49 protein-coding genes and 4 tRNA genes (1 of these 53 cut by a window edge) are annotated in these 57,253 nt (G+C 70.9%); 20 read left to right on the top strand and 33 right to left on the bottom strand.

Annotated elements, in window-relative coordinates; translation table 11 throughout:
- The coding region (locus tag H0487_RS24095) for an alpha/beta hydrolase (RefSeq protein ID WP_183092504.1) at window positions 1–450 on the bottom strand (450 nt) is incomplete at its 3' end.
- A gap of 87 nt (window positions 451–537) precedes the next feature.
- On the opposite strand from H0487_RS24095, the gene H0487_RS01735 reads away from it, so the two are divergent.
- The 3 genes from H0487_RS01735 to H0487_RS01745 all read left to right on the top strand — a co-directional run bounded on the left by H0487_RS01735 (window position 538) and on the right by H0487_RS01745 (window position 4,460).
- Window positions 538–2,691, top strand: a complete 2,154-nt coding sequence (locus tag H0487_RS01735; RefSeq protein WP_183092505.1) for an RNA degradosome polyphosphate kinase — start codon at window positions 538–540, stop codon at window positions 2,689–2,691.
- 167 nt (window positions 2,692–2,858) lie between these two features.
- A complete protein-coding gene (locus tag H0487_RS01740; RefSeq protein WP_183092506.1) occupies window positions 2,859–3,476 on the top strand; it encodes a DUF47 domain-containing protein in 618 nt (205 codons plus the stop codon).
- 12 nt (window positions 3,477–3,488) lie between these two features.
- Window positions 3,489–4,460 carry an inorganic phosphate transporter gene (locus H0487_RS01745; RefSeq protein WP_183092507.1) on the top strand — a complete coding sequence of 324 codons (972 nt, stop codon included), beginning with the start codon at window positions 3,489–3,491 and terminating at the stop codon, window positions 4,458–4,460.
- Window positions 4,461–4,467: 7 nt separating this feature from the next.
- On the opposite strand, the gene H0487_RS01750 is transcribed toward H0487_RS01745, so the two are convergent.
- From H0487_RS01750 to H0487_RS24100, 6 genes are all read right to left on the bottom strand, one after another.
- Window positions 4,468–5,268: a winged helix-turn-helix transcriptional regulator gene (locus tag H0487_RS01750; RefSeq protein ID WP_183092508.1), complete on the bottom strand. Its 801-nt coding sequence runs from the start codon at window positions 5,266–5,268 to the stop codon at window positions 4,468–4,470.
- A gap of 7 nt (window positions 5,269–5,275) precedes the next feature.
- Entirely contained in the window at window positions 5,276–6,046 is a 771-nt protein-coding gene (pstB, locus tag H0487_RS01755) for a phosphate ABC transporter ATP-binding protein PstB (protein WP_246382868.1), read from the bottom strand.
- 126 nt (window positions 6,047–6,172) lie between these two features.
- Window positions 6,173–7,141 carry a phosphate ABC transporter permease PstA gene (pstA, locus tag H0487_RS01760; RefSeq protein ID WP_183092509.1) on the bottom strand — a complete coding sequence of 323 codons (969 nt, stop codon included), beginning with the start codon at window positions 7,139–7,141 and terminating at the stop codon, window positions 6,173–6,175.
- Window positions 7,141–8,067, bottom strand: a complete 927-nt coding sequence (gene pstC / locus H0487_RS01765; RefSeq protein WP_183092510.1) for a phosphate ABC transporter permease subunit PstC — start codon at window positions 8,065–8,067, stop codon at window positions 7,141–7,143. Before pstC ends, pstA begins: the two co-directional genes overlap by 1 nt.
- 34 nt (window positions 8,068–8,101) lie before the next feature.
- Window positions 8,102–9,103 carry a PstS family phosphate ABC transporter substrate-binding protein gene (locus tag H0487_RS01770; RefSeq protein ID WP_183092511.1) on the bottom strand — a complete coding sequence of 334 codons (1,002 nt, stop codon included), beginning with the start codon at window positions 9,101–9,103 and terminating at the stop codon, window positions 8,102–8,104.
- 213 nt (window positions 9,104–9,316) lie between these two features.
- The gene (locus H0487_RS24100) at window positions 9,317–10,204 is read right to left on the bottom strand and encodes an NUDIX hydrolase (RefSeq protein ID WP_183092512.1); all 888 of its coding nucleotides are present in this window, start codon (window positions 10,202–10,204) and stop codon (window positions 9,317–9,319) included.
- A 48-nt stretch (window positions 10,205–10,252) separates the two neighbouring features.
- Here H0487_RS24100 and H0487_RS23060 point away from each other — a divergent pair, with 48 nt between their 5' ends.
- Complete coding sequence (locus tag H0487_RS23060; RefSeq protein WP_183092513.1) at window positions 10,253–11,314, top strand: hypothetical protein; 1,062 nt, start codon at window positions 10,253–10,255, stop codon at window positions 11,312–11,314.
- A gap of 98 nt (window positions 11,315–11,412) precedes the next feature.
- Here H0487_RS23060 and H0487_RS01785 read toward each other — a convergent pair whose 3' ends face one another.
- From H0487_RS01785 to H0487_RS01815, 7 genes are all read right to left on the bottom strand, one after another.
- The gene (locus H0487_RS01785) at window positions 11,413–12,402 is read right to left on the bottom strand and encodes a hypothetical protein (RefSeq protein WP_183092514.1); all 990 of its coding nucleotides are present in this window, start codon (window positions 12,400–12,402) and stop codon (window positions 11,413–11,415) included.
- A gap of 182 nt (window positions 12,403–12,584) precedes the next feature.
- Window positions 12,585–14,849, bottom strand: a complete 2,265-nt coding sequence (locus H0487_RS01790; protein WP_183092515.1) for a heavy metal translocating P-type ATPase — start codon at window positions 14,847–14,849, stop codon at window positions 12,585–12,587.
- On the bottom strand, window positions 14,839–15,813 hold the full coding sequence (locus H0487_RS01795; RefSeq protein ID WP_183092516.1) for a DUF8832 domain-containing protein: 975 nt from the start codon (window positions 15,811–15,813) through the stop codon (window positions 14,839–14,841). The genes H0487_RS01790 and H0487_RS01795 overlap by 11 nt, the downstream gene beginning before the upstream one ends.
- A 10-nt stretch (window positions 15,814–15,823) precedes the next feature.
- Window positions 15,824–16,030 carry a heavy-metal-associated domain-containing protein gene (locus tag H0487_RS01800; protein ID WP_312855787.1) on the bottom strand — a complete coding sequence of 69 codons (207 nt, stop codon included), beginning with the start codon at window positions 16,028–16,030 and terminating at the stop codon, window positions 15,824–15,826.
- 40 nt (window positions 16,031–16,070) lie between these two features.
- A complete protein-coding gene (locus H0487_RS01805; RefSeq protein ID WP_183092517.1) occupies window positions 16,071–16,379 on the bottom strand; it encodes a metal-sensitive transcriptional regulator in 309 nt (102 codons plus the stop codon).
- 70 nt (window positions 16,380–16,449) lie between these two features.
- Window positions 16,450–16,608 carry a hypothetical protein gene (locus H0487_RS01810; RefSeq protein WP_183092518.1) on the bottom strand — a complete coding sequence of 53 codons (159 nt, stop codon included), beginning with the start codon at window positions 16,606–16,608 and terminating at the stop codon, window positions 16,450–16,452.
- A gap of 229 nt (window positions 16,609–16,837) precedes the next feature.
- The gene (locus H0487_RS01815; protein WP_183092519.1) at window positions 16,838–17,041 is read right to left on the bottom strand and encodes a cold-shock protein; all 204 of its coding nucleotides are present in this window, start codon (window positions 17,039–17,041) and stop codon (window positions 16,838–16,840) included.
- Window positions 17,042–17,342: 301 nt separating this feature from the next.
- Between H0487_RS01815 and H0487_RS01820 the strand changes: the two genes are divergently transcribed.
- On the top strand, window positions 17,343–17,936 hold the full coding sequence (locus H0487_RS01820; RefSeq protein WP_183092520.1) for a DUF305 domain-containing protein: 594 nt from the start codon (window positions 17,343–17,345) through the stop codon (window positions 17,934–17,936).
- On the opposite strand, the gene H0487_RS01825 is transcribed toward H0487_RS01820, so the two are convergent.
- The 5 genes from H0487_RS01825 to H0487_RS01845 all read right to left on the bottom strand — a co-directional run bounded on the left by H0487_RS01825 (window position 17,863) and on the right by H0487_RS01845 (window position 23,745).
- Window positions 17,863–19,710 (bottom strand): N-acyl-D-amino-acid deacylase family protein, encoded by a 1,848-nt coding sequence (locus H0487_RS01825; protein WP_220792992.1) that lies wholly within the window; start codon window positions 19,708–19,710, stop codon window positions 17,863–17,865. The genes H0487_RS01820 and H0487_RS01825 overlap by 74 nt on opposite strands.
- 61 nt (window positions 19,711–19,771) lie before the next feature.
- On the bottom strand, window positions 19,772–20,242 hold the full coding sequence (locus H0487_RS01830; protein ID WP_183092521.1) for a MarR family winged helix-turn-helix transcriptional regulator: 471 nt from the start codon (window positions 20,240–20,242) through the stop codon (window positions 19,772–19,774).
- Window positions 20,239–21,267 (bottom strand): TIGR03617 family F420-dependent LLM class oxidoreductase, encoded by a 1,029-nt coding sequence (locus H0487_RS01835; protein WP_183092522.1) that lies wholly within the window; start codon window positions 21,265–21,267, stop codon window positions 20,239–20,241. Before H0487_RS01835 ends, H0487_RS01830 begins: the two co-directional genes overlap by 4 nt.
- A 7-nt stretch (window positions 21,268–21,274) precedes the next feature.
- Complete coding sequence (locus H0487_RS01840; RefSeq protein WP_183092523.1) at window positions 21,275–22,603, bottom strand: hypothetical protein; 1,329 nt, start codon at window positions 22,601–22,603, stop codon at window positions 21,275–21,277.
- Window positions 22,600–23,745: a sulfotransferase family protein gene (locus H0487_RS01845; RefSeq protein WP_183092524.1), complete on the bottom strand. Its 1,146-nt coding sequence runs from the start codon at window positions 23,743–23,745 to the stop codon at window positions 22,600–22,602. The genes H0487_RS01840 and H0487_RS01845 overlap by 4 nt, the downstream gene beginning before the upstream one ends.
- 92 nt (window positions 23,746–23,837) lie before the next feature.
- Here H0487_RS01845 and H0487_RS01850 point away from each other — a divergent pair.
- Window positions 23,838–23,913: transfer RNA gene (locus H0487_RS01850), tRNA-Lys, on the top strand.
- A 39-nt stretch (window positions 23,914–23,952) separates the two neighbouring features.
- Here the strand turns inward: H0487_RS01850 and H0487_RS01855 are convergent.
- Window positions 23,953–24,348 carry a Fur family transcriptional regulator gene (locus H0487_RS01855; protein WP_183092525.1) on the bottom strand — a complete coding sequence of 132 codons (396 nt, stop codon included), beginning with the start codon at window positions 24,346–24,348 and terminating at the stop codon, window positions 23,953–23,955.
- 135 nt (window positions 24,349–24,483) lie between these two features.
- On the opposite strand from H0487_RS01855, the gene H0487_RS01860 reads away from it, so the two are divergent.
- Window positions 24,484–25,317 (top strand): hypothetical protein, encoded by an 834-nt coding sequence (locus H0487_RS01860; RefSeq protein WP_183092526.1) that lies wholly within the window; start codon window positions 24,484–24,486, stop codon window positions 25,315–25,317.
- Here the strand turns inward: H0487_RS01860 and H0487_RS01865 are convergent.
- Window positions 25,253–25,831: a GNAT family N-acetyltransferase gene (locus tag H0487_RS01865; protein WP_183092527.1), complete on the bottom strand. Its 579-nt coding sequence runs from the start codon at window positions 25,829–25,831 to the stop codon at window positions 25,253–25,255. The genes H0487_RS01860 and H0487_RS01865 overlap by 65 nt on opposite strands.
- 23 nt (window positions 25,832–25,854) lie before the next feature.
- Here H0487_RS01865 and H0487_RS24105 point away from each other — a divergent pair, with 23 nt between their 5' ends.
- Complete coding sequence (locus H0487_RS24105; RefSeq protein WP_183092528.1) at window positions 25,855–26,526, top strand: PaaI family thioesterase; 672 nt, start codon at window positions 25,855–25,857, stop codon at window positions 26,524–26,526.
- A gap of 12 nt (window positions 26,527–26,538) precedes the next feature.
- On the opposite strand, the gene H0487_RS01875 is transcribed toward H0487_RS24105, so the two are convergent.
- Window positions 26,539–28,023 (bottom strand): NAD(P)/FAD-dependent oxidoreductase, encoded by a 1,485-nt coding sequence (locus H0487_RS01875; RefSeq protein ID WP_183092529.1) that lies wholly within the window; start codon window positions 28,021–28,023, stop codon window positions 26,539–26,541.
- A 224-nt stretch (window positions 28,024–28,247) separates the two neighbouring features.
- Between H0487_RS01875 and H0487_RS01880 the strand changes: the two genes are divergently transcribed.
- The 3 genes from H0487_RS01880 to H0487_RS01890 are packed head-to-tail and all read left to right on the top strand — an operon-like array spanning window position 28,248 to window position 29,949.
- Window positions 28,248–29,228 carry an ATP-binding protein gene (locus H0487_RS01880; protein WP_183092530.1) on the top strand — a complete coding sequence of 327 codons (981 nt, stop codon included), beginning with the start codon at window positions 28,248–28,250 and terminating at the stop codon, window positions 29,226–29,228.
- On the top strand, window positions 29,225–29,623 hold the full coding sequence (locus H0487_RS01885) for a fluoride efflux transporter FluC (RefSeq protein WP_183092531.1): 399 nt from the start codon (window positions 29,225–29,227) through the stop codon (window positions 29,621–29,623). Before H0487_RS01880 ends, H0487_RS01885 begins: the two co-directional genes overlap by 4 nt.
- Window positions 29,620–29,949, top strand: a complete 330-nt coding sequence (locus H0487_RS01890) for a fluoride efflux transporter FluC (RefSeq protein WP_183092532.1) — start codon at window positions 29,620–29,622, stop codon at window positions 29,947–29,949. Before H0487_RS01885 ends, H0487_RS01890 begins: the two co-directional genes overlap by 4 nt.
- On the opposite strand, the gene H0487_RS01895 is transcribed toward H0487_RS01890, so the two are convergent.
- Window positions 29,950–30,306, bottom strand: a complete 357-nt coding sequence (locus tag H0487_RS01895; protein WP_183092533.1) for a metallopeptidase family protein — start codon at window positions 30,304–30,306, stop codon at window positions 29,950–29,952.
- A 101-nt stretch (window positions 30,307–30,407) separates the two neighbouring features.
- Here H0487_RS01895 and H0487_RS01900 point away from each other — a divergent pair, with 101 nt between their 5' ends.
- Entirely contained in the window at window positions 30,408–31,835 is a 1,428-nt protein-coding gene (locus H0487_RS01900; RefSeq protein ID WP_183092534.1) for an NAD(P)/FAD-dependent oxidoreductase, read from the top strand.
- Between the two features lie 69 nt (window positions 31,836–31,904).
- On the opposite strand, the gene H0487_RS01905 is transcribed toward H0487_RS01900, so the two are convergent.
- Window positions 31,905–31,981: transfer RNA gene (locus H0487_RS01905), tRNA-Asp, on the bottom strand.
- A gap of 95 nt (window positions 31,982–32,076) precedes the next feature.
- Window positions 32,077–32,149: transfer RNA gene (locus tag H0487_RS01910), tRNA-Glu, on the bottom strand.
- A 110-nt stretch (window positions 32,150–32,259) separates the two neighbouring features.
- Here H0487_RS01910 and H0487_RS01915 point away from each other — a divergent pair.
- Window positions 32,260–33,789 carry a cellulase family glycosylhydrolase gene (locus H0487_RS01915; RefSeq protein WP_183092535.1) on the top strand — a complete coding sequence of 510 codons (1,530 nt, stop codon included), beginning with the start codon at window positions 32,260–32,262 and terminating at the stop codon, window positions 33,787–33,789.
- 3 nt (window positions 33,790–33,792) lie between these two features.
- Here H0487_RS01915 and H0487_RS01920 read toward each other — a convergent pair whose 3' ends face one another.
- Window positions 33,793–35,043, bottom strand: coding sequence for an MCE family protein (locus H0487_RS01920; RefSeq protein ID WP_183092536.1), 1,251 nt, complete (start codon window positions 35,041–35,043; stop codon window positions 33,793–33,795).
- Window positions 35,044–35,159: 116 nt separating this feature from the next.
- Here H0487_RS01920 and H0487_RS01925 point away from each other — a divergent pair.
- Together H0487_RS01925 and H0487_RS01930 are read left to right on the top strand one after the other, a co-directional pair.
- Window positions 35,160–35,233: transfer RNA gene (locus tag H0487_RS01925), tRNA-Phe, on the top strand.
- A gap of 123 nt (window positions 35,234–35,356) precedes the next feature.
- A complete protein-coding gene (locus tag H0487_RS01930; protein ID WP_183092537.1) occupies window positions 35,357–35,548 on the top strand; it encodes a hypothetical protein in 192 nt (63 codons plus the stop codon).
- A gap of 35 nt (window positions 35,549–35,583) precedes the next feature.
- Here the strand turns inward: H0487_RS01930 and H0487_RS01935 are convergent, their stop codons facing one another.
- The 3 genes from H0487_RS01935 to H0487_RS01945 form a co-directional block, all read right to left on the bottom strand.
- The gene (locus H0487_RS01935) at window positions 35,584–45,738 is read right to left on the bottom strand and encodes an HYR domain-containing protein (protein ID WP_183092538.1); all 10,155 of its coding nucleotides are present in this window, start codon (window positions 45,736–45,738) and stop codon (window positions 35,584–35,586) included.
- 168 nt (window positions 45,739–45,906) lie between these two features.
- The gene (locus H0487_RS01940; RefSeq protein ID WP_183092539.1) at window positions 45,907–48,723 is read right to left on the bottom strand and encodes a LuxR family transcriptional regulator; all 2,817 of its coding nucleotides are present in this window, start codon (window positions 48,721–48,723) and stop codon (window positions 45,907–45,909) included.
- Window positions 48,724–48,767: 44 nt separating this feature from the next.
- Complete coding sequence (locus H0487_RS01945; protein ID WP_183092540.1) at window positions 48,768–49,526, bottom strand: GTPase domain-containing protein; 759 nt, start codon at window positions 49,524–49,526, stop codon at window positions 48,768–48,770.
- A 60-nt stretch (window positions 49,527–49,586) separates the two neighbouring features.
- On the opposite strand from H0487_RS01945, the gene H0487_RS24110 reads away from it, so the two are divergent.
- Entirely contained in the window at window positions 49,587–50,375 is a 789-nt protein-coding gene (locus H0487_RS24110; protein ID WP_183092541.1) for a calcium-binding protein, read from the top strand.
- Here the strand turns inward: H0487_RS24110 and H0487_RS01955 are convergent.
- Complete coding sequence (locus H0487_RS01955) at window positions 50,372–51,661, bottom strand: DUF1501 domain-containing protein (RefSeq protein ID WP_183092542.1); 1,290 nt, start codon at window positions 51,659–51,661, stop codon at window positions 50,372–50,374. The genes H0487_RS24110 and H0487_RS01955 overlap by 4 nt on opposite strands.
- A 35-nt stretch (window positions 51,662–51,696) precedes the next feature.
- The gene (locus H0487_RS01960) at window positions 51,697–53,217 is read right to left on the bottom strand and encodes a DUF1800 domain-containing protein (RefSeq protein ID WP_183092543.1); all 1,521 of its coding nucleotides are present in this window, start codon (window positions 53,215–53,217) and stop codon (window positions 51,697–51,699) included.
- 161 nt (window positions 53,218–53,378) lie between these two features.
- Here H0487_RS01960 and H0487_RS01965 point away from each other — a divergent pair, with 161 nt between their 5' ends.
- From H0487_RS01965 to H0487_RS01975, 3 genes are all read left to right on the top strand, one after another.
- Window positions 53,379–53,822, top strand: coding sequence for a hypothetical protein (locus tag H0487_RS01965; RefSeq protein WP_183092544.1), 444 nt, complete (start codon window positions 53,379–53,381; stop codon window positions 53,820–53,822).
- Window positions 53,823–53,910: 88 nt separating this feature from the next.
- The gene (locus H0487_RS01970; protein WP_183092545.1) at window positions 53,911–54,648 is read left to right on the top strand and encodes a DUF8692 domain-containing protein; all 738 of its coding nucleotides are present in this window, start codon (window positions 53,911–53,913) and stop codon (window positions 54,646–54,648) included.
- A 51-nt stretch (window positions 54,649–54,699) separates the two neighbouring features.
- Window positions 54,700–55,080, top strand: a complete 381-nt coding sequence (locus H0487_RS01975; protein ID WP_183092546.1) for a nuclear transport factor 2 family protein — start codon at window positions 54,700–54,702, stop codon at window positions 55,078–55,080.
- Between the two features lie 152 nt (window positions 55,081–55,232).
- Here H0487_RS01975 and H0487_RS01980 read toward each other — a convergent pair whose 3' ends face one another.
- On the bottom strand, window positions 55,233–55,835 hold the full coding sequence (locus H0487_RS01980) for a hypothetical protein (RefSeq protein ID WP_183092547.1): 603 nt from the start codon (window positions 55,833–55,835) through the stop codon (window positions 55,233–55,235).
- Between the two features lie 156 nt (window positions 55,836–55,991).
- Here H0487_RS01980 and H0487_RS01985 point away from each other — a divergent pair, with 156 nt between their 5' ends.
- Window positions 55,992–57,107, top strand: a complete 1,116-nt coding sequence (locus tag H0487_RS01985) for a Glu/Leu/Phe/Val family dehydrogenase (RefSeq protein WP_183092548.1) — start codon at window positions 55,992–55,994, stop codon at window positions 57,105–57,107.
- Between the two features lie 78 nt (window positions 57,108–57,185).
- On the opposite strand, the gene H0487_RS01990 is transcribed toward H0487_RS01985, so the two are convergent.
- Window positions 57,186–57,253 carry the final stretch of a DUF3073 domain-containing protein gene (locus H0487_RS01990; protein ID WP_183092549.1) on the bottom strand. The gene runs 115 nt beyond the window's last position, so only the last 68 of its 183 coding nucleotides appear in the window; the start codon falls outside the window, past its right edge; its stop codon occupies window positions 57,186–57,188.

Raw genomic sequence — 57,253 nt, forward strand, 5'->3', positions numbered from 1 at the left:
TCCGCGACGATAGGTGATCGCGACGACCGGCACCCCGGATCGCTCCGCGATCCGGCGGCAGGTCGCGTCGTGGGTGTCGAGGTCGCCCTCGATGAACCCCCCGCCATGGATGTAGACGAGCAACGGGCCCGGTCCCTCGGCGAGCGGGACGGACGGCACGTAGCGCCGCGCGGGGCGGCCGGCGACCTGGAGGTCGTGGGTCGCGCCGATCGCCTGCTGGCCGCCCACGAGGGCCGTCTCGTGACGCATGTTCGCGCGCATCTTCTCGATCGGGATCGTCTCGTCCCGCCGCCGCGCGATCGACTGGAGGCGCAGCAGCATCTGCAGGTCCGGAGCGAGGGTCTGACCGTCTGCCCTGACGGCGCGACCGGCCACCAGCCGGCGAACGGGAGACGGAGCAGCCATCGCGGCCCGCAGGACGCCGGCCTCGGCGATCTCGAGAAGGTTCACGGGGACTGACCCTAGCCAGCGGGCCGCAGGGCCTTCCACGCCCCGTTCGACACCGCGCGTTCACCCGGCGGTGCCAGACTTCACTCCATGTCGCAGGAGCTGGTCCCCGAACCGATCGACGTCACCCCCCTCAGCGGGAGCGGCCCGGTCGACGAGGCGTCGCCGTACGCGCCGTCAGCGGCCGAGCTCGACGCGATCTCCGAGGTCGCCGACCGGTTCCTGGACCGGGAGCTGTCGTGGCTGCGCTTCAACCAGCGGGTGCTGGAGCTGGCCGAGGACACCGACCTGCCGCTGCTCGAGCGGACCCGGTTCCTGGCGATCTTCACGAGCAACCTCGATGAGTTCTTCATGGTCCGCGTGGCCGGCCTCAAGCGCCGCATCGCGACCGGGCTCGCGGTCCGGGCCGTGTCCGGGAAGCTGCCACTGGAGGTCCTGCAGACGATCTGGGAGCAGGCCGGTGCCCTCTCCCACCGGCACGCGGCCGTGTTCCGGGACATCGTCGCGCCCGCTCTCAGCAACGAGGGCATCGACCTGGTTCGCTGGGCCGACCTGGACCGCGAGGAGCAGCGGGCCTGCAAGAAGCTGTTCAAGGACCGGGTGTTCCCCGTCCTGACGCCGCTCGCGGTCGACCCGGCGCACCCGTTCCCCTACATCTCCGGCCTGTCCCTCAACCTGGCCGTCGTCGTCCGCAACCCCAAGACCGACAAGAAGCACTTCGCGCGGGTGAAGGTGCCCTCCAACTTCGACCGGTTCGTCGCCCTCGGCAACGACCGGTTCGTGCCGCTCGAGGACGTCATCAGCGAGCACCTCGCGCGACTCTTCCCCGGCATGGACGTGCTCGAGGCGCACACCTTCCGGGTGACCCGCAACGAGGACGTCGAGGTCGAGGAGGACGACGCCGAGAACCTGCTGGCAGCCCTGGAGAAGGAGCTGCTGCGCCGCAAGTTCGGGCCCCCCGTCCGCCTCGAGGTCGAGGAGTCGATCTCCCCCTCCGTGCTGGAGCTGCTCGTCTCCGAGCTCGACATCAGCATGGAGGAGGTCGTCCGCCTGCCCGGCCCCCTCGACCTGCGCGGCCTGCACGACATCGCCGACCTCGGCCGGGAGGACCTCAAGTACCCGGCCTTCGTCCCGAGCACCCACCCGCTCCTGGCCGAGGTCGAGTCGGCGGGGCCGGTCGACGTCTTCAAGTCGCTACGGCGCAACGACGTGCTGCTCCACCACCCCTACGACTCGTTCGCGACGTCGGTGCAGCGCTTCATCGAGCAGGCGGCTGCGGACCCGCACGTCCTCGCGATCAAGCAGACCGTCTACCGGACCTCCGGCGACTCCCCCATCATCGACGCGCTCATCGACGCCGCCGAGGCCGGCAAGCAGGTCATGGCGCTGGTGGAGATCAAGGCCCGCTTCGACGAGTCGGCCAACATCCGCTGGGCCCGCAAGCTGGAGCAGGCCGGATGCCACGTCGTCTACGGGTTGGTGGGTCTCAAGACCCACTGCAAGCTGGCGATGGTCGTCCGCGACGAGCCGGACGGGATCCGCCGCTACACCCACATCGGCACCGGCAACTACAACAGCAAGACCGCGCGTCACTACGAGGACCTCGGGCTGCTCACCACCAACGAGGCGATCGGCGATGACGTCGCCCACCTCTTCAACAACCTCAGCGGCTGGTCGCGCAAGGCCCGGTACGGCGAGCTGATGGTGGCGCCCGACTCGGTCCGGTCCGGCCTGGTCGACCACATCTACGCCGAGATCGAGCACCACCGCGCCGGTCGGCCGTCCGGGATCCGGATGAAGGTGAACTCGCTCGTCGACGAGCAGGTCATCGACGCGCTCTACCTGGCGTCCAACGCGGGCGTCCCCGTCGAGCTCTTCATCCGCGGCATCTGCGCCCTCCGGCCGGGCGTGCCGGGCCTGTCGGAGAACATCACGGTCCGCTCGATCCTGGGTCGCTTCCTCGAGCACAGCCGGATCTTCTGGTTCGCGAGCGGCGGCGAGTCGTCGGCGTGGATCGGTTCGGCCGACATGATGCACCGCAACCTCGACCGACGGGTCGAGGTGCTGGTGAGGCTCCCCACCCGCGAGAACGTGGTCGCGGTCGAGGCGCTGCTGGACCAGGCGTTCGCCGAGGAGACCGACGCGTGGGAGCTGCGCGAGGACGGCGAGTGGAAGCGGCACCGGGGGCCGGTGCACCTCCAGGAGGCGCTCATCGAGGCGCAACGCACCCGCCGCCACGGCTGAGCCGCCGCCGCGCCAGATGGACGCGCGGTGGAGAGAAGGTGAACAGCAGGTGACGCGCGGTCTGCTGTGGTCCAGCCCACTTCGGAACTCGTGCGGGCGGTTTTGACGTCAGGAGACGTTCACCCCCTAGCATGATGCCGTTCCTCTCCGCCTCAACGGGAGTCCAAGTGGGTCTGCGTCTGCGTCCGGTCGACACCTCTTTCTACGACCTCTTCACGAAGTCAGCACAGCACCTCGTCCTGGGAGCCGAGCTCCTGGCCGAGATGATGGCCGACAACTCCGACAAGGCCGACGTCGCCGAGCGCATGCGCGAGGCCGAGCACCGGGCCGACGAGACCACGCACGAGATCGTCAAGAAGGTCAACAGCACCTTCGTGACGCCGTTCGACCGCGAGGACATCTACTCGCTGGGCTCGGGCCTGGACGACGTGATGGACATGATGGACGAGGCCGTCGACCTCATCCTCCTCTACGAGGTCTCCGCCCTGCCTGCGGAGATGTCCGAGCAGGTCGGCGTCATCCAGCGTTGCGCCGAGCTCACCGCCGAGTCGATGCCGCGCCTCCAGTCGATGAAGTCGCTCGAGGACTACTGGATCGAGATCAACCGGCTCGAGAACACCGGCGACAAGAACCACCGCCGGATGCTGGCGAGCCTCTTCTCCGGTGAGTACAAGACGATCGACGTGCTCAAGCTGAAGGACATCGAGGAGTCTCTCGAGGGCGCGATCGACGCGTTCGAGAAGGTCGCCAACATCGTCGAGCAGATCGCCGTCAAGGAAAGCTGACAAGGCACGACTGTGGATGTCACCCTCGCGATCGTGATCGCGGTCGTCGTGGTCGCGCTCGTCTTCGACTACACGAACGGCTTCCACGACGCCGCCAACGCCATCGCCACGTCGGTGTCGACGCGTGCGCTGACCCCGCGGATCGCCCTGGCCCTCGCCGCGGTCATGAACTTCGTCGGCGCCTTCCTCGGCCAGAAGGTCGCGCACACGGTGAGCGACACCATCTCCCCACCCGAGACCAACCACGGGTTGATCATCGTGATGGCAGGGCTCGTCGGGGCCATCGCGTGGAACCTCATCACCTGGTACTTCGGTCTGCCTTCGTCGTCCTCGCACGCGCTCATCGGTGGCCTGGTCGGCGCCGCCGTGGCAGGCGGCGTGACCGTCTCCTGGAGCACGGTGCTCGAGAAGGTCGTCATCCCGATGTTCCTGTCGCCGCTGTTCGCCTTCGGCGCCGGCTTCCTCGCGATGCTCGCGGTCTACTGGATCTTCCGGAGGGCCAACCCGCACAAGGCCAACAAGGGCTTCCGGATCGCGCAGACGATCTCGGCTGCCGCGATGGCGCTCGGCCACGGCCTCCAGGACGCGCAGAAGACGATGGGCGTCATCTTCCTGGCCCTCGTGACCGGCGGCTACGTCGCCACCGAGGAAGCCGGCGGGGAGCGGCCCCTCTGGGTCATCTCCTCCGCGGCCGCGGCCACCCGCCGGCCCAGGATCATCCACCTCGACCCGCCGCAGGGCTTCGCTGCCGAGTCGGTCGCCGCGTCGGTGCTCTACACGACCGCCTACGTCTACGAAGCGCCGATCTCCACCACCCACACCATCACCTCGGCGGTGATGGGTGTCGGTGCGACCAAGAGGCTCTCGGCGGTCCGTTGGGGCGTCGCCCGGACGATCCTCACCGCCTGGGTCCTGACCTTCCCGATGGCAGCGTCGGTCGCCGCAGTGACCTACTGGATCCTGCACCTCATCACGCAGATCTGACCCCAGGTCAGGGCGACTCGACCGTGAGCGAGTACCCCCGGCCACGGATCCGTCGTACGTCGGCGGCGGCGCCGAGGCGGTGCCGCAGCCGGGTGACGTGCATGGCGATGGTGTTGCCGCTCGGCCGGCGGCTCGCCGGTCCCCAGAGGGCCTCGCGGAGCTCGTCGTCGGTCACCACCCCGGGTGCGCGGAGCATCAGCGCCCGGAGGAGCTCGAACTCCTTGAGCGGCAGGTCCGCGATCCGGTGGCCATCGATCTGGACCCGGTAGGCCGAGGCGTCGAGCTCGATCGGGCCGAACTCCAGCCGGACGTGGTTCTCCAGGGAGTGCGGCGTGTGGCTGAGGAGCTCCCAGAGGTGGTCGGCCGTGTAGGGCCGCGCCACGACCGCGCTCGCTCCGGCCAGCATCAGGCCGCCGACGTCAGCCGCGTGGTCGTGCTCCAGCGCAGCGACGACGTACGGCGCCCCGTGGTTGCGGATCGCGGTCACGAACTCGACGGCCGACAGGCCGGGCGCCTCGGGGGACACCACGACCGTGTGCGGGTCGAGCCGCCCGAACTCGATGAGCCCGTCGACCGTGGTCGACACCCAGGTCACGTGGACCCCGCGACCCGCCATGCTGTCGGTGAGCCCGGCCACGTCCGCGGCCGGGTCGACGACGAGCACCTGGGCACCGGCCGTCTCGGCCCACCGGTGCAGGTAGGAGCGGACGTTCACCTCCCGCGACGACCTCACCGGGGTCACCGGGGTCACCGGGACGCCGTCGGGGTCCTTGCGGGAGAGCTGGCGCCGCCCGGAACGTGCGCCCATGTCCGGATCAGCCGAAGCGGCCCGAGATGTAGGCCTCGGTGCGCTCGTCGGCAGGGTTGGAGAACAGCTGCTTCGTCCGGTCGAACTCGACGAGCAACCCGGTCCGGTTGCCGGTGGTCTCATCGGGCTTGGCCGTGAAGAACGCGGTTCGGTCGGAGACCCGCGCCGCCTGCTGCATGTTGTGGGTCACGATGATGATCGTGAAGTCCTTGCGCATCTCGAGCATCAGGTCCTCGATCTTCGCCGTGGCGATCGGGTCGAGGGCCGAGCACGGCTCGTCCATGAGGATGACGTCGGGCTTGGTCGCGATGGTCCGCGCGATGCAGAGCCGCTGCTGCTGACCACCCGAGAGGCCGTACGCCGACTGCTTGAGCTTGTCCTTGACCTCGTCCCAGAGGGCGGCACCGCGGAGCGCCTCCTCCACCAGGTCGTCCATGTTGTCGACCTTCATGCCGATGACCCGCGGGCCGTAGGCGATGTTGTCGTAGATGGACTTGGGGAACGGGTTGGGCTTCTGGAACACCATCCCGATGTGCTGGCGCACGGCGATCGGGTCGACCTTCGAGCCGTAGATGTTCTGCCCGTGGTAGTTGATCTCGCCCTCGACCCGCGCACCGGGCACCAGGTCGTTCATCCGGTTCAGGCAGCGCAGCACGGTCGACTTGCCACAGCCCGACGGGCCGATCAGCGCGGTGATCTCGTTCCTGCCGAACGTCAGGTTGACGTCGTGGACGGCGTGGAAGTCGTTGTAGAAGACGTTGAGGTGGAACGTCTCCATGACCGACTCGGCCGGCACCTCGCCGATGGTGCTGTGGGCGGCCTCTTCGTCGATGGACAGCTTGAGGCCCATCGGCTCCTCGGAGCTCGTGGTCGCGGTTGCGGGTTCGGTGGACATGTCCGGCTCCTACCAGGATCGCTGGAACTTGTTGCGGATGATGATGGCGAGGGCGTTCATGCCGAGGATCATGGCCAGCAGGACGATGATGCCTGCTGAAGCGGCCTGACGCACGATCTCTCGCGAGCTCTGCGCGGCGTCGTAGATCTCGAGCGGGAACGCCTCGATCTTGCTGGTGATGTAGGGCAGCTCGGGGGCGAAGTTGATCGCGCCGAAGCCGATCATGACCAGCGGGGCGGCCTCGCCGATCGCTCGGGAGAGGCCGAGGATGGTGCCGGTCGCGATGCCGGGCACGGCCGACGGCAGGGTCTGCCGCCAGGTCGTCTGCCAGACCGTCGCCCCCAGGGCGAGCGACCCCTGCCGGATCTCGTCCGGCACCGAGCGCAGCGCCTCCCGGGTGGTGATGATGACGACGGGGAGGATGAGGAGCGAGAGCGCCACAGCGCCACCGATCGCGATGCCGCGCTCGGCCCCGACCGCGGCCATCAGGCTCGCGGCGAGCATGCCGTAGATCACCGCCGGGACAGCCGCGAGGTTCTGCAGGTTGACCTCGACGATCCGGCTGAACCGCGAGGTCTTGCTCGAGAACTCCTCGAGGTAGACCGCCGCGGCGACACCGAGCGGGATCGCCATCAGCGCGGTCGTGATCATCAGGATCACCGAGCCCACGATGCCGGACTTGAAGCCGGTGTACGCCGCGGAGAGGTCCTTCGGGTCACGCCCGGTCGCCGCCAGCGCCTCGGCGCGCTCCGGGTCGAAGCTCTGCGTGTACTGCGTGAAGAGCTCCTTGTCGAAGCGGTCTGCGCCCGAGATCGCGGTGTCGACGATCAGCGCGAACAGCACGACGACTCCGAAGAACAGGGAGAACCAGAGGGCGCCCAGGAACACGAGCGACGTGAGGTTGCGGTCCTGGCTCTTGCCGGTCGCGAGCGTCGACGTGGTGACGGCGGATGCGGTCGCTGCCGCTGCGGTGCTCATCAGTAGGCCTGCCTGAAACGACGGACGATGGCGATGCTGATCATGTTCATGACGAACGTGATCACGAACAGCAGCAGTGCCACCGCGAAGAGGTACTTGTACTCGGTCGACTCGACCGGCGACTCGCCCAGCGCGGTGCGGGCGATGGTGCCGGTCATGGTCTCGTGACCCTCGCCGGGGTCGAGCGAGGTGTTCTTGATCGACCCGCAGGCCATCAGCACGATCATCGTCTCGCCGACCGCACGCGAGACGCCGAGCACGACGGCGGCGGCGATGCCGGAGAGTGCCGCAGGGAAGACGACGCGGAGCGTCGTCTGCATCCGGTTGGCACCCATGGCCAGCGATCCCTGCCGCAGCGCCAGCGGGACCGCCGACAGTGCGTCCTCGGAGAGCGACGCGACGGTCGGGATGATCATGACCCCGAGGACGAGCCCACCACCCAACGGGTTGTAGGCGCTGATCTCGAGCCCGAGCCAGTCCTGAAGCACCACGGGGATGACGAAGAAGACGGCGAAGAAGCCGTAGACGACCGACGGGACGCCCGCCAGCAGCTCGACCGTGGGCTTGAGCCACTTGCGAGCACGCTTGGAGGCGTACTCCGAGAGGTACATCGCCGCACCGAGGCCGATGGGGACCGCGACCATCAGGGCGATGACCGTCGTCATGCCCGTCCCCATGATGAGAGGGAACACGGCGTACGACGAGTCGGTGTCGGCGGTGAAGAACTCGCCTGCCGGCACCCGACGGAAGAACTCGATCGCTGGCTCGAGCACGGCGAAGAGGATGCCCGCGGTCACCAGGACCGAGGCACCGGCGGCGGTCACGAGCGCCGCCTTGATGACGGCCTCGCCGCGACGCGGTCGGGCCGTGAGAACGGGGGCCGAGCCCGCCCCGGAGGGCGGGCTCGGCTGGGTCAGTGCCGTCATGAGATTGCTCTGACTCTCCCTGTCGATCGCTTCTTCAGCTGCCGATGCCGGCCAGGGCGGCCTGGGTCGCGGCGTAGTCGGTCTCGTTCAACGGGATGAAGGCAGCGCCGGCCGCGATCGTCTCGAGGTTGGCGATGTAGTAGTCCGTGAACTCCTTGACCGCGGCGTTGTCGTTGTACGACGCGTTGTTCACGTAGATGAAGAGCGGGCGTGCGAGCGGCGAGTAGCTGCCGTCCTGCGCGGTCTCGGCCGAAGGGGCGACACAACCGGAGCCACCGTCGATCTCGAGGGCCTTCACCTTGTCGGTGTTCTCCTCGAAGTACGTGTAGCCGAAGAAGCCGACCGCACCCTGGGTGCCGGCGACACCGGTCACGAGCACGTTGTCGTCCTCGGAGGACTCGAAGTCGTTGCGGAGCGCGGGCTCCTCGGCGTCACCGTCGACGACCTCGGAGGCCATGTAGTCGTAGGTGCCGGAGTCGGTGCCGGGGATGAAGCCGGTGATCTCCTCGTCGGGGAACTCGGGGTTGATGTCCTGCCAGTTCGTGGCCTTCGAGCCGGGCTTGAGCAGGGCGATCAGCTCGTCGACGGTCAGGCAGTCGATGTCGAGCTCGGGGTTGACCACGACGGTCAGCGCGTCGGTCGCGACGAGCAGCTCGGTGTACTCGATGCCGTTGTCGGCACAGATCGGCGCCTCCTCGTCGTCCTTGATCGGACGCGAGGCGTCGGAGATGTCGGTCTCGCCGGCGCAGAAGACCTCGAAGCCGCCGCCGGTACCGGACTGGCCGACGGAGACCTGGATCGCGGAGCCGTCCGCCGTCATGAGCTCCTGAGCCGCGGTGGTCATCGGGTAGACGGTCGAGGAGCCGTCGACGGCGACCTCGCCCTCGACGGTGGTGTCGAGCGAGTAGTCGCCCGAGCCGGTGCCGCCGTCGGTGTTGTCGTCGCCCTTGTCGTCCTCGCCGCCACAGGCGGTCAGGAGGAGTGCCAGCGCGGCGACGCCGGGGACGAGCGCCCGACGAATGGTGGTGCTGTTCAAGAGATCTGCCTCTCAGACATGAGGGGCATCGAACCTGCACCCCTCGTGCATTGGATATCGCTTTACGTCGAGGACGCTAAGCAGCCCGGGTAACGCAACCCTCCGGCAGACCTGAACGGACGGTGAACAGGCGGGGAAGCATGGCTGGCGGACCGCGACCCACATCACACCCGCTGGCGCGGCGACGCTTGCTGAGCACGCACGCCAGCGAGCTCAGCGGACGGCGTGGCGCTCCACGGCGACGACGGCGCTCTTGCGCACGTGCACGATGAGCATCTCGGCGGTGGCGAGCTCCTCACCACGGCTCCCGACCCGCAGGCCGAGGGCGTCGAGCACCTCGGGGAGCACCGGCCGGTGGGTGCACAGCACCGCTCCCTGGTCACCGTCGAGGACGTCGTCCACGACCCTCTGGACGCCCTTGGCGGTGACGTCCTCCTCGCTCAGGCGGCGGCGGGTCTCGATCTCCCAGCCGGTCGTCTGGGCGTAGGGGAGCACGGTCTGCAGGCAGCGGGTGCTCGGCGAGGACACCACCCGGGTGACGTCGTAGGCGGCCAGCAGCGGCACGAGCCGCTCGGCCGCCAGCTCCCCGGTCTTCAGGAGCGGGCGCAGCCGGTCGTCCGCCCGCCAGGTACGACGGGACCGGGCACGGGCGTGCCGCAGGACGATCACCGCGTGCGTGCGGCGTCGTACCTTGAGGGCCTCGGCGAGCGTGGCCCGGTCATAGGCATAGCTGAGCATCGCGTCGGCCTTGTCGACCTGGACCCAGGCGACCTGGTCGATCTCGGCGTTGGGCCGGTAGAGGCTGACGTCGTCGTCCCCCACGACCCGGCCGGTCCAGTACTGGACGGTCTTCATCCGCCGTCCGGTCGGGTAGCGCTGGGAGGTCAGGGGCGGGCCGAGCCGGACGTGCACGCCGGTCTCCTCCGCCACCTCACGCACCGCGGCGGCGGTCGCGTGCTCCCACCGCTCGAGCTTCCCCTTCGGGAAGGACCAGTCGTCGTACTTGGGGCGGTGGACGAGCAGCACCTCGCGTCCCGGACGGAACACCACCACACCCGCGGCACGCACGTCCGGGGTCGGAGCAGGGTTGCTGTCGCTCACGGCGTTAGTGTCACACCTGTCCTGCCCCGGAGAGGAGACACCTCGGCCATGTCGGTTCCGCGTCGCCGGTTGTTCATCATCGGCACCGTGCTGCTCCTGGTGGCTGCGGCGGTCGTGACCTGGTTCGTCGTGATGCGTGAGGACGACGAGGCCGGGCGGCTCGCCGGCGCCGTCGCGCTGGCTCCCGAGAGCAGCACCCGCCTGGGCTGGACGGACTGGGCCGGCCTGCGCGAGGAGCTCGACGACTCCGACCTCGACGCGGCGTCGTCGACCCGGGAGGTCGACGGCTTCCTGACCGCCGGCTTCGACGCCGACCTCACGTCCACCTCTGCCCTGGTCTCGTCGGCCCCCGTCCTGCACGCGCAGTTCGGGTTCTCCCCCGCGACCATCGACTGGGAGCTGTTCGCGCAGGGAGAGGAGGGCGCCATCATCCTGATGGGACTGCCGGACCCCTCCGCTGCCGGGGACGTCGAGGACGCCCTCGAGGAGGTCGGCTACCAGCAGCCCAACGAGGACGACGGCGTGTGGATCGGCGGCCCGGACCTGCTGGCGACCATCGGCAACCTGTCCCAGGAGCTGGCCTTCATCACCGTCGACCGCGAGCGCGGCGTCATCGCGGCCAGCGACGAGTCCGAGACGCTCGAGTCGTGGCGCGACGAGGAGCGCGGCGACGCCGACGACGCGCTGGCAGAGGTCACCGACGACGTCGAAGGGGCCCTCGCCGCGTCGATCTACGACGGCGACTACGCCTGCGTCGCCCTCGCCATGACCGAGGCGGACGACGTCGACCGGACCCGTGCGGCCGAGCTGCTCGACGAGGCCGGCGAGATCCACCCGATGCGCGCCTTCGCGATCGCCGCCCGCCCCGGCGGCGACGTCCGGGTCGCGATGGCGTTCGAGACCGAGGACCAGGCTCGTACCAACGCCGACACCCGGGCCCGGCTCGCGGCCGGGCCGGCGCCTGGCCAGGGCGGCGCGTTCCCCGACCGTTTCACGCTCGGCGACGTGACGGCCGACGGCACCGTGGTCCGGATGGAGCTCGAACCGCTCCCCGCCTCGTACGTGATGTCGGACCTCGCCAACGGGCCGGTGCTCTTCGCGACCTGCTAGACCGAGGGCTCGCAGGCGAGAGATAGTCCCTGACGAAAAGCACCAGAATCCTGCTGTTCCGGGCGCTTTTCGTCAGGGACTATCGCAATTTCGGCACGTCAGCGCATCCGATTCTTGAGCAATCGCTCCCGATCGGCCGGGCTGAGGGATCGGCGCTGGGAAACCGTGACGGTGGGCGTCCACCACGACGGGGCGTCGATCGTCCACGTTCGTGACGTACGGCGGCGCCCCGCCCGCCGGTAGGCGGCGGCCAGACGCTGCACGAAGTCCTCGCGGCGGTCACCGGCGGACCGTTCGACGACCTCGATGTGGTGGTCACGGAAGATCGCAGCACGGTTGACGTCGGCGACGTACTGGTCCCGCTGCAGGTGATGCGCTCCGTTGTACTCAGCGGCCACGCCCGCGATCGGATCGAACAGGTCAGGGGTGCCGATGAGACGACCAGCCAGGTCGAAGACCGGACGATTCTGAAGCGGCATCCGGAATCCACCGTGCTGCATCCACAGGACCTTCATCACCGACTCCATCGGCGACCAGCTGTTCTCCCCGCAGAACGGCAGGGCGTTCCGGGCTCGCGGGACGCCGTACCAGCCGGCTTGCTCGGCGACCAGGGCGGCAATCTCGTCGTACGACACAAGGTCGGCGAACGCCGCCATCTCGAACGCCACGACCGCCTCCTCCAACGTGCGGGCATACCGCATGACGAAGGCCGTCGACCATGCCGGATGCGTGACGGCCACCCCGTCGACCCTGGAGATCAGGTCGGCGGCACACCCCTCACCCGACAGGAGCAGACCGGGCTGTGGGCGGATGTCGTGTGTGCTGATGAGGATCGGGACCGGCAGCACCTGTCCGGACGAGTTCGTACCCGAGAGCCACGTCGCCCCCTGCCATCGCAACGCGCCCCATCCCGTGATCGCACCACCCGTCGGCACGACCACGCTGGCCTCGACGATCCGTTGCTCCGGGTGGGAGGAGTCGACGTCAGCCGGCAGGTAGAAGCCGTGGCTACTCCGACGCCACCGCTTCCCTCGCGCCTCACCCCGCGTCGGACCCGTGACTCCTCTCGGGTCGAGACGCACCGGCATGACCAAGCCCGGCCGGCCGGCCCTCCCCTCGTCCACCACGACGAGAACCATGCGCCCCCGAGCGCGACCTTGCTCCGGCTCTCCACAGGCCCGACACCGACGTGGGATAGTCCCTGACGAAAAGCACCAGATTCGGCCCGATCCTGGTGCTTTTCGTCAGGGACTATCGCGATTTAGGGTCCTCAGCGGGCGGGGCGGAACCGGCGCAGCCGGAGGCTGTTGGTGACCACGAAGACGCTGGAGAACGCCATCGCGGCGCCGGCGAGCATCGGGTCGAGCAGGGCAGCGGCGGCCAACGGCAGGGCCGCGACGTTGTAGGAGAACGCCCAGAACAGGTTGCCCCGGATCGTCGCGAGCGTACGACGGGACAGGCGCACGGCGTCCGCGGCCACCCGCAGGTCGCCGGAGACGATCGTGAGGTCACTGGCCTCCCGGGCGACGTCGGTCCCGGTGCCCATCGCGATGCCGAGGTCGGCCTGCGCCAGGGCGGCCGCGTCGTTGACGCCGTCGCCGACCATGGCGACCACGTGACCGTCGCGCTGGAGGTCCCGCACGAACGCGACCTTGTCGGCGGGCAGCACGCCGGCGCGGACCTCCTCGATCCCGACCTCGGCGGCCACGGCCCGCGCGGCCCGCTCATTGTCGCCGGTGAGGAGCACCGGCCGCAGGCCGAGCCCCCGCAGCCGGGCGACCGCGTCGGCCGAGGACTCCTTGACGGTGTCGGCGACCACGAGCACACCCTGGGCCCGCCCGTCCCACCCGACGACGACCGCGGTCGCACCACGGCTCTCGGCGTCCGCGAGCGCATCGGAGAGCCGGTCGGCGATCGTGAGGCCACGTGCGGTGAGGAAGGCGGGGCGTCCGACGAGGGCCGCGGTCCCGTCGACCACGCCGCTCACGCCGAGCCCGGGCTCGTTGACGAAGTCCTCCAGCGAGCCTCGTTCGGCACCGTCCGCGATCGCTCGGGCGATCGGGTGCTCCGAGGCGGACTCCAAGGTGGCGGCGACCCGACGTACGACGTCCTCCGCGACGGCGTCGGCCACGACGACGTCGACCAGCCGCATGTCGCCGGTGGTGACGGTCCCGGTCTTGTCGAGGACCACGGTGTCGACGGCGCGGGTCGCCTCGAGCACCTCGGAACCACGGATCAGGATGCCGAGCTGGGCGCCCCGGCCGGTGCCGACCATGAGCGCGGTCGGCGTGGCCAGCCCCAGCGCGCACGGGCACGCGATGATGAGGACGGCGACCGCAGCGGTGAGCGCGATCTCCCAGCCGGCATCAGCGCCCAGCCAGAAGCCGAGCGTCCCGACCGCGAGGGCGATCACGACGGGGACGAAGACCCCGGAGATCCGGTCGGCCAGCCGCTGGGCCTGCGCCTTGCCGGACTGTGCGTCCTCGACGAGACGGGCCAGCTGGGCCAGGTGGGTGTCGGCGCCCACCCGGGTCGCGCGGACCACCAGCCGACCGGCGGTGTTGACGGTCGCGCCGACGACCTCGTCCCCGGGCCCGACCTCCACCGGCACGGACTCGCCGGTGAGCATCGCCGCGTCGACGGCGGAACGTCCGGCGACGACCTCGCCGTCGGTGGCGACCTTCTCGCCCGGTCGGACGACGAAGAGGTCGCCGACGGTCAGCCGCTCGATCGGGACCAGGCTCTCCGGGCCGTCCGGGCCGTCGGGGAGCACGGTCACCTCGCGGGCGCCGAGGTCGGCGAGTGCCCGCAGCGCGTCTCCCGCACGCCGCTTGGCCCGCTTCTCGAAGTAGCGGCCAGCGAGCAGGAACATCGTGACCCCGGCCGCGGTCTCGAGGTAGATGTCGCCCAGGCCGGATGCCGGCCCGTCCCCGCGATCGGGGACCAGGTCGAACGGGTGGGTCATCCCGGGCTCGCCAGCCGTGCCCCAGAAGAGGGCGACGAGGGACCAGCCGAAGGCGGCCAGCACCCCGAGGGACACGAGGGTGTCCATCGTCGTCGCCCCGTGACGCAGGTTCGTCCACGCGGCACGGTGGAAGGGCCAGGCACCCCAGGTCGCGACCGGGGCGGCGAGCGTGAGCGAGGCCCATTGCCAGTACTCGAACTGGAGCGCCGGGACCATCGCGATCGCGATGACCGGCACCGTCAGCAGGACCGCCGCGACCAACCGGTCCCGGAGGGCCGTGAGCTCGGGGTCGGCGTCGGCCTCGTCGACTGCCGGCACCTCGGTCACCTCCGGGCGCCGTACCGTCGCGCCGTAGCCGGCGGCCGCGACCGTCGCGAGCAGGGTCTCCTCGTCGACGGTGTCCGGCACGGCGACCTTGGCCCGCTCCGTCGCGTAGTTGACCGAGGCGGTCACCCCGTCGAGCTTGTTGAGCTTGCGCTCGATGCGGTTCGCACATGACGCGCAGGTCATGCCGGTGATGTCGAGGTCGAGCTCGATCATCGGCCCGCCCGGGACGACGTCAGTGATCATGACCGCCGTCCTCGTGCTCCATCCCCTCGTCCATCCCGCCGTCCGTACCGCTGTCGGCACCGTCGTCGTCCGACTCGCCCACGGTGATCGTGAAGTCGGCGGTGTGGACCTCGCCGCCGTGCTGGAAGTCGAGGAACAGCCGGTAGCGGCCCGCGTCGACGAACTCGGCGTGGAAGGCGACCTCCGGGCCGGCAGGGCCGTCCTCGGGGTGGACGTGGAGGTAGTCGAGGTCCTCGGCACGGATCGCCACGAGGTGGCCGTATGCCCCCAGGTAGGGCTCCAGGTCGGTGACGTCCTCACCGTCGCGGGTCACGTGGAGCGTGACCGTCGAGCTCTCCTCGTCCCGCTCGAGGTGGACCTCGTAGCCGTCGACGTTCGAGGTGAGCTGGTCGGGTCCGAGCGGTTCGGGCGCGAAGTCGCCGGACACCAGCAGCTCGGCCTCGGCGACCGTCGGCTCTCCGCCCGCCGGCGCGAAGTCGGCGTAGAGACGCCAGGGGCCCCCCGACAGGTCGATCGGGATCGTCCAGGTGCCCGAGGCCGGGTCGAGCTCGGGGTGCACGTGCCGGAACTGCGCCAGGTCGCGGCTGACGGCGATGAGGTGCAGCTCCTTCTCGTGCTGGACGTCGTACGACGTCACGGGCGCGCCGGCCGCGTCGAGGATCCGGAACGTCACCAGCGGCTGACCGCCCTCGACGACGTCCTGGTCGAGGGCGAGCTCGTAGGACGCGTCGTCACCGTGCTCGTGGCCGTCGGACGCTCCCTCGCCGTGGCCGTGGCCCTCGTCATCGGCAGCGTCGTCGGCCGGGTCGAGACTCACCCGGTCGTCGTCGTGCGTCGAGCCGTGGTCGGTCCCGTGGTCGTCGTCGGTCTCGACCGGGCCGACCGCCCGGCCGATGCCGATCGCGACGCCGAGCACGACGACGAGCGCCGCGACGTAGGCCAGGACCTTGGAGGAGGTCGTCATCGGATCTCCCTCAGACCAGGGTGTAGCCGGCCTCGGCGACGGCGGCATCGACCGCAGCACGCTCGAGGGGCTCGGTGCTCGTCACGACGACGGTCCCGGTCTCGACGGTGACGACGACGTCCTCGACGCCAGGGATCTCGCTGATCTCCTCGGTCACCGACGCCGCGCAGTGGCCACACGTCATCCCGGTGACCTGCCAGGTGCTCTGCTCGCTCACTTCTCTTCTCCTCGTTCGATGCTCGTCGGGTACGCGCGACTCAGGACCGGACCAGGCGGCTGATCGCCGCCACGGCCTCGGCGACCTTCTCCTTGGCCTCCGCGTCCCCGGTCCGGGCCGCGTCGACGACGCAGTGGTTCATGTGCTCCTCGAGGAGCTGGATGGAGAAGGAGTGCAGCGCGCTGGTCATCGCCGACACCTGGGTCAGGATGTCGATGCAGTACTTCTCCTCCTCGACCATGCGCTGCAGGCCGCGGGCCTGGCCCTCGATGCGGCGCAGCCGCTTGAGGTGGTCGTCCTTGCGGCCGATGTAACCGTGCTGGTGATCGTGTTCCACGTCAGACACCATACCCCCCTATGGTATTAAGTCAAGCCCGAAGAAGCCCGACCGCACGCGGCCGGGCTGGGTCGGTCGACGATCAGTCGGTGTCGTCCGGCAGCACGCCGAGGATCCGGTCGATCTCGTCCTCGGGCATCGGCCCGTCGGAGGCGGTCGCGGCGATGATCAGGTTGGTGGTCAGCTCGACCTCGGAGAGCAGGTCGGAATCCTCGAGCGCCACGTCGAACGGGTCCGCCACGACTGATTCGCCTCCCGAGTGTGGACGTCTTCCGCGCCCCACTCCCTCGATGCTCGGGGCACGCTGGTGCCATTCCGTCTCATCGTGCCCACCCTCACGGACCTGAAACCAGAAGATCGAGAAAAATCTTGACGAGGCCCTGCCGGTCGCCCGGCAGGGCCTCGCCTGAAGACTGTGTCTCCCGAGATGCGGGGCAGTCCTTCACCCCGTCGTGCAGATCCTCAGAGGATCAGAGGGCGCGAACGTTCTCCGCCTGGGGACCCTTGGGACCCTGGGTGACGTCGAACTCGACCTTCTGGTTGTCCTCGAGGGACTTGTAACCGTTGGTCTGGATCGCCGAGTAGTGAACGAAGACGTCGTCGCCGCCGCCCTCCTGCTCGATGAAACCGAAACCCTTCTCTGCGCTGAACCACTTCACGGTGCCCTGAGCCATTGTGCTCGTAACTCCTATTGTCGGGGCGAGAGCCGCCACTTCGGCGACCCACAGCAGATGCGATGACACGTCGCTCCGACCCGTGATTGTTGACACCACAAACCAGATACGCCGTCGGCCACAGACTCCGCAGGCGTTCAACCTTCGAGAACTGCATCCACTGCGGACACGACACTACCAAGCGATGCCGACAGGGGAAGCATCGAATGCAAAGGATCTCGTCGTGCGGCGTGAAGGTTGCGCTACACAGGTGTGACGCCACGGCGAACGGCGCCAGCCCGCGCCTCCTACACTGCGCGGAATGACCGTGCTCCCGGCCCTGCTCGCGCGGACCGTCCTCGTCGCGACGACGGCGCTCGTCGTCACCGCCTGCGGCGACGACGAGCCGACCCCCGCGCCCGCCCTGCGGACCGCCGACAACGGCGAGGTCTTCAACGATGCCGACGCCGCCTTCGCGACGGCGCTCGTCGAGCAGCACGCCGTCACCCTCGTCCTCATCGACCTCGCCCGGGCCGAGGAGGTATCGCCCGAGATCACCGCCGCCGGCGAGGAGATCCTCGCGGCCCGTGCGCTCGAGATCGAGCAGGCGACCGACTGGCTGCTGGCCTGGGACGTCCCCGTGCCGGAGACGATCCGCGACCACGCCAACGTGCCCCACGGCGAGGAGCTCACGACGTTCGACGACCCGGAGCTGAGCGAGCTGACCACCCTCGACGGCGCCGCGTTCGAGGAACGCTGGCTCGACCTGATGATCGACCGGCACCAAGCCGCCACCGACCTGGCCGAGGCCGAGGTCGAGGACGGTCGCTACGAGCCCGCGATCACCCTCGCGCAGGCGCTGGCCGAGGACCAGCAGGCACGGATCGAGGAGCTGGAGACACTCCGGTCGCGGTGAGCTGCTCCCGCGACTCCTCGCCCGCCCGGAGGAACCGACCGGTGCGCTCGACACCGAGGACGTCGGTCGCGGCACCCTCGCGCCACACGGTGGTGCCGCCGACCATCACCAGCGGGACCGCCGCGTCGTTCCGGTTGACCATCCGGGACAGGCCGTCGTAGTGCTCGACCGGCGCCTCGGCGTACTCCTCGAGGGTCGCGTCGAGGTGCGCCGGGTCGATGACCACGAGGTCGGCACGGTCCCCGACCCGCAGGTGGCCGGCGTCGATCCCGTACCAGTCGGCGAGCTCCCCGGTGAGCCGGTGCACGGCCCGTTCGACGGAGAGGAACGGCGTACCCGCGCGCTCGGCGTCGAGCACGTGCTTGAGCAGGCGGAGCCCGAAGTTGTAGAACGCCATGTTGCGCAGGTGGGCGCCGGCGTCGGAGAAGCCCATCTGGACCCCCTGCTCGGCCGCGATCTTCTTCAGCACGTGAGGCCGGTGGCCCGAGATCGTCGTCCGCCAGCGGATCGCGGTGCCGTGCTCGAGGACCAGGTCGAGGAAGGCGTCGACCGGGTGGGCCCCACCCCGCTCCTGACCGACCTGGCCGAAGGACTTGCCGACCACCGTCGGGTCGGGGCACGCCACGATCTCGGCGTCGAAGAAGTCGCGGTGCCAGACCCGCGGGCCGTACTTCGACTCGTAGTCCTTCCGGTACCGGGCACGGTAGGCCGGGTCCCGCATCAGCTCGTCGCGGGCGAGCTTCTCCTGGAGGTGCAGCGCTGCCGCTCCCGCCCCGAACTCCTCGAAGATGACCAGGTCGATGCCGTCGGCGTAGACCTCGAACGGCACCGGCAGGTGCTGCCACCGGAAGTCGGCGCCGAGCCGGTTGACGGTCGCGGCCAGGCCACGCATCAGGTGGATGACGAACGGGATCGCCTTGATGTCGGCTGCCGAGAGCAGGCTGGTCTTGAGGGGCTTGCGTCCCCATCGGGCCGAGGGCAGCCCGATCGAGTGGAGCGCCTGGTAGAGGATCGTCTGCGGGTGGGTCGCGTCGGGCCCTGCCTGGATGACCCGCTCCCGGTCGCGGAGGATCCGCCGCAGCCCTCGCATCTCGCGTGCCTTCGCGTACGTCGAGGGCAGCGTCCTCGACCGGCACAGGTCGCCGTCGAGCTTGTCGAAGAGCAGCTGCTGGGCCGACATGCCGACGAAGCCGGCGTCGAGCGCCTCGGTGAGCATCCGCTCCATCCGGCGCTGCTCGGAGCCGGTCGGGCGGACCTCCTGGCGGGTCGCCCGGTCCAGGCCGAGGGTCGCGGTCCGCAGGTCGGAGTGGCCGATGAACGCGGCCAGGTTCGGGCCGAGCGCGAGCCGCTCGAGCGCGGTGACGTACTCGTCCGCCGACGACCAGTCCTTCGCCGCCTCGACGTGCTCGATGACGTGTTGACGCGGGATCGCCTCGACCCGGCCGAACAGGTCGCCCGCGTCGACCGCGCCGACGTGGACGGTCGAGAGCGAGCAGGAGCCGAGGAGGATCGTGGTGATCCCGTGGCGGACCGACTCGGTGAGGTCCGGCCCACGCAGCACCTCGACGTCGTAGTGGGTGTGGATGTCGACCATCCCGGGGATCACCCACCGGCCCCCGGCCTCGACGACCTCCGGGCAGTCGGTGGTGTCCAACGGCCCGACCGAGACCGCCGCCACCCGACCGTCCCGGATCCCGATGTCGCGGACCGCGGACGGCGCCCCCGTCCCGTCGAACCAGCGGGCGCCACGGATCACGGTGTCGAAAGGGATCACAACGAAATGCAACGTGTTCCACCCCGCTCTGTCAACGTCCAGCCCGGCGCTCCGGCCATGCTCACTCGGGCTGGAAGGGCGTCGCGAACGTGTCGTCGAGGAAGCGGCCGAGCAGCGTGTCGAGGGTGCGCAGGTCCTCCGCGGACCAGCCGTCGAGCGCCGACTGGAGGTGGCGGGTGCGGACCCGCCTCAGCGCCTCCGTCGTCGTCCTCCCGGCCGCCGTCGGCTCGACCAGGGTGACCCTGCGGTCGCTCGGGTCCGGCGACCGGCTGACCAGGCCCTCCTCGGCGAGACCGGCGACCTGGCGAGTGGCCATCCCGACGTCCATCTGAGAACGGCGGGCCAGCTCCCCCATCGGGATCGGGCCGGTCTCGATCAGCACCCGGAGCAGGTCGTAGGACGGTTGCTTGAGGTCGACGCCTCCAGCGGCCGCCGCCTGGCGGGCGAACGTGGCCCGACTGGCGCTGGCCCGCATCAACCGGCTCAGGGTGAGCTGCACGGACTCGATGGTGCGACCGCGGTCGGCGGTCATGCGGACGGGATCTCTCGACAGCCGGAGACGACCGCGGCGAACGCGTCGTCGTGCTCGGGGTCCGGCAGCCCGAGGACGAGCCCCGAGCAGCGGCCGGCGTACCAGCCGCGCAGGGTGCCCGCGATCTCGTCGTACGTGCCCTGCGGGACGAGGGTGGCGATCACGTCGTCGGTGACCTGCCGGGCCAGGTCGTCCCAGTCGCCGCGGCGGGCCATGTGGGTGAGCGCCTCCCCCACCTCCGCGAGCCCGAACAGCTCGAGCTGTCGGCGATAGGCCGGCGTGCTGTAGAGGAAGCCGAGCTCGGCGCGGCGGGCGTCGCGGACCCGGGCCAGCGCCTCGGCGGTCGGGGCCGTCATCGGCTGCGGCCCGGCGACGACGGTCGGCCCGCCGTCCGTTCGACCGGCCTCCCGGGCACCCTCGGCGAGCGCCGGCCCGATCGCCTCCTCGAGCATCCGCGGGTGCGAGCTCGTCGGGTGGCAGACGAAGCCGTCGGAGACCCGGCCGGCCAGCACGCACATCCCCCGGTTGACGCCCCCGGTCCAGATCGGCGGCGCCGGGTGGTCGTTGGGCCCCGGGTTGAAGTACGGCTGCAGGCGGTCGAAGCGGTACGACGAGCCGTCGTACGCGAGGTCGTCCCCGGTCTGGAAGCTGTGGAAGATGGCGCGGAGCGCCCCGACGTAGTCGCCGAGACGGGCCACCGGCTCGGACCACTCCGTCGCGTAGCGGCCGACGATGTTGCCGCGCACCTGGGACGCGATGCCGAGCTGGAAGCGCCCCTCGGAGAGCCGCACCAGGTCCCACGCCGCGTAGGCCGTCAGCATCGGGCTGCGCGGGAACGCCACGACCATGCTCGTCCGCACGACCAGCCGCGAGGTGTGGGTGAGCGCGAGGGCGGCGACCGTGAACGGGTCGTGGATCGTCTCGGGGACGTGCAGGACGTCGAAGCCGAGGCGTTCGACGCGCGCAGCGAAGGCTCCCACGTCCTTGAGGTGGGAACTGGCGGGCCAGGTGGCGATGACCTCCACGGGGTGCTCAGTACTGCCGATAGCGACGCTGGACGTGGGCCCGACGGACGCGGACCTGGGCGGCGCGCTCGTCGGGGCTCACCACCCGCGTCCCCGCAGGGAGGTGGTCGCGCACCTCGCCGAGCGGCACCTTCGCCACCCGGTGCGTCGGCAGCGCGTCGGGCGGGGAGTGGTAGGTCCACCGGAACGTCACGAAACCCTCACGCTGTCCGGTCGTGTCGAGCCAGTTGGGCACGCCGGGGTCGGCGTGCGCGACGACGTAGCGAGTCACCCCGTCGTCGTCCTGCTCCTCCTGGTGACCGTTGATGCTCACGACGTGGTGCGCGTAGTCGAGCGACTCCCCCCACAGGTTCGACAGGTGCATCCCCTTGTAGGCCGGCTCGACCGGCGTGGTCATCTCGATGACGAGCGCCTCGTCCGGCTCCAGCACGAAGCGGCCGCCGGAGTAGACGTTGGTGCTCTGGCCGCCGCCGGTCGCGAGCTGCGCGTTGGTGGGCGGGTTGAGGTCGTTGCGGGGCTGGTACGCCGGCGCCGCCGGGTTGCCCTCGCCGTACGCGCCGAGGACGACGTCGTAGAACTGGCTCCAGAACTTCATCTGGTGCTCGGCCAGCTCCCCGGCCCGGCGCAGCCGGTCGGCCGCGCCGTCCGGTCCCAGTGGTGCCGGGTGGGGCGCGGGTGGGTCGAGCGGCTCGAGCGCCAGGTCGGGGGCCGCCTCGTGCTCCCAGTCGTGGAACAGCACCCGGACCACGACGTAGCTGCTCGCCACCTCGGTGCCGTCGTCCGTCGTCGCGCAGGTCGCCACGAAGTCGCCGGCGTGGTCGTCGGGCCGCTGGGGGGCGAGGAGGATCTCCCAGCCGCCGTCGGCGTCGACGGTGAGGTCCGCGGTGTCGAGGGTGCCGGTGATCGTGCGGCCGCCCGGCATGAGCTCCATGACGTTGCCGGAGTCGCCGGGATAGCTGCTGTGCGCCTCGACGATGAGGTACTGCGGCGACTTCGCGCCGACCATCCGGCCGGTCAGTCGGTAGCTGCGGTTCCCGTCGATCGGCGCAGTCAGGTAGAGCGCGTCCGCGTTGTCGATCGTGGACTTGTCGATCGGCTGGATGGCACGGCGGAACGTCGGGAAGTCGCGGTCCTCGCCGAACGCCCGCTCGATCGCGCTGAAGGTGAACCCGAGCAGGTAGCGGTAGCCCTCGGCGAGACCGCGCTCGGTCGGCGGCGGCGCGTGCAGCTCGCGGCTGTCGACGGCGTCGCGCGCCCGCCCGAGCGCAGCCATCAGGTCGCCCCACGCGTCCTGCAGCTCGGCCTGGCTCTTCTCGGTGCTGGACTCCGCGCTCATCGCACGTCGCTCCCTTCGGTGTCCCACTGGTAGGTGTCGAACAGGTCGGCCAGCCGCTCGTGGATCTCGTCCTTGTCGAGGCCGAACTCCTCGAGGCTGTAGCGGTGGGCCGTCTCGTGGCCGCGGTCGCCGGCGGCGGCGAACGAGGCCTCCTGCTCGGGCGTGAGGTCGAGGTCGAGGTCGGCGTAGACGCGGCGCATCGCGGCGCCGGGGTCCGCGACCAGGTCGCGGTAGTCGAGCACCGACGCCCGCACCTCGGGGTGCCGGGCGAGCACCTCCAACGGGTGCTCGTAGGTCTCGTAGGACTGGTCGGCCAGGGTCCGCAGCGAGGCCCGGATGAGCTCCTCGGGGTGGCCCTGCTGGCGCCAGGCCGTCTGCATCATCTTCATCAGGCTCGGGACGGTCTGGTACGGGTTCCGGATCGGGATGACGACCCGCGCGTCCGGGAACGTCTCGATGAGGCTCTCCATCCGCCCCGAGAAGTTCGCGTTCTTGCTGAGGTGCACCGGCTTCCCCGTGAGGACGAGCTGGCGTCGCACGCACTCCTTGTAGAAGGCCATCACCTTGCGCCGCTTCTCCTCCGGCCAACGGTCGACGGCGTGGAAGTCCAACCGGTCCAGGTAGGGGAAGAGCACCATCCAGAAACCGGAGCCGAGCGAGAACGTGAGCAGGAACTCGTCCTCCTCGGCGACGAAGAGGCCCGTGCGGTGCATGTCGTTGGTCTCGGCGAGCGCCTTCTCCTCCGCCGCCTGGATCCTCTTGCGCACCCGTCCACCGAGCTGCTCGTCGACCGCGAGCAGTCCCCGCAGGATCCGCTTCTCGATGAGCGAGGGGAAGAACATCTCGTACATCAGCAGGTAGCTGAACTGCGGGTCGCTCGCCATCAGCCGGTGCTGGTACGTCGTCCCGCTGCGCGCGTGCCCGATCGAGAAGACCGGCCGTCGTACCTCGGTCCGGCGCAGCGCGGGCGACACCACCGGGTCGAGCGCGAAGAACCCCGCGTGCACGGCCGCCACCAACGGCAGCCCGTACTTGAAGGCCCGATGGATCGCCCGACCGCGACGGTCGCCGCGCTGCTGGGCGAGCAGCGACACCATCGTGCGGTAGTTGTCCCAGTCGAAGTAGAACCGGCCGGATGCCATGTCGGCACTCAAGCGGAGATGTTTGACAATGTCAATGATCTGAGGAGACGGCCAGGTTCGGGCAACAGCCGCGCTCTCGATAACCTTCGGGTGGGCCGTTAGCTCAGTTGGTAGAGCACCGGACTTTTAATCCGAGTGTCGCGGGTTCGAGCCCCGCACGGCCTACCACTCCCTTGTCGGCCCCCTTGCTCCCTTGGGGCTCCGGCGTCAGCGACAGTCGGCGCAGATGCCGAAGAGCTCGAGGCTGTGACTGACCTCGGCGAAGTCGTGCTCGCGGGCGACGGCGTCGGCCCAGGTCTCGACGGCGGGGCCGGTCACCTCGACGGTGCGGCCGCACGATCGGCACACCAGGTGGTGGTGGTGCTCGGTGCTGCAACGGCGGTACGACGACTCGCCGGTCGGGCTCTGGAGGACATCGACCTCGCCGCTCTCGGCCATCGCCTGGAGGGTGCGGTAGACCGTTGCGAGGCCGACCTTCTCCCCCGAGTGCCGCAGCGTGTCGTGGATGTCCTGCGCGGTCTGGAAGTCGGTCGCACCGTGCAACGCCTCGGTGATCGCGCGGCGCTGGCGGGTCGGCCGCAGCGTCGTCGGCGGCTCGGTCACCCGACACCTCCTCAAGGTTGAGAATCGGTCTCAATCTATCGCCCGACGCGAGGGAACTGCCCGTGCGCCGTCCGTTCCTGGCGTACATTCGCTCCTGGGAGGAAGGGAGGCCTCGTCGTGGGAGACCTTGGCGAGATGGATTTCGGCGCGGACACCGACGCCATCCGACGATGGTTGGCGAAGCGGGCGACGTATGCCGGCGAGATGGGCGACCCCGTCGGCGGGGGAAAGCACCGCGAGGACCCACCGGGCACGGTGGACCCGCGGAGCCTGAGCGTGCCCAACGCGCGCGACGCCGGCAAGGACGTGCTCGAGGCGCTCGTCGCGCCGGAGCCGCCGATCGCGAAGGCGTGGCCGCAGCCCTACGAGGCGTCGTCACCGGGGGCCGTCGAGGCCACCACCGACGCCCCGCAGCAGGACTTCAAGACCCCGCCCCCGCGCCCGGGCTCGCAGCCCGGCCGGCGCTCGCCGTACGCCTCGACGGCCGCGCACGAGGAAGAGCTGATCGCCAACCGTTCGACCAACGCGGTCTTCAAGCCGATCGTGCTGCCGCGGCGGCTGATGTCGATCTTCGTGGGGCTCACGGCCGCGGTCACGGCCGGGACGGCGTACCTCGCCTATCGGGAGCGGACCACCATGATGTGGGGCCTGCTGGTGCTCCTCGCCGTGATCACGCTCATCGTGTGGGCCGTGCGCGCCACCACCACCGTCACCGAGATGGCGGTGATCCGTGGCCAGCTGGAGCTGATCCGCGACGGCAAGTTCGAGATCGTCGACCTGGCCAGTCCCTACACCCCGATCCTCGTGGAGGGCCAGGCCGGCCAGCGCGGCTGGAAGGTGCTCGTCGAGCGCCACGACCAGCCGTTGCTCATCATCGACAAGAACCTCGTCGACCCGTTCCACTTCATGGCCGTCCTCCAGCGGCTCCGCCCCGAGCTCCGGAGCGACGCTGCGACGACGGCACGGTGACCCAGTAGCGCCGCTTGCCCTTGCGGACGTCCTCCAGCACGCCGCCGTTGGCCTCGATCGTGCGCGCGGAGGCCTCGTTGTCGGTGTCGCAGGTGAGGAGGACGCGGTCGATGCCGAGCGCGCCGGCCGCCGCGACCGAGAGCCCGAGGGCGCGCGACGCGTGTCCCTGCCGCCGCCGTGCCGGGCGCACCGAGTAGCCGATGTGCCCGCCCTCCTCGAGCAGGAAGTCGTTGAGGTCGTGCCGGAGGTTGAGGAACCCGATCACCTCGTCGTCGGGGCCACCGTCCTCCGCGGTGATCCAGTAGTACGTCGACGGCACCTTGCCACCGCCCGGGTCGCCGGGCGCACTGGCCGCGAGTGCAGCCATGAACGCGTGGCACGACTCCTCGGTCGGCTCGAGCGGCTGGTCGAGGTTCCAGTCGCCTGACCCGTGCATGTTCTTCCCGCCGAAGTCCGCCACGGTCGCCGCCCAGCCGGGGAACCATCGGAGGTCGGGGAGCACGAGTGTGGTCATAGAACCTGTTCTACCCTGATCAGGTGACCGCGTTCCAGCAAGAAACCGCGACCGACGAGGAGATCGCCGCCGAGGCCGCGCTCTTCACCCCGTTCACCGATGCCGTGCGCGCGCTGGTCGACGTCACGATCCGCACCGAGGCCGAGCCCCAGGTCGTCCGCGAGGCCCAGGCCGAGATCGAGGCGATCGTCGAACGGCTCCGTGCCCGCCAGATGCCCGGTCCGTACGGCGTCCGCTTCCGGCCCAACGGCACCCGCGGCCGCAACTGGGGCAACGCCGTGATGGGCCTGCGCAACCCGATCGCCCCGCCGCTCGACATCCGCAGCGACGGCGAGGGGCGGGCCTGGAGCGACTTCCGGCTCGGCGCCGCCTACGAGGGCCCGCCGGGCCTGGTCCACGGCGGCGTCATCTCGCTGCTGCTCGACCAGGTGCTCGGCCATGCCGTGAGCACCAGCGGCCGCCCCGGCATGACCGGCACGCTCACGATCGTCTACCGGCAGGGCACCCCCCTCGGCGACCTGCGCTGCGAGGCCTGGGTGGACCGGCGCGACGGCATCAAGACGTGGGGCAAGGGCCGGATGCTCGATGCCGACGGTGCCGTCACCGCGGAGGCCGAGGGCATCTTCATCCTGCCTCGCTGGGCCCGCGACCTCGACTCCTGGCAGGCCGCTGCCGAGGCGACCGAGGCCGGGTGACCCGCCGCGACCTCAGACCTTCAGGCCGCGGACCTGCTGGTCGGTGAGGCGGACCTCCTCGAGGGCCTGCTCCTCGAGCTCCTCGCGACGGCGGCGCTCGGCCTCGGCGTCGTACTCACCGGGACGCGAGACCAGGTCGCTCGCACCGCGCTGGAGGCGCTGCAGGGCCACCCGGGCGAAGATCTGCTGCTCGGTCGAGGTGCGCTCCGACCGGCCGCGGCCGAGGAACGACACCAGCCAGTGCAGGACCGCGGTGACGCGGTTCTTGAAGCCGGTGATGTAGACGAGGTGGACGGCGAGCCACATCAGCCACGCGAGGAAGCCGGTCAGTCGGAGCTTGCCGACGACCGCCACCGCGCGGAACCGGCTGATGATCGCCATCGAGCCCTTGTCGAAGTACTTGAACGCGGACTGCGGGGCCTTGCCCTTGAGCCGGCCGTCGATCTCCTTGGCGGCGTACTTTGCCCCCTGGATAGCGACCTGCGCGACGCCGGGGAGGTTGTCGAGGGCGATCATGTCGCCGATCACGAAGACCTCGGGGTAGCCGGGCAGCGTGAGGTCCGGGTTGACCCCGATCCGGCCCGACCGGTCCAGCGGCGCCCCGGTCTGCTCGGCGAGCATCCGTCCGAGCGGGCTGGCCTGGACGCCGGCCGCCCAGACCTTCGTGACCGCCGAGATGCGCTCCTCGCGGCCGTCCTTGTACTTGACGACGAGACCGCGCTCGTCGACCTCGGAGACCAGCGCGCCGAGCATGACCTCGACACCGAGGTCCTCGAGCTTCCGCTTGGTCCACGTGCCGAGGCGGGCGCCGAACGGCGGCAGCACCTGCGGCGCGGCGTCGACGAGGATCACGCGGGCGTGGTGGCTGCTGATGGCCCGGAAGTCGCGGGTGAGGGTCCGGTGCGCGAGCTCGGCGATCTGTCCGGCCATCTCGACACCGGTGGGGCCGGCTCCGACGACGACGAACGTCAGCAGGTGGTCGACGTTCTCGCCCCGGGCCGCTCCCAGCTCCGCCATCTCGAAGGCGCCGAAGATCCGGCCGCGCAGCTCCAGGGCGTCGTCGATGCTCTTCATGCCCGGCGCGAACTCGGCGAAGTGGTCGTTGCCGAAGTACGACTGCCCGGCTCCAGCCGCCACGATGAGCGAGTCGTACGGCGTCGTCAGCTCGCGGCCGAGGACGTGCGAGGTGACCGTCCTGGCGTCGAGGTCGATGCCGGTGACCTCGCCGAGGAGGACCTGGGCGTTCTTCTGGCTCGCCAGCACCTCCCGCGTCGGCGGGGCGATCTCGCCCTCGCTGAGGATGCCGGTCGCCACTTGGTACAGCAGCGGCTGGAAGAGGTGGTGGGTCGTCTTGGCGATCATCGTGACGTCGACATCGGCCTTGCGGAGGGCCTTGGTGCCGAAGAGCCCGCCGAACCCGGAGCCGATGACGACGACCTGATGGCGGTCGGAACGCGGGACGCGCGTGCGGTCGAGCGTCGTGGTCGCTTCGGTCATCTTGTGCCTCCTGTGACCTCGGGGTCGCTCCAATCCTCGCGTGCCCCGCGACCGGCCCCCAAAAGGCCGACCCCGTCTGCGGGTGTCTCCTGCGTCACAGGTGCCCGAACGATTACCTTCCGATCCGTGGTTTGGCCCGGGCAAGGCGTGGGTATTCCCCCGGGGATGCGTGGGTCGACACCCACCGAGATCTCGGGCGCAGGAGGACAGGAAGGGGTTCTGCGTTGCCGCACCGGCAGGTCCTGACGCTGACCACGGGTCCCCGTGGCGTTCAGGAGGCACGCCGTTGGGCGGTCCGGATCTGCGGCGACATCGGTCGGGACGACATCGCCGAGTGCGCTGAGCTAGGGGTCTCCGAGCTCGTCACCAACGCGGTGCTGCATGCCGACCCGCCCATCCGGCTCCAGCTGCGCGGAACGCCCGAGCACCCGCGGATCGAGGTCTCCGACGCGTCCGTCGTACCGCCGCAACCGGGATCGGTCGCCGGCGGCATCGACCTCGACGCCTTCGACCTCGACGCCTTCGACTCCGCGTCGAGCGACGAGTTCGACATCACCGCCCTGACCGGTTTCGGGCGGGGGCTCGACATCGTGTCCCGCGCGAGTGTCGCGTGGGGCGCGGTCATCGAGGACGACGGCAAGACGGTCTGGTTCGAACCCGCCACGGAGTTCTCCGACGACGCCGGTGCGGAGTTCCAGCTGATGGCACCCACCGACAGCGGCGAGCTGCGGACCCGGCTGGGCGAGGTCGCGATCCAGGTGATGGGGGTGCCGGTCCACGCGTTCTCCCGCTTCCAGCGCCACTACCGCGACCTGCGCCGCGAGATCCGGCTGCTGGCGCTGGCCCACGAGGACGACTACCCGCTGGCGAAGGTGCTGTCCGAGCACTTCAACGCCCTCGAGCGCCCCCTGCGCGCCGAGATGGGCCGTGAGCAGGTCGACGACGCCCGGGAGGCGGGGCGCGACCAGGTCGACCTCCGGCTCCGGATGCCACCTCACGTCGCCCGCCAGATCGGCGAGCTCATCGACCTGCTCGACGCCGCCGACGACTTCAGCCGTGCCGAGCGGCTGCTCACCGCACCCCGCGCCCCGGACCAACGCGCCTTCCAGATCTGGTTCCTGAGCGAGTTCCGCCGCCAGGCCGCCGGCGCCGCGCCGCAGCCGTGGGCGGGCGACATCGAGCATCGTCCTACGATCCGTTCGTGACCCCTCCCCCCGGACCACGGCTGCTGCTGGCCGTGGCGATCGGCGGCGCGGTCGGGGCCGTGCTCCGGTACGGGCTGGGGGAGGCGGTGCCGGACGGCGGCGGGTTCCCGTGGACCACCTTCGCCATCAACGTCGCCGGCAGCCTCCTGCTGGCCGGCCTGGAGCTCCTGCCGGCCGTGCGCCGCTCCCCCGTGTGGACCGCCGCGCTGGGACCGGGCGTCCTCGGTGGGTTCACGACGTTCTCGGCGACCAGCGAGCAGGGCCGCTCGTTGCTCGCCTCGGGCGACACCGTGCTCGCCGCCTCCTACCTGGCCGGCAGCCTGGCGGCCGCGCTCGCCGCGGTGATCGTCGTCGGCCGGCTCGCGCCGGCGCTCCCGCCGGAGGCCGAACGGTGACCGAGACCCTCTGCGTGGCCCTCGGAGCGTTCGTCGGCGCTCCGGTCCGCTACCTCCTCAGCTCGCGGTACGACGCCGCGCTCCCCTGGGGCACGCTCGCCGTCAACGTCGCCGCCTCGCTGCTGCTCGGGATGTGCACCGGCGGGGCGCTCACCGGCGACGCGCTCGCCCTCCTCGGCGTCGGCTTCTGCGGCGGGATGTCGACGTACTCCTCGTTCGCCGTGCAGACCCGCGACCACGGGCCCCGCCGTGGAGCGACCTACGCGGCCCTCACGCTCGGGCTCGGGCTCGGCGCAGCGGCCCTGGGTTTCGCCGTCACCAGCTGATCAGGCGTAGCCCAGGTCGTGGAGCCGGTCGTCGTCGATGCCGAAGTGGTGGGCGATCTCGTGGACGACGGTGATCCGGATCTCCTCGACCAGGTCCGCCTCGTCCTCGCACATGTCGAGGAGCGGACCGCGGAACAGGAAGATCCGGTCGGGCAGCTGCGGGATCAGGGAGCCGTCCCGCTCGGTCAGCGCCACACCGTCGTACAGACCGAGCAGGTCGTCGGGCTCGTCCTCGGGCGGTTCCTCCTCGACGAGGACCACGACGTTGCGCACGAGGGACGCGATCTCGTCAGGGATCGCGTCGAGAGCCTCCTCGACGAGGGCGTCGAACTCCTCGGGACTCATCACCACGGGCACCCGCTGATCCTGACAGTTCCGTCTCCGGACTTCGAACCCGTCCCCGCGACGGCGCGATCTTCGGCAGACTGCCAGTCGCAGGTACCGGCGGAAGGACTCACATGGCCAGGCATCACGTCGTCGTCATCGGATCAGGGTTCGGCGGGTTGTTCACCGCGAAGGCGCTCAAGCGGGCGGACGTCGACGTCACGCTCATCTCGCGCACGACCCACCACCTCTTCCAGCCGCTGCTCTACCAGGTGGCGACCGGCATCTTGTCTCAGGGCGAGATCGCCCCACCCACCCGGGAGATCCTGGCGAAGCAGAAGAACGTGCGGGTGATCCTCGGCACCGTCGACGGGGTCGACCTGACCGCGCAGACGGTGAGCTCGCACATCGGCGGCCGGATCACGGTCACCAAGTACGACTCGCTCGTCGTGGCGGCAGGCGCCGGTCAGTCGTACTTCGGCAACGACCACTTCTCCGAGTTCGCGCCCGGCATGAAGAGCATCGACGACGCCCTCGAGCTACGTGGCCGGATCTTCGGCGCGTTCGAGCTCGCCGAGCTCGCCGAGACCGAGGAGGAGATCACCCGCCAGCTGACCTTCGTGGTCGTTGGGGCCGGCCCGACCGGCGTGGAGATGGCCGGCCAGATCGCCGAGCTGTCGCAGCGGGTGCTGCGGCACGACTTCCGGGCCATCAACACCCGTGAGGCGCGGGTGCTCCTCGTCGACGCCGCCCCCCAGGTGCTGCCGCCGTTCGGCTCCAAGCTCGGCGAGATCGCCAAGAAGTCGCTGGAGAAGCACGGCGTCGAGGTGGTCCTCGGCGCGATGGTCACCGAGCTCGACGAGCGCGGCGTGACCCTGGCGTTCAAGGACGGGACGACCCAGCGGGTCGAGGCGGCGTGCAAGGTGTGGGCGGCGGGCGTCCAGGCCAACGCCCTCACCCGGACCCTGTCCGACCAGACCGGCGCGCCACTGGACCGGGCGGGCCGGATCAGCGTCAACCCCGACCTCACGCTGCCCGGCTACCCCGAGGTCTTCGTCATCGGCGACATGATGGCGCTCGACAACCTGCCCGGCGTCGCGCAGGTCGCCATCCAGGGCGGGAAGTACGCCGCGAAGCAGATCGACGGCCGGCTGAGCGGGCGCGCGCCCAAGCAGGCGTTCAAGTACTTCGACAAGGGCTCGATGGCGACCATCTCCCGTTTCAGCGCGGTGGTGCTCGTCAAGAAGTTCCGGCTCGCCGGCTTCGTCGCCTGGCTCGCCTGGCTGGCCCTGCACCTGGTGTACCTCACTGGCTTCAAGAACCGGGTGACCGCGCTCGGCCACTGGTTCGTGAGCTTCCTCGGCAGGGGCCGCGCGGAGCGGGCCGTCACCGAGCAGCAGGTGTATGCGCGGCGCGCGATCCAGCGGATCGAGGGCGGCACCAAGTCGCTCGCCTCCGACCCCGAGGACTGGAACCGGGTGCGCGTGGAGCTGGAGCAGCAGGCAGCCGAGCAGGCCCGTCTCACCGACGAGAAGCAGCGCGGCGTCCCGGCCGGCGCGTAGCCCCGCCGGGGGCCGGGCCGGTCCCGGAAATGCGTTCAGCCCCTGCCGATCGGCAGGGGCTGAACGATGTGGCGACCCCGACGGGACTCGAACCCGCGGCCTCCGCCGTGACAGGGCGGCGCGCTAACCAACTGCGCTACGGGGCCAGGAACTTCACCGTGTGAAGCGGTGGGAACTCTAACCCATGCCCTCCGTCTGGTCCCAATCGAGGGGCCTGCTGAGGAGCGAACCGTTCCCACTGCACCCCCTACCGGATTCGAACCGGCGCTACCGCCGTGAAAGGGCGGGGTCCTGGGCCGCTAGACGAAGGGGGCCCGCCGCGACGGACAGGCCGTGCGCAGCCCGGACAGCATAGTGGTGGGGGTGGGGCCTGCACCTAACCGCGGGCCGCGTAACCACGCCCGCGAGAACGCGTTCCCCCTACGTGCCTGCAGCCCGGATCCGCACCGTCCTCGCCTCGCTCGCCGCCGTCACGGCGCTCACCGCCCTGGGGGTGGTCGTCGAGACCCGTGCCGTCCCCGACGCGCCGTCGGCGGCCGCTGCCGAGCAGCTCCCCTCCCCGCCGCCCCGGGCGAGCCGGGCCGGGGTGCACGACCGCTGGGTCCTCGACCCCCAGGGACGGGTGCTGGTGACCCACGGCATCAACATGGTCTACAAGCTCAAGCCCTACGCGCCCGACGTCACCGGCTTCGGCCGGGACGACGCCCGGTTCCTGGTGCGCCAGGGCTTCACGAGCGTCCGGCTCGGCCTCATCTGGCGGGCCGTCGAACCCCGGCCGGGCGTGTACGACGACCGCTACCTCGCCCGGGTCCGGCGCACCGCCCAGATCCTCGCCGACGAGGGCCTCTGGGTGCTCCTCGACTTCCACCAGGACCTCTACCACGAGCGCTTCCAGGGCGAGGGCGCCCCGACCTGGGCGGTCGTCGACGACGGCGTCCCGGCCGAGCCGGCCGTCGGCTTCCCCAACAACTACTTCGTCAACCTGGGCCTCAACCGCGCCTACGACAACTTCTGGGCCAACGTCCCGGCCTCCGACGGGGTCGGCCTCCAGGACCACTACGCCGCCGCCTGGGCACACGTCGCTCAGTTCTTCTCGTCGACGCCGCGGATCCTGGGCCTCGACCTGTTCAACGAGCCGTGGCCGGGCACCCTCTACGCCACCTGCGTGCCAGCGGGCTGCCCGCTGCTCGACGCACGGCTCGAGGCCTTCCAGCAGAAGGTGATCGACGCTGTGCGGGCGGTCGACCGGCGGACCACGATCTACTACGAGCCCTACGTCCTCTTCAACAACGGCGTCGCCACCACGGTCCGTCCGCACGGCCGACGGCTGGGGTTCTCCTTCCACAACTACTGCCTCGTGACCGACGTGCAGCCGGTGTGCGACCCCTTCGACACGGTCGTGTGGGCCAACCTCGAGCGGCACGTCGCGGCGACCGGCCACCCGCCGCTGCTCACCGAGTTCGGCGCGACGACCAACCTCGACCGCCTGCACTCCGTGGTCGACACGGCGGCCGAGCACCGCACCGGCTGGCAGTACTGGGCCTACTGCGGGTGCGGCGACCCGACGACGGAGGGCGAGGGCAACGGCGAGGAGCAGGCGCTGGTCTACGACCCGGCGAAGCCGCCGGTGGGCGAGAACGTCGACTGGGACAAGCTCCGGGCGGTCGTGACCCCGCACCCGCTGATGGTCGCCGGGACGCCGGAGGAGTGGCGCTTCGACCGCGGCACCGAGGTATTCACGGCCCGCTGGTCGACCGAGCGCGCCGGCGCCGAGGGGCGGTACGACGCGGGCGCAGTGTCCACGGTCTTCCTCCCGCGGCACACCTACGGCGACGACTACCGGGTCACCGTCGAGGGCGGGCGGGTCGTCTCGGGTGCGGGCCAGCGGGTCCTGCGCGTGGCGCAACGGGCCGGCGCCACGACGGTGACGGTGACCGTCACCCCCGCCGGCTGAGGATCAGCGGCCGAGCAGCGGCTCGAGGAACAGCCACTTCCAGGAGTCCTCGCCGAGCCGCGGGGGCGCGATGTCGCGCGGCCGCTCGGGCGCGGAGGCCCCCCAGGTGATCTCGCCGGTCCCGGCGTCGAAGGTGCCGAGGTGCGGCACCGGGCGCGGGAGGTTCTGGTAGCCGCGGGCGTTGCTCTTGGTCGGCGGCTCGGTGCACCGCGCGTCCTTGTTGAGCTCCAGCTCCTCCACGTCGGACGGGCTGCGGGTCTCGGTGCCCTCGTAGCCCTCGTAGCACGGCGACTGGGTGGTGATGATGAGCCCGACATGGGTCTCGTAGAGGCCGGTCGTCGGGTTCGCGTCGATGACGGTGAACGACCCCTCGAGCAGGTCGGGGTAGCGGACGAACAGCATCTCGACGCCGTCGAGGTTGGCCACGACGACCCGTCCGGTCGTGATGAGGTTGCGCAGCAGGTCGGACAGCTCGGCCTGGTTCTGCTCCAGGAAGGTCCGCAGCTGGTTGGCGGTGAACGAGCCGCTGTCGATGACCTTGCGCAGGTCCTTGTCGGCGCCGACCACCGCGCGGGAGAACACGCTCAGCTCCGAGGCGAACGTGCGGAGCGCGCTCGAGGAGTCGACCTGGGTCTGGAGGACCGTGTTGGCGTCGCGGATCAGAGCCGTGGTGATGTCGAAGTTGTCGTTGGCGGTCTCGACGAACGAGTTGCCGGTGTCGATGATCTGCTGGAGGTCCTCGCCGGTGCCGTCGAACGCGAGGCCGAGCTCGCGCACCGTGACGCGCAGGGCCTCCTGGTCGACGCTGGAGACGGTCCGGGCCAGGTCGCCGAGGAGCACCTCGGTGCGGATCGGGGTGGCGACCTCGGTGATCTCCGAGCCCTCCTCGAGGAAGGGCTTGCTGTCGGTGTTGGGCTGCAGCTCGACGTACTGCTCACCGACGGCCGACCGGTTGCCGACCAGCGCCAGCGTGTCGGCCGGGATCTCGTCCCACTCGTTGTCGATCTCGAGGTAGACGTCGACGCCCTCGTCGGTCAGCTCGAGCTTGTCGACCTTGCCGATGCCCACACCGCGGTAGGTCACCTCGCCGCCGGCGAAGATGCCGCCGGACTCCGGGTAGTGGGCGATCACCGTGTAGGACTGGTCGACGATGAGCCGGTCGAGCTGGGCGTAGCGCGCGCCGACGAACGTCACGCCGAGCAGCGTGATGATCGCGAAGACCAGGAGCTGGATCTTCGTACGGCGGGTGATCACAGGAGAACTGTCACACAGGCGGTGTGACAGCGGTGACGAACCCCCCGTGAGTTGGCTCACCTGGTGTCGTCGCTTTCGTCAGTCGGGCGGACCTCCGGTAAGGTGTGCCACTGCTCGGGCAGGTAGCTCAGTTGGTACGAGCGATCGCCTGAAAAGTGATAGGTCGGCGGTTCGACCCCGCCCCTGCCCACCGAGCACGAACGCCCCCACCGGGTCACCGGCAGGGGGCGTTCGTCATTTTCCGAGCGTGCCGTCCGCGCCTCCTGCTCGTTAGGACGTCACAGGACCACCACCGGCCGACCAGGAGGACCCGATGACCGACGTCACCGAGCTCGTGCTGTACACGGGCCTGCTCCTGGGCATCACCATGGGGATGACCGCCTGGCGGCTCGCGGCGGCCCACGGGACGATCCGCGCCCAGGTCGACGGGATGCTCGGCTTCTGCCTGCTCACCTCGAGCGTGCTGTTCGTGTCGGCGGTCCTCCCCGGCGCCCAGCTGCCCTGATCCGCTGCCCTGACCCGGACTCCTGACTCCCCCGCTCAGGGGAAGGTGTCGATCAGGTGGAGGATGAACGAGCGGGTGGTCGTGTTCCCCGCCTTGTCCCGGGCCACGCAGGTGACCGTGGTGGTCCCGACGTTGAACGTGGAGCCGGACGCGGGGGTGCAGGTGACGGCGACCGTGGCGGTGGACTCGTCCGTCGCCGTCGGTTGGGGGTAGACCACCCGGTCCGAGCCGCCGACCACGTCGCGACGCACGGTCCTGCCGGAGGGTTGTGCGAACGTCGGCGCGACCTCGTCGGGCTGCCCGTCACCCAGCTCGACGGTCTCGCAGTGACGGCCGAACGGCATGAAGGCACACCCGCGCAGCCGTCCGTACGACGTCAGGCTCCCCGAGCCCCCGGCGCAGGCTCCGAACCCGCAGACCTGCCCGGCGAACGCCCCCGAGATCCCAGAGGTCGACGACACGGTGACAGCGACGGAGCCTCGGAGGCAGCCGACCGGGCAGACCCCGAAGGTGGCCCCGAAGCTGCCGGAGACAACGAACCGCCCGTTGCTCCGGACGGTCCCGGACGCCTCGAAGGCGACGAAGCCGAGGTCGAGACCGACGTCGTCGATCTTGACGACCAGCACACCGTCCACCAGGTCGACGTCCAGGGTCGCCTGCGCCAGCTTGTGGCCGAAGAGGTTGAGCCGCCCGCTGACGTCGAGGTCGACGGTGCCGTCGGAGCGCATGTCGAGCTTGACCAGCTTCATGTTCACGCTGCCGGCCAGCGCGGTCAGCGACGGGGTGCCCTCGGCGAGCTTCAGGGAGAGGACGCCGTCGGCGTCCAGCCCGAGCGCGTAGGTCGCCGAGGAGACCTTGAACGCCGGCCCGAGGTCCAGGCCGAACGTGAGCTCGTGGGCGAACGTCAGTTCGGCGGAGAAGTCGACGCTCGGCAGGTCGATCGGCGCGCCGACCGGCAGGTAGAGCTGCCCGCCGTCCAGCCGCACGCTCAGCGCGCCGAGCAGACCGGGATCGCGCTTGACCTTGAGCCGCGCGTGCCGGACCCCGACGACGGCCGTGCCCAGGACGGGTGCGTTCACGTCGATGAGGATGGAGCCGTCGGTCTTGAGGACGACGGCCCCGATCCCGACGTCGAACAGGTCACCGACCTGCACGCGGGCCGCGACACCAGCCGACGGGCCGGTGATGCGGACACCGAAGACGTTGCCGGTCTTCTCGAAGACCAGCCTTCCGGAGACCTTGACCTGGGGCCCGAGGTCGAAGGACCCGTCGAGCAGCGTGTGGGTGAAGTCGCCGGTGCTCACCGTGAACGCCGGGAGCCGGAGTCGCCGGTCGACCGAGTCGATCTTGCAGGTGCCCTTGAACCGCACGCAGTCCGGAGCCACACCCGGGATCTCCAGCCGGGACTCGCCGAGGGACAGCCGCGCGTTGGTTCCTCCGGCGTCCATCCGGAAGTCCACGGACGGCAGGCTCAGCCGGGCGTCACCGGGCAGGGTGAAGGAGCGCGCCGGCAGGACCACGGTGGCCGAGCCGTTCGACGCGACGTCGAAGCGCGTCACCGTGAAGGTGCCGAGGTCCTTCCACAGGAAGTCGGCGTTGGTGACCCGCACCCGCGTCACCACCGAGCCGGACTCCACGACGCGGCTGAGCCCGAAGGTGCCGTCGATCGTGAACGGCTTGCCGCTGAAGGTCAACGGCCCGTTCGTCGCGATCGACAGGTTGCCCAGTCCGACCGAGGAGAGGAAGCCGTTCACGCTGACCGTCCGGTTGGTCCCCGGGACCAGCACCGACCCGCCCACCACCCCGACCTTGACCACCCCGTTGGTGCGGTCGAACGTGAAGGTCCCGGTGATCGCGAGAGCACCGAACTGCATCTTCTGCAGGGCGATCGTCAACGACGCGTTCCCGGCGGAGTCGAAGCTGCCGTTGACCGCCACGGAGGCTCGCTCCGAGGCGCTGGAAAGCCAGGACGGAAGCGCCAGTCTCCCGGCAACCTCGACCCGGGTGCCCACGGCGTCGCGAACAGCGACGAGCGACCCGGTGAGGCTGAAGCCGCTCAGGTCCACACCGTCGTCGTCGATCGAGAGCACCAGCCGGCCGAAGCCGTCGCCCGACAGGTCGCCCTCGACAGCGACAGTGTTGCCGAACACCGTGCCGCTGCCGGACACGTGCGCGTTGAACCCGGCGTCGTCGATCCGCACCGTGCCGGTGAACTGATGCAACGTGAGCGGGCCGAGGGTGCCGCCGTTCAGGCTCGCGGTCCCCGTGACCGAGGAGGGGGTGCCGTCGGCGCCCATGGCCACGTCGAGGCGGAACAGCGCCTCGGTGCCGACGCCGGGGATCTTGAGCCGCGCCAGCACCTTGATCCCGCCGTTGCGGCGCAGCAGGTCCGGACTGCCGTCCGCGAGCGTGGACTTGGGGTCGAAGCCCGGGGAGTAGACCTGGACCTGACCGGTGGGCAGGCCGGAGAGGTCGGGGATCGCGCCTGCCGGCACGCCGAGGTCGAGCAGCATCTGCCGGAGGACGGCGGGCTCGACCGCGACGTCCAGGGAGAGCCGCGGCAGGCCGATCGCCGCTCCGCTCTTGCGCGGCGGGAGGATCCGGAGGGTGCCGTCGAGGCCGAGCGCGGGCAGCCGTCCCGTGACGTCGAGACCACCGTTGTCGAGAGCGAACTCGCCGGAGGAGATCGGGAGCGACAGGATCCGCGAGTCCCAGCGACCGACGACGTGGCCGCGGTCGGCCTCCAGGGGCGGCGGCAGGTAGAGCTGGACCAGCCCGGGCGAGTCGATCTGGCCGAGCGTCCCGGCGAGCTCCCCGAGCCACGTCGGGAGCTGCAACGGGTCGTCCGGTGGGGCGAGGTCGAGCTCGCGGAACAGGCCGACCGGGTCGGTGACCAGCTTCGGCGCCTGGAGGCCACCGGTCAGCACGAGCCCGCCGACGTCGACGAGGTTGTCGAAGTGCTGCCGCTGGAGGAGCGGCACCGGACGGTTCACGTCGGTCGGGTCGAACCGCTGCCCGTCGAACAGCAATTGGCTCTTGCTCCGGACGAACTGCTCGTTGCCCGGTGGGACCAGCATGCCGGACAGCTCGACGAACTTCAGCCCGAAGTAACCGAGCTCGCCCTCGATGGTGACGCCCCACGACGATGCAGCGGCCTGGGCCGCCGGTGACGCAGCGCCGTCCATCAGCGCGCGCAGCAGGTTGCCGGTCGGCAGGTCCGCGGCGATGGTCACCCGGTCCTCGGGGACCCCGAGCAGCGCGAGGTCGACGAGCGGTCCCACCGCCCCGACCGTCGCGAGGTTGGACATCCGGTTCATCCACACCTTGAAGCTCGTCGACACCCGTACCTCGAGCCCGCCCTTGTCGATCCGCAGTGCGGCGCTGTCGCTCGCTGCCCCGAGCGGGATGCCCAGGATCTGCGGCTGGAAGGCACCCTCGATCACCAGCACGGGGTCGGCGACCCGCAGGAATTCCTGGCCGGCGCGGACGACCGCGCTTCGGACGGCTCCGACCAGAGCGTCCTGGAACGCCACCAGGTCGAGCACCGACTCGGGGTCGGCGGCGGCCGAGGTCAGCTCGAAGAGGAGGTGCTGGCCGTTCGTGACCGCCTTGGCGATGCTCGCGCCGGTGGGAGTCGGGATCAGGGCCAGCACTCGCGAGAGGAAGACCGACCGGGTGATCACTCGGCGCCGCTCGACGGTGCTCACCGTTCCGTCGCCGTTGGAGTCGAGGACCGCCTTCGTCAACGGACGAAGCGGGAACCCGTCCAACGAGCTCACGCGGTTGTCCTCCAACGACGCGGCGACCCGGTCGAAGACCGTCTGGACCTCGGTGACCGTGACGGCCCCCGTGCGCAGTCCGTTCAACAGCCCCCGAAGCCCGAGGACGGTGCCGTGCGCGAGGCCGTCGGTGCGCAGGACGCCGCCGAGGTCGACCCGGCCGGGCATGAGGAAGGCGATCGGGCTCGCCGGGGGCGGGGACGCGAACGCGAACTGCCACGCCGGTGCGATCGGGTCGCCGAGGTCGAGCCGGAACCCGCCCTCGCCGAGCGGCATGCCGTAGAGCTCCGCCTCACCCTTGAGCAGCACGTCCAGCTCACCGTCGCTCCCGTAGGACGCACCGAGCGAGACGTCCCCGCTGATGATCGGCATCGCCAGGTGGGTGAGGTGGCCCGTCAGGTAGAGCGAGGCGCCGGTCTCCCAGGTCGGCCGTTCTGCCGCGAGAGCGGGGCGGATCAGCTCCTCCAGGCGCTCCTTGGTCACCTTGACGTCACCGAGGTCGTCGAACGCAGGCATGTCGAGCAGCGCCTGCGGGTCGTCAGGATCCGGGTCAGGCAGTGACCGGGCACCGAAGCTGATCCCGCCGGTCACCGAGGCCAGGATCAGGCCGGACGGGTCGATCGGGATGCCGAGCGGCGCGGTCACCTCGGCGATGAGCGGGCCGTACTCGGTCACGACCAGGTCGACCCCGGCACCGATGCTGTCCATCTTGAACTGCCCGGCGATGCGCAGGTAGAAGGCCTCCTCGTCCGGACCACCTTCCGGCGTGCCGCCGGGCAGGTCGGGGCTGAGCACGCCCACCGACAGGGCGCCGCCCACCTCGAGGCCCTTGAACTCGAACGCCGGCACCTCGGCGCTGATCGCCTCGAGGTTGGTGATCGGGAATTCGCCCGCGACGAGCTTGGCGATGTCGATCTCGAGCCCGTCGACCGAAGCCTCCAGACCGAAGTTCCCGGCGCCCGGCGGGTCGACCGCGAGCGTCAGGGACACCCGAACCGCGAAGTCGGCCAGGTCGGCGATCTCGAACCCGCCGAGGACGGCGCCGTCGTCGTCCGAGGCGATCCCGGGAAACCGGAGCCCCGCCTCACGGATCTCGATCGGGAGCCAGGTGGGGAAGTCGAACCGGGTGGTCGGCGGCAAGGTCACGTCGACGCCGAATCCGGCCAGCGCGTAGGGCACGAAGTCGGCGCCGAAAGCGAAGTTCGAGACCGAGCCCTCCCACCCGGCCAGCTCCTCGAGGTCGCCGAGGTCCTCGGCGTCGCCGAAGTCGACGCTGAGGCCGTCCTCGCCGAACTCGACCAGGGGTTCCCCCGGGGCGGGAAAGAAGTCGACGAGCTCGACGTTATTCGCCGATGCGGTGGCGAACCCACCGAACGACACGTCGATCCGGCCGACGCCGACCGAGTCCAGGCGCGGCAGGAAGGCCAGGCCGTCGGCCGTCTCGAGCAGGGTGACGCCCGCCGTGAGCTCGACGTCGGTCAGGGTGAACGCCGAGAACCCCAACCGCGGCAGGCTCAGGCTGCCGTCCAGGTCGAGCCGGCCGCTCTCGTCGTGGGTGCCGTCGATGTCGACCGTGAGGCCGTCGCCGAACTGCCCTCCGGAGATGCCGAACCGGCCTGAGATGTCGGGGACCGGCTCGCCGTCCTGGAAGCCGCCGAGCTCGATCTCTCCGTCGAGGACGTGGCCGTTGACCTCCAGGTCCTCCCACCCGAGCACGATCGGGCCGAAGTCGACGGGGACGAACTCGCCGTCCTCGATCCGCACGGTGAAGTCGAAGGCGTTCGTCGAGGGCTCGTCCGGGTCGACGGCCTGGTCGCCCACGCGGACGATCGGCGTGAAAGGCAAGCCGTCGAGGCTGTCGAAGTCGATCGAGCCGCGCGCCGACAGCGTGACGGCGAAGGTGTCCGGATCGATGGTGACCTCGACCTGGGCGAGCGTCACCGCCAGGAAGCCGCCGAGCTCCAGGGTCGGCAGGTCGGTCGCGCTGGCCGTGATCGTGCCGACCTCGAAGGTCCCGTCGCGGCGGACGACGAGGTCGGTGACCGAGACGGTGAGGTTGGACAGGCCCGGCACGACGCCCGTCGCGGTCTCGACGCTCAGCAGGGCGCCGCTCGCGTCGGGCCCGAATGACAGGGAGGTCGCGTCGAGGGTGACCATGACGGTGCCGTCCCCGAGGGACAGCTCGACGGTGTCGGCCTCGACCGTGAACTGACCCTCGGAGCCGAGTGCGGCGGTGAAGCTGTCCACGACGAGGTCGCCGTCCAGCGCGGTGAGGATGCCGCCGGTGAGCTCACCGGTGAGCGACGTCGTCGTGCCCACCTGACCCGTCAGGTGCAGGTCGACGTCGGTGATGGACACCGCCCCGTCGAAGAGCTCCAGCTCGGGCGAGGTGGCGACGACGTCGATCGTGGCCTGGTCGACGCCGAGGTCGAAGTCGACGTCGGCGGTGATCGAGGAGTCACCGACCGGTACGACGACCCGGGCGGTGGCTCCGCCGGTGAACGAGGTGTCGGTCGCCAGGAAGTCCGCATCCAGCGCCCTGAGCTCGAACCCGGCGAAGGTCGCGCCTTCCGGCGAGTCGAGCTCGCCGGTGATCCGCCAGCCCTCGGCGACCTGGGTGCCGGCCAGGACGAGGGAGACCGGCTCGTCGTCGCCATCGGTCGCGCCGGGGATCTCGACGGTCCCGGTCAACGTCTGCTCCGTGGTGGTGGCCCCGCCGTCGTTGACCTCCCAGGCGCCCTGCCACCGCAGGGACCCACCCGGGAACGGAAGGGTCAGGTCGGCTGAAGCCGAGCCCTGGGCCGTCGCCTGCCAGGCCGTTCCGAGGCCGGCGACCCGGATCCGAGCGGGACCGCCGTTCGGCCCGGCGGTCACGCTGAGGCCGCCGTTGACGGTCCCCTCCGGGGCAAGTGGACCCTCGGCACTGAGTCCGTCGATGGTGAGCTCGCCCCCGACCTCGAGCTCTGCGCCGGTGTCGCGGTGCAGGTAGAAGCCCCCGGGGTCCCCACCAGCGGGGAGGTCCACCCCGAACACGAGGGTCACGGTCAGGTCGGCGTCCCACGCGCCCTCGGCGCCGAGCCCGAGAGTGCCGCCGAGCGACTCGAGGAAGTCGGCGGTGTCGTACTCGAACGGCCCCTCCCCGGCGACTGCCTCGAGGTCCTCGAGCGTGCGCAGACAACGCGCCTGGAGGACGTCGTTCTCCCCCGGCGCCGTCGTGCGCCCGCCCGCGCCACCACGGAGGAAGTCGATCGTGCAGTCCTGGGCCTCGATGGCGTCCGCGATCGCGTCGAGCGTGGCGGTCTCCGGGTCGAATCCCTCGGGAAGGGCCGGCAGCTGGAGGGCCTCGGAGATCGCCTCCTCGCCCAGGCCGAGGAGGGAGGCGAGCTCGTTGGTGATCACCGCCCCGTCGTCGGGGAGGTCGAAGGCCGAGAACAGGTCCGGCAGGGCCAGGTCCAGGTCGTCGAGCGAGGCGAGCAGCTCGTCGGCGGCGAACTCGGCCGGGCCGGGCCCCAACGGCGGGGCCTCGGCGATCTGGGTGCCCTCGCCGTTGGGCGTGACCGCAACCGCACCCGTCGTGGTCAGGGTCGGCCCGAGCTGGGTCTGGGTCTCCGCATCGACCCGGAGGAACCGGACGGTCATCTCCTCGCCGGGGATCGCCTCGATCCGGAGGTCACCGAGCGCCGGGTCCAGGACCGCGAAGGCCTTGTCGCCGGACCGGATCACGTCGACGAGGCCTGCCTCCTCTGCATCGAGGATGTCCACCGGCCCGCTCGGGTCGACCGGCGGCGGATCACCATCGAACTCCCTCACCAGGGAGAACCTGGCGTTGGTCGCCTCGACCACGGCCGCCCGGCCCTGGAGCGGACAGGAGGCCCCGGCTGTCGGCTCGGTTCCGTGGAGGAACCAGTCGTCGAGCCGCTCGTAGAGGGCTTCGGCTGCCATCTCCGCGGCGTGCTCGAGGTCGCACAGGTTGACGACCTTGACGTCGGAGTAGGTGCCAGGGATGGTCTGGCCGAGCGAGCTCCGCAATGTCTGCGAGCTGAGCGGGACGGTCCCGTCGCCTGTTTCGAAGCGGAGGTGCGCGAGGTCGTCGCCGAAGAGTCCCTGGAATCCCTCGGCGGCGGCGTCCTCGAAGGCGATGTTGCGCACGGTCGCCTTCCCGCTCGACACCACGATCCGCCACGGCAGTTCGCCGACGTCGAGACGGCTCCAGGTCGCGTCGTGCTTCGCCTGAGCAGCGCGCCACATCGACTCCGTGCCGCCGGCGTTGGCGATCACCTGAGCGATCTGGTCCGTTTCTAGCGGGGTCTCGTTGACGCCCTCCTGCACCGAGAGCCAGCTGCCGAGCGACGGCGCCGGCCAGAGGTTGAACAATCCTCGGTTGGTGCGCGCCTGACGCTGCATCGCCTCGGTGCCGCCGAAGACCAGCTCCAGCCCGAAGAAGTCGCCCGGCATCTCGGTCCCGGTGATCAGGGGGAAGGCCGACTTCGGCGCGCCGAGGTACGGCGTGCCTACGGTGGTGACCCGGGCCAGCTTCGCCCGCCGCTCAGGGTCCGAGGCGTAGTCGCGGGCGAGCAGCCCACCGTAGGAGTGCGCGACCAACTGGACCTTGCTGGCCCCGGTCTCCTGCCGTGCGCGGTCGATCAACGCGTCCAACCGGGCCAGCGAGTGCGCCGTGTCCTTCCGCCAGTCCCACCCGAAGGGGTAGAAGTTCTCCGGACCGACGAGGGCCCGCATCCGGCTCATCCCTTCGCCATAGACGTCCTTCAGGCAGACGACCACGCGCAGGACGCACTCGACGACCCCGGACCCGTCGGGGGGCGTGACGTGGTCCGGGTCGAACTCGGCGTCGACGGGGCCGACATCCGAACAGTTCGCCGACGTGCTCGTGTCGCCGTCCGGCTGCAGCCCTAAGTCGTCGGTCCCCGCCGGGATGCGCAACCAGAGCCGCTCCCGATCCCCGTTGGGCTTGTCGCACCAGATCTCCGAGCCGAGGATGCCCGGCAGGAAGATCACCGGCGGCGGCTCGGTCGGCGGCGGTGGCGGGGGCGACTCCAGCCGCACGCAGTTGGTGAGCACGGGGAGCAGGTAGTTCTCCCCGGTCGGCTCGCCGCCGCGGGGCGCGAGCACGATCGCCCGGACGAGGTCGCCCGCTTGAAGCGAGCTCTCGAACTCGTCGTAGGTGAACCCGGTCGCGCCGAGACCGTCCCCGTCGATCTCCATCGAGTTCGACGCCTCGTCGCGGAACGAGTCCGTGCACCCGCCCTCGGGCACGGACCCGATCACCACCCGGGCCTGCTGGAAGGGGACCAGGCCTTCGACTGCGACGCCGAACGCCCAATTCCCCTCCTCCTGGTTGACCACGCTCAGCTGGGCGGTCCGCGGCGGGGGACTGTCGACGTACTCGATGATGTCGGTCCCCCGCGAGAGGTACGTCGTCTCGCGCACCGCCTCGCCCGTGTCGACCAGGCGGGCACCGACGACTCCCCGGAACCCGGTGCGGGTGATCCGCAGCGGGGGCGCCCCCTCGAGGAAAGCCCCGTTGAGCTCGAGGTCGCCGTACCGGAGGTCGATGGCGGGCTGGCCCGGGGCCGCGAACACATCCACGAAGTCGAGGTCCAGCCGCGGCGTCCGGGACGGGTCCGCCGGGACCCGTTGCACGATCCCGCCGTCCTCGATCAGCCCGCCAGCGGTGATCCTGATCTCCCCGTGGCGACTGTCGATGGCGATGTTGTCGTGCGCCAGGTGCGGGCTGGAGCCGGTCGCGGCGCCGTCCCAGCGGAACCCGTCGTCCAGCACGACCGAACCGGGAGCCGTGGGGTGCTCCGTCGTCAGGACCAGGGGACCGATGCCCGTCTTGGCGAACAGGCTGCCGACCACCAGGTTGGCGCCCTGGCTCTCGATGAACGCCGCGCCGGCCGACCCTGCGTCCGTCACACCGGCGTCGAGGAACCTGACGTCCGACTCCGCGCCCCCGGTCGCCGTGCCGATCACCTTGATCTGCGCGTCGGCGAAGTTGTTGATGATGCCGTTGCTGATCCGCGACCCGGCGGCGCCGGGTCCGATGACGAACCCGTAGGCGATCGCGCCCTCGGCGCGCACTGTCGCACCCTTCATCCTGAGGATCACCGGAGCGGTGAATTCGGGCAGGGCGGTCATGATCGCGATGGTCACCCTGTCCACGGGCAGGTCGATCGTCGTGGTGTCCGGGTCCGCGTTCGCCGTCACGATCGCTTCTCGCAGGGAGCCGGGTCCACTGTCCGCGGTCGACGTCACCTCCACGAACGCGGTGGCTGCGGCCCGCCCCGGGGTGGCCACGACGAGGATCGAGGCGAGCATCCCGCCGACGAGGAGCCCGAGCGCCGATGCACGACCTCGCGCCCGGCGGTCGCGAGGGTCGATCGATCGCACGGCTCAGCCCCCCATGGCATGCTCGGTCGTCGTTCGGAATCGTCCGAGGCCCCGGAGCGGAGGGCCACCCGGAGCGGGGCGACCTCTCGACCTCACGGCGAATCTAGGTCTGGCCCAGGAGCCCTGTCTATTGGGGGATTCCCCTCGGTTTTGGGTCGTTGCGCCAGGTCAATCGACCTGCTGATCGGCCAGTCGCCCCGCGATCTCGCGGCGCGACCTCACCCCGAGCTTGTCGAAGCACCGGCCCAGGTGGGCCTCGACGGTCTTGGGCGAGATGAGCAGGACGAGGGCGATCTCGCTGTTGCTCGCACCCACGGCCGCCATCTCGGCGACGGTCCGCTCCCGGGCGGTCAGTGCGGCGGCCCCGGCGAGCTGGGTACGGCGGGGGCGCGCGCCCGCTCCGCGCAGGAGGGCATAGGCGCGTTCCTGCATCGGTCGCGCGCCGTGGTGATGGGCGAGGTCGAGCGCGACGCGGAGCGGCTCGCGCGCCGCCGGAGCGCTGCCCTGCTCGAGCAGGATCTCGCCCAGATCGAGGTGGGCTCGCGCCCGCGCCAGCCGGGCCGGGCTGGCGGCGAGCACGTCGACAGCCTCGTCGAGGAGCTCCATCGCGGGGCGACCCCGGACCACCAGCGCCAGCTGGCGCAACGCTGATCCGAGGACGTCGGCGGCACCGATGGTGCGCGCCTTCACCAGCCCCGCCTCGGCGATGCCGTGGGCGCGGTCCCGGTCTCCGACCGCCAGCGCCGCGTCGACCGCGACCGACCGCCAGGGCACCGTCCCGTCGTGGTCGGCTCCGAAGACGTCGAGATGAGCACCTGCGGCCGTCGCATCCGCCAGGGCGCCGCTGACGTCACCCTGGGCGAGCCGGAAGGCCGCCCGCCCCTCGAGATAGTCGGCCCAGGTGAACTCCTCACGCCACCTCGCCTCGTCACCGCACAACGACAGAGCCGCCCGCGCGCCGTCGAGGTCTCCCGCGGCACTGAGCGCCGCAGCGAGAGCGCCGTGGGCGGACGGGCGCGCGACCTCCCAGCCCTGGTCCGCCGCCATGATGACCGCCCGGGCGTCGTCCGCGGCATCCCCGAGCCGACCGGCGCGGAGATGGGCGTGGCAGCGGACGTGCAACGCCGAGGCGTGGGAGATCGCGCCGCCACGACGGGCCGCGTCGTCGATGAGCGGGGTGACGGCCGCGGACGCGCGGTCGTGCTCGCCGCACGGAAGGAGGGCCAGGGCGCCGAAGGTCACCGCACCCACGTCGAACACGTCGGAGAGCTCGACGGCCTCGCCCCCGAGCAGCGCCGCCTCGGCCAGACGCACGGTCTCCGACGACGGCTGACCGAGGATCGCGCGGTCCAGGGCGGCGTGCGCGATGAGCATCCGCTCGGGGTTGGTCGCCTCCCCGGCGAGCGCCCGCTCGACCAGGGCGTCCAGGTCGCCGAGCTCGGCGGACCTGGGGTTCCAGTCTCCCGTGATCGCCATCGCGGCCCGGAGGACGCGCGCGGTCCTCTGGTCGGCGGTCGACGTACCGACGGCACGAAGCCCTCGGCGGAAGACCCGGTGGGCCAGGTCGGGCCGGCCCGAGTCGATGAGGAGCACCCCGTACGTGAGCGACTTCTCCGCCCGCTCGTCCTCCGGCAGGTCCTCCAGCGCGGACCTGATCGAGTCCGGCGCCCCGGCTGCGCCCGCCATCGACTCGGCACGGGCCAGCAGCGCCCGGACAGCGGGCGTCCCCTGGCCGCCACCGCAACCCGCTCGAGCGAACGTCGCCGCTGCCTCCGGTGCCGCCCGCCGCAGTGCGGCCGACGCGGCGGCCTGGAGGACGCCCGCCGCCCACGACGTCGTGTGCTCGCCCTCGGCGAGGAGCAGCTGGCGCGCCGCCGCTTCGACATCGGTGGCGGCGAGCTCCTGCGCTGTCCGGATCCGCAGCAGTGCCCGGCGCGGCGGCGGCACCGCGGCGAGGATCGCCTCCTGCACCAGGACGTGGCCGATGGCGAGCGGCATCGCGGGCGTCAGGAGCGCCGCGGCGCTCAGCGCCTCGGCCGCGGTGGTGACCTGCTCCGGCGACAGCTCCGCCACGGCAGCTACGAGGGCGAGCCCGGCTCCCTGACCGATCACGGCGACCACGGCCCCCACCTTCTGCTCCTCGGCCGACAACCCCTCCCACCTCCGGGCGACCGACGCCAGGAACGAGGTCTGCGGTCCCGACGCAGACGGCCCGAGGGGCGGGTGAGGCGCGCGCAGCGCCTCGATCACGAACAGCGGGTTGCGGCCCGTGATGGCCGCACAGGTACGGATCTCGTCGTCGGTGGCGGTCGGCACCAGGGCCCGGACGAGGTCGCGGACACCCTCCGGCGGCAACGGGCCCACGTCAAGGACCTGGATCCCGGTCTGGAGCAGCTCGGGGACCGGCGCGTCGGAGCGCGCGGTGGCGACGATGCTCACCGAGGTGCCGGCGACCTGCTCCACCAGCCGGGCCACGAAGGCGACGGTCGCTGGATCGGCCAGGTGCAGGTCGTCGATCACCAGGAGCGCGGGACGTCCGTCGAGCCAGTCGAACAACAACCAGGTGAGCCCGTGGCTCACGGCCGCCGCACGGTCGGCGACCGGCAACGGGTCAGCAGTCAGCGTCGGGTCGAACACGGACCGGCAGAGGTCGGCGGGGCCCTGCCGCCGGACACGGTCGCGTTCGCGGTCGCGGTAGGCGGGCTCGAGCAGGACCCGCGCCGCAGCGAAGGGCACGTCCGCCCCCACCGCGGCCGCTCGCACGCTGAGCACCCGGCTCCCCGCTGCCGCAGCCGTGCCGACCGCAACCGCCACGAGCGTCGACTTCCCGATGCCTGCGGGACCGCGCACCAACAGGCAACCCGGGTTCGCGCCGACCACGACCTGGTCGATCACCGCCAGCTCCGGGTCGCGGCCGCACAGGTCGTCGGCGGACGACGCCGACACTCGCGCCCAGTCGGACCCCGCGGCTGTCACCTCGAACACGATACCGATCGTGCGACCGAGGCGGCAGGTACGACGGGACGGCGTCAGACGTGGCCGGCGAGCTGGGCCATCCGCGCCTCGACGGCGGCGAGGTAGGCGTCGCGACGCTTGCCGCTGACCTTGCTCCCCTTGTCGAGGTGGCTGCAGGCGGGCAGCACGTCGACCGAGAGCTTCGCGCCGCCGGCGAGCGCGCGGAGCTCGTCGAGGCGGTCGCCGAACGGCGTGCCGCTGCCGGGTGAGTAGGAACGGACGACCTCGTCGACGTCGTCGGGATAGAGGTCGACCTTGGTGACCACGACGATCAACCAGGTCGGGTGGTTGCGGCGCACCGCCATCGAGGCGATCCGGTGGGCGGTCACGGTCCAGTCCTCGAGCTCGCGGGCGAGCTGCTCCTCGCGGTCGGCGTCGACGGTGCCCGTCGTACCGGCCGTCCGGCGCCCGGTGGCGTAGCCGTTGGCGACGACGTGGAGCACCCCGTCGACGGGGTTGTCGTGGAAGACGTCGTCGAGCGCACCGAGCCGGGTCGCGGCGTTCTCGCCCGGGACGACCCAGAACCGGAAGCCCCGCAGTCGGCGGTCGCGGCGTACCCGCCGCTCCATGACCGCCGATCCGGACTCCGGGACTCCCCCCGGCTGCGGGTGCCCGGTGAGGTGGTCGATGAGCTCGCTCTTGCCCACGCCGGTCATGCCGGTGACCGCCACCATCGGGTAGCGGTGCCGGAACGTCCCGGCGATCCGTTCACGGCCACGCGCCAACGCCTCGGGAACGGCGCGCAGTCCGCCGCGGGATCGCCGGTCGTTCATGGAGGGGAACGTACCCGACAGATCGAGACGGGAGCGGCCTCGCGGGTGCAGAGTGGAACCGTGCGCCGCAGCCACCGCCGATCCTCCCGTTGCCTCCTGGCCCTCGTCCTGTCGACGGCCGCGGTCCCGGTCGTGCTCGCGGCAGGAGCACCGGCCACCCAGGCACGCCCGACCATCGACGACACCGACCCCGCGCGCATCGTCCGCCCGGCCACGCTGAAGCGGGTGCAGGACGGCTACTACTTCGGCGCGTGGGGCCAGGACTCACGGCTCGTCGTCACCCTGGTCGAGGGCGGCCTCCGGTTCCGTGACCCGCGGTCCGCCCGTTGGGAGGACCTGGCCGGCGTCTGCGACGCCCTGCGGGTACGACGGGGTGTCGCTGCCGTCTGTCCCGTCCCCCCGGGCGTGACGACCGCCGACCCGTTGACCCTGTTCCTCGAGCTCCGCCTCGGCGACGACTATGTCGACACCACGACGTTGGGCGCCGAGTTCCGCGCCGAGGTCCTCGCCGACGCCGGGCGGGAGGAGATCCACCTGGGCGCCGGGGACGACTTCGTCAACGGCGCCTTCGACCGCGACCGGATCTGGGGCGGGGCGGGCGACGACTTCATCCGCACCGGGGAGGGGAGCGATCTCGCGTTCGGCGAGGAGGGCCGCGACCGGATCGTCGGGCTCGAGGCCGCCGACGAGCTGCACGGCGGCGACGGAGACGACGTCGTCGAGGGCGGCCCGGGCGACGACACGCTCTACGGGGACGTCGGTGCCGACCAGCTCAAGTGCGGCGACGGGTCCGACGCCGCGGAGATCGATCCGGCCGACACCCGGGTGGGCTGCGAGCGCACGCCTTAGGACATGACGCCGAGGGTCTCCGGCACGAACCCGGGGAACACCTCGGCCCGACGGCTGCTGATCCCCGGGAACCGGTCGGCCATGACCTCCCAGAGGATGCTGCGGAAGTCGTGCCGCACGGCGAGGTCCCCGTCCTCGAGCGCGGCCGGCGCGAGGCCCGGCCACTGGCCGCGCACCGTGCCGCCCGCGACGCCCGCGCCGAACAGGAGCATCGCGTTGCCGTAGCCGTGGTCGGTGCCGCCGTCGCCGTTCTCCTCGACCCGCCGCCCGAACTCGCTAATCGTCACCACCGTCGTCCGCGCGGCAGCGGTGCCGAGGTCGGCGAAGAACGCCTTGAGCGAGCGGGCGAAGTGAGAGACGTGGTTGGTGAACCAGCCGTCATCGACCCTCCCCTGGCCCTCGTGCATGTCCCAGTCGCCGTAGTCGACGGCGACGATGCGGGTCCCGACGTCGGCCCGGATGAGGGCCGCGGTGTTGGCGAGCACCTCGGCCAGCGGGCCCGCCGGGTAGGCACTGGTGCGGACGGCCGTGTCGGCGGACTCCACCAGCGGTGCGAGCCGGGCGGTCGCGTCCATCGCGACCCGGACCCCGGCGCCGATGACCGACTTGTCCGTCGCCCACATGGTGCGCAGGGACGAGCGGCGCAGCGCCGCGGTCGTGCCGACGTCGGCGACGGCCAGGTCCTCGATCTCGTAGGCGCCCAGGACCGACGCCGGGCCGACCATCGAGGTGGGGAGCAGCGTGGAGCCGAGCGAGACGCAGTCCTGGGGGGCCGCGCTCGGGTCAAGCCCGATCATCCGGTTGATCCACCCCACGCGGGCCTTGGAGCCGGGGTCGGCGTCCTCGACCTCCTCCATGGCGTCGAAGTGGCTGCGGTTGGGCGCCGGCAGGCCGACGGACTGCACCGCGCCGAACGTGCCGGCGTTCCACATCGGCAGCAGCGGGCTGAACGCGGGGTGCAGGCCGAACCGCGGGTCCGCACCGAGGAGCGTGCTCTCCGGCACGACCAGGTTGGGCCGCAGGCCCGCGAGCCGGTCGTGGTCGACGCCACGCGGCACGAGCATCGACAGGCCGTCGGCGCCGCCGCGGAGGCTGACCACCACCACGACGTTGCCGCCCGGCGTCCCGCCGTACGCGGCCTCCATGAACGCCCCGCCGATCATCTGGGCACCCACCAAGGCCCCCGTGCCAGCGGCGGTCGTCTTGAGCAGGCGACGGCGGGTCAGCCCGCCGCGGTTGTAGTCCGGGCAGCCGCAGCCGCCTTCCGTCGTCGCCGTCGTCGACATCGTCGCCTCGTTCCGTCAGTCCGTCGGTGGTGCTGTCACTTGTGCATGTGGAGGGGCGAGTCGAGCAACGACGTCTGGATCCCGGTGAAGGTCCAGTACGTGAGCGCCTCCGCCTTGGTCATCGACTTCGTCAGGGGGATCCCGAGAAGCTCGGCGATTCCGTTGCGCACCGGGGCGGTCGGCTTCTGGCCGAGCATGTGCATCGAGATCGTGTCGATGACGGTGCCGAGCGGCGCCGGCATCGCCGGCAGCATGGACTCCTTGGACGGGTACCGCACTTCCTGGGTGGGCCACCAGCGCGCCGAGAGGTCGCGGTGGAGGGTGAAGCTGGTGAGCACCCGACCGGCGCTCGCCCAGGCGGAGTCGACCTCGGGATAGCCGTCCGGCGTCGGCCACTCGTACGGCGGCTGGCCCATCTCGCTGTACTGCCAGTACATGGCCCGGGCGTAGGAGTCCTCGGACACCGGTGCCAGGGGCTTGATGCCGAGCGCCCGGACGGTCGCGATGTAGTCCTCGAGCGGGGTGCGCACCTTGCGGCCGACCGCCAGGGCGAAGTCCGGGTGCCTCACCATCGCGAGCAGGGTCGGCCGGATCGCCGTCCCGTTGTCGAGGTAGGCCTTGGCGACGGCCGCCACCAGCGCCGCGGAGGGCGTGTCGGAGACGAACCGGACGCACAGCCGGCGCGCGAGCCGCGCCGCCGTGGCCGGGTGCTTGGCAAGGTAGGACAGGTAGGCCATCGTCGCTGGCCGCCCGTCCGAGGAGCTGTTCTGGTGCGTGAAGCCGAGCACCTTGACGGGCTGGGTGTCGTGCCAGCTGCGGTCGTAGTAGGCGCGGAACTCGGGCCACCAGACGTCGACCCGGTAGCCGGTCAGCATCCGCGCCGAGGCCTTCACGTCGTCCTCGGTGTAGCCGCCGTCGACGCCGACGGTGTGCAGCTCGAGGACCTCGCGTCCGAGGTTCTCGTTGGGCGCCTCCTTGGAGGAGAACGCGTTGTCGAGGTAGAGGCCCATCGCCGGGTGCGTGACGGCGGCCTGCAGCAGCTTCTCGTACGACGTGAGGGCGTTGGTCCGGATCACCTTGTCGAAGTCCTTGCGCCAGAACAGCGCGTCGTCGTGGAACAGGGTGACGTTGAGCAGGTTCGACCAGAAGTCGACCATCACCTCGTGGACCTGGCGGTTGCTGAGCATCCGCCGGGCCACCGTCCACTTGCTGAGGTCGTTGGCGACCTCCCAGCCGCCCCGCACGCCGTCCTGGTTGTCCTGGAAGATCTGGGCCGGCGTCTTGCGCAGGGTCGGGAACCAGTTGTCCGTGGCCGCGCCCGGGGCATCGGCGACGAGCGCCGGAGTGAGCTGCTGCTGGAACCAGGCCATCCCGCCGCCGACGGCCTTGACCTGCGCGGCGAGCTCCGGGGTCAGGCCGTGGGTGAACCGGCGGACCAGGTGGCGGTCGGCGGCGGAGAGGATCACCGGGGCCGCGCGTCGTTCGTACTCCGCAACGGCCAGTCCACGTCGTCGGACGGGGGGTTTGGTGCGGGCTGCGACGGGCACGATCGACACGGACTGCTCCTTGGGGGGATCGACGCCGCCAGCAGAGTGCTTAGACGTCTAAGCACCTACGGTAGGTTTCGCCGATGCGGCTGCTCCAGCATCTGGCGACTCGACCGGAGTGACGTCGTCGGACCACCACATCCGGGTCCCGGTCCCCTTATCTTGGGACCATGGCCCTAGGACTCGCGGGTGTGACGCCGTCGCCGTTCCTCGACCAACCCGCGTTCGCACCGGACGGATCGCCCGCCCGCGTGCGCACCTACTCGGGCGAGATCACCATCCGCCAGGACTCCGGCCTCCTCGTCCACCGTCCGAGCCAGATCGACGGGACGCCGATGGGGTTCGTCCCGCCGGACGCGGCGGCGATCCGGACCGGTGACGAGCCGGCCCTCGCGGCCGAGGTCACGATCGCCCAGATCCTCCCGGCGGGCAGCGGGGACAGCTTCAGCGGTGCGGGGGCGGCTGCGGTCACGGTGACCCTCCAGCCCGACCAGAACGACCCCGCGTGGAGCTGGCCGCACCTGTCGTTCCAGGCGCTCGGCATCCGGCCGATGGTGCTGCGCTACCGACTGTCGGTCCTGACCGCGGCCGCGACCGGCGGCAGCAGCACCTGAGCCGAGCACACGCGGCAGCAGGTCGCGAACAGATATCAAATCCGGCGAACCGTCGGTGGCGTTCCGACGGACGACCTACTGTCCCGGTGTGTTGTCGCTACGCCTGCTTCGCTCGCTCTGGATCACCGCGGGGATCATGCTCCTCGGTCACGTCGTGACCCTGTACCTCTTCCTCGAGCACGGCGTCAGCCGGGAGTACGGCGTCCCGCGCCACTTCGACCTCAACGGCGAGGGCAACTTCGCGTCCTGGTTCGAGTCGTTCCCGCTGCTGGTCGCGGCGATGGTCACCTTCCTCCTCGCGTCGCACTACCGCGACAGCGGAGCGCCCCTCGCCCACCGGTGGGCCGCCCTGTCCGGCGTGCTGCTGCTGATGTCGATCGACGAGGCGTCCCAGCTCCACGACCTCTTCACCGGCCCCCTGCGCCGTGGCCTGGCGATCGACTTCGGCGTCTTCTACTTCGCGTGGCTGATCCCCGCGGTCGCCTTCCTCGTCCTCGCCGCGTGGTACTTCGCCCCGGTCATCCGGTCACTGCCGGCGTCGACCCAGCTCCGGCTGATCGCCGCGGCCGGCATCTACTTCGGCGGCGCGATCGTGGTGGAGATGCTGAGCGGCTTCGCGGTCGAGAACGGCCGCAAGTCGACGCCGTACCTGACCGTGCTGACCTTCGAGGAGGCGTGCGAGATCAGCGGCATCCTGCTCGCCGTCGGCACCCTGCTCCGCCTGCTCCACACGGTCCAGCCGCGGTCGACCATCGAGCTGCTCGGAGCCGGGGGCGGCACCGTCGGGGTCGCGCCGGCCGCGACCGCGCCTGCCGAGCCGCGGTAGGAGCGGCTACCCTGCCTGGAACAAGAACACGTTCTAGAATTGGGAGCACGCATGGCCGCCGACCGGGACCGGATCCTCGAGACCATCCAGAGCTACGTCGACCTCGTCGGCAGCGGCACCGCTGACGCGATCCTCGCGCTCTATGCCGACGGCGCGACGGTCGAGGACCCGGTGGGGTCCGAGGTCCGCACCTCGCGCGAGTCGATCCACGAGTTCTATGCAGCCATCGAGCCGCTGGAGCAGGAGAGCGCCCTGGTCTCGGCGCGGATCGCCGAGGATCGCAGCTCCGCGGCGTTCCAGTTCGAGCTGGTCACCAAGGTCGGCGACCAGCGCTACACGCTCGCGCCGATCGACGTGATGACCTTCGACGACGAGGGCCGGATCACGAGCATGCGGGCCTTCTGGAGCAACGAGGACATGCAGGTCAGCTGAACAGGTCGTCCGACCTGTTATCTGGACATGATGTACGGCGTATCCCCCGGCGTGATCCGTCGTTGAACAGGACGGCCGGGTGGGCCCGCGCCATGGGGGGAGCGGCCCACCCGGCTGACGCTTGTCCGCCGCGGCCGCCCCGAGAGCCTCGGTCAGGCCCGGCGCCGGGTGCGGACGGCTCCCGCCGCCAGGCCGCCCACGATCACGGCGCCGGCCGTACCCGCGACGACGAGGACCCACCACCGGGTGCCCGCGTCGTCCACCGTGTCCCGGGCGTCGTCCCTGGCCTCGGGCCGGTCCCCTGCGGGCGTGGTCACTGCAGGGGTCGTACCGGCGCCGAGGTTCCGCTCGATGCGGTCGACGTAGCCGGGTCCCGCCGCCCGGGTCCCGCCGCACGACGACATGCTGAGCACGCCGGCATCGGTCGCGCCGGCATAGACGGCGTACCGCCGGCCGGGCTGCAGGCCCGGCAGCCCGCAGGCGCTGCCCTGGTTGCCGGTGACGACCCGCTCGGTCGCCGACGCCTCGCCGTCGTACACGCGCTCGACCTCGAAGGTGTAGACGACCTTCTGCTCACGGTCGTCCGCCTCGGCGACGAAGCCGGTGAAGACGACGTCCGCCCAGCGCGCGAACTGCCGGACGTCGCCGCCCACGCAGGAGCAGGCCGCCGCTGGGCCGGCCGTGGTCACCACCAGGCCGAGGGTCGCCGCGAGGGCGGGGAGGAGGACGGCGAGCAGGAGTCGGACGGTGCGCACTCCTTGTAGACGAGCGGGCAACCGGATCGGTTGCGTGCCGGCAGCGTGGTGATAGCCCCGCGCCGGCCCTATCGTTGAGTCACTGGCACCGCACCACCCCCGCGGCGCCGGTCTCCACCGCCACACCACCCCCGTGGCCGACAGAAAGCGGCACTCATGTCCGACAGCAGCACCCCGCCCGTCGTACCCGCCACTGAGCTCCTCGAGCACGGTCTCGAGCACGAGCAGGTCGTCTTCGCCAACGACCCCGCCAGCGGACTGCGCGCGATCATCGCGATCCACTCCACGGCCCTCGGCCCCGCCCTCGGCGGCACCCGCTTCTACCCCTACGCCTCGACGGCGGCCGCGCTGGCCGACGTGCTGGCGCTCTCCCGCGGCATGTCCTACAAGGCCGCGGTGACCGGGCTCGACCTCGGCGGCGGCAAGGCGGTCATCATCGGCGACCCCGCGACCCAGAAGAGCGAGGCGCTGCTACGCGCCTACGGGCGCTTCGTGGAGTCGCTCGGCGGTCGCTACCTCACCGCGTGCGACGTCGGCACCTACAGCGAGGACATGGACCTGGTCGCCCGGGAGTCCTCCTTCGTCACCGGTCGCACCGAGGCCCACGGTGGCGCCGGCGACAGCAGCGTCCTGACGGCGTACGGCGTGTTCTGCGGCCTGCGTGCCGCCGCCGAGACCGTCTGGGGCGACCACGACCCGGCAGCGGGGCTGGCCGGCCGCACCGTCGGCGTCGCGGGCGTCGGCAAGGTCGGTCGCCACCTCGTCGGCCACCTGGTCGACGCCGGCGCGCGGGTGGTCGTCACCGACGTCTCGACCACGGCGCTCGACCGGGTCCGCGACGAGCACCCCGAGGTCCAGGTCGTGACCTCGACGGAGGCACTCGTGGCCTCCGCGCTCGACGTCTACGCTCCCTGCGCGCTCGGCGGGGCGCTGAGCGACGAGGTCGTCGCGGAGCTGAGCGCCCGCATCGTCTGCGGTGCCGCCAACAACCAGCTCGCGCACCCGGGGGTCGAGAAGCTCGTCGAGGACCGCGGCATCGTCTACGCGCCCGACTACGTCGTCAACGCCGGTGGCCTGGTCCAGGTCGCCGACGAGCTCGAGGGCTTCAGCTTCGAGCGGGCGAAGCTGCGGGCGACCCGTATCTACGACACGACCCGGACGGTCCTCGAGCGCGCCCGTCGTGACGGCGTCCCGACCGCCACGGCCGCCGACCGGATCGCCGAGCAGCGGATGCTCGAGGTGGGTCGCCTCCGCGGCATCTGGTTGCCCTGAGACACCGACGCGCACTCGACCGACGGGTCGACCCGGCCAGCGTGCTGGTCGGGTCGCCCTGTCAACGACGAGGGTGCGTCAATCGCGGTGTGGGTCGTAGTCCGACCACTGGTCGGGCTCCTCGACCCTGTCCACCACGTCGGACT

It is taken from the genome of Nocardioides stalactiti, from assembly GCF_014180715.1.
Taxonomy (GTDB): Bacteria; Actinomycetota; Actinomycetes; order Propionibacteriales; family Nocardioidaceae; genus Nocardioides; species Nocardioides stalactiti.

Coding starts and splice junctions, on each gene's coding strand:
- H0487_RS01735 (WP_183092505.1), top strand. CDS start 538: ATGTCGCAGGAGCTGGTCCCCGAACCGATCGACGTCACCCCCCTCAGC.
- H0487_RS01750 (WP_183092508.1), bottom strand. CDS start 5,268: ATGGGCGCACGTTCCGGGCGGCGCCAGCTCTCCCGCAAGGACCCCGAC.
- pstB (WP_246382868.1), bottom strand. CDS start 6,046: ATGGAGACGTTCCACCTCAACGTCTTCTACAACGACTTCCACGCCGTC.
- pstA (WP_183092509.1), bottom strand. CDS start 7,141: ATGAGCACCGCAGCGGCAGCGACCGCATCCGCCGTCACCACGTCGACG.
- pstC (WP_183092510.1), bottom strand. CDS start 8,067: ATGACGGCACTGACCCAGCCGAGCCCGCCCTCCGGGGCGGGCTCGGCC.
- H0487_RS23060 (WP_183092513.1), top strand. CDS start 10,253: ATGTCGGTTCCGCGTCGCCGGTTGTTCATCATCGGCACCGTGCTGCTC.
- H0487_RS01785 (WP_183092514.1), bottom strand. CDS start 12,402: ATGCCGGTGCGTCTCGACCCGAGAGGAGTCACGGGTCCGACGCGGGGT.
- H0487_RS01790 (WP_183092515.1), bottom strand. CDS start 14,849: ATGATCACTGACGTCGTCCCGGGCGGGCCGATGATCGAGCTCGACCTC.
- H0487_RS01795 (WP_183092516.1), bottom strand. CDS start 15,813: ATGACGACCTCCTCCAAGGTCCTGGCCTACGTCGCGGCGCTCGTCGTC.
- H0487_RS01805 (WP_183092517.1), bottom strand. CDS start 16,379: ATGGTGTCTGACGTGGAACACGATCACCAGCACGGTTACATCGGCCGC.
- H0487_RS01815 (WP_183092519.1), bottom strand. CDS start 17,041: ATGGCTCAGGGCACCGTGAAGTGGTTCAGCGCAGAGAAGGGTTTCGGT.
- H0487_RS01820 (WP_183092520.1), top strand. CDS start 17,343: ATGACCGTGCTCCCGGCCCTGCTCGCGCGGACCGTCCTCGTCGCGACG.
- H0487_RS01830 (WP_183092521.1), bottom strand. CDS start 20,242: ATGACCGCCGACCGCGGTCGCACCATCGAGTCCGTGCAGCTCACCCTG.
- H0487_RS01840 (WP_183092523.1), bottom strand. CDS start 22,603: ATGAGCGCGGAGTCCAGCACCGAGAAGAGCCAGGCCGAGCTGCAGGAC.
- H0487_RS01845 (WP_183092524.1), bottom strand. CDS start 23,745: ATGGCATCCGGCCGGTTCTACTTCGACTGGGACAACTACCGCACGATG.
- H0487_RS01860 (WP_183092526.1), top strand. CDS start 24,484: ATGGATTTCGGCGCGGACACCGACGCCATCCGACGATGGTTGGCGAAG.
- H0487_RS01865 (WP_183092527.1), bottom strand. CDS start 25,831: ATGACCACACTCGTGCTCCCCGACCTCCGATGGTTCCCCGGCTGGGCG.
- H0487_RS01875 (WP_183092529.1), bottom strand. CDS start 28,023: ATGACCGAAGCGACCACGACGCTCGACCGCACGCGCGTCCCGCGTTCC.
- H0487_RS01900 (WP_183092534.1), top strand. CDS start 30,408: ATGGCCAGGCATCACGTCGTCGTCATCGGATCAGGGTTCGGCGGGTTG.
- H0487_RS01930 (WP_183092537.1), top strand. CDS start 35,357: ATGACCGACGTCACCGAGCTCGTGCTGTACACGGGCCTGCTCCTGGGC.
- H0487_RS01945 (WP_183092540.1), bottom strand. CDS start 49,526: ATGAACGACCGGCGATCCCGCGGCGGACTGCGCGCCGTTCCCGAGGCG.
- H0487_RS01955 (WP_183092542.1), bottom strand. CDS start 51,661: ATGTCGACGACGGCGACGACGGAAGGCGGCTGCGGCTGCCCGGACTAC.
- H0487_RS01965 (WP_183092544.1), top strand. CDS start 53,379: ATGGCCCTAGGACTCGCGGGTGTGACGCCGTCGCCGTTCCTCGACCAA.
- H0487_RS01975 (WP_183092546.1), top strand. CDS start 54,700: ATGGCCGCCGACCGGGACCGGATCCTCGAGACCATCCAGAGCTACGTC.
- H0487_RS01985 (WP_183092548.1), top strand. CDS start 55,992: ATGTCCGACAGCAGCACCCCGCCCGTCGTACCCGCCACTGAGCTCCTC.